The 56,633-nt window shown below is 69.0% G+C and carries 53 protein-coding genes, 2 tRNA genes and 2 pseudogenes (1 of these 57 running past the window's edge); 23 read left to right on the forward strand and 34 right to left on the reverse strand.

All coding sequences use genetic code 11. The features are described 5' to 3' along the window. From ACI3KX_RS13190 to ACI3KX_RS13205, 4 genes are all read right to left on the reverse strand, one after another. Positions 1-1,127: TIGR03364 family FAD-dependent oxidoreductase (locus tag ACI3KX_RS13190; protein WP_404910012.1), on the reverse strand; the 1,127-nt coding region annotated here is incomplete at its 3' end. Then, the gene (locus ACI3KX_RS13195; RefSeq protein ID WP_404910013.1) at positions 1,124-2,869 is read right to left on the reverse strand and encodes a PhnE/PtxC family ABC transporter permease; all 1,746 of its coding nucleotides are present in this window, start codon (positions 2,867-2,869) and stop codon (positions 1,124-1,126) included. The genes ACI3KX_RS13195 and ACI3KX_RS13190, both read right to left, overlap by 4 nt. Further along, positions 2,866-3,696, reverse strand: a complete 831-nt coding sequence (gene phnC, locus ACI3KX_RS13200; RefSeq protein WP_363354659.1) for a phosphonate ABC transporter ATP-binding protein — start codon at positions 3,694-3,696, stop codon at positions 2,866-2,868. The genes ACI3KX_RS13195 and phnC overlap by 4 nt, the downstream gene beginning before the upstream one ends. 43 nt (positions 3,697-3,739) lie before the next feature. After that, positions 3,740-4,669 carry a phosphate/phosphite/phosphonate ABC transporter substrate-binding protein gene (locus ACI3KX_RS13205; protein ID WP_404910014.1) on the reverse strand — a complete coding sequence of 310 codons (930 nt, stop codon included), beginning with the start codon at positions 4,667-4,669 and terminating at the stop codon, positions 3,740-3,742. Positions 4,670-4,842: 173 nt separating this feature from the next. Here ACI3KX_RS13205 and ACI3KX_RS13210 point away from each other — a divergent pair, with 173 nt between their 5' ends. Beyond that, the gene (locus tag ACI3KX_RS13210) at positions 4,843-5,595 is read left to right on the forward strand and encodes a GntR family transcriptional regulator (RefSeq protein WP_363354662.1); all 753 of its coding nucleotides are present in this window, start codon (positions 4,843-4,845) and stop codon (positions 5,593-5,595) included. Between the two features lie 7 nt (positions 5,596-5,602). Here ACI3KX_RS13210 and ACI3KX_RS13215 read toward each other — a convergent pair whose 3' ends face one another. Further along, positions 5,603-6,466, reverse strand: a complete 864-nt coding sequence (locus ACI3KX_RS13215) for an EamA family transporter (RefSeq protein WP_404910015.1) — start codon at positions 6,464-6,466, stop codon at positions 5,603-5,605. A 234-nt stretch (positions 6,467-6,700) separates the two neighbouring features. On the opposite strand from ACI3KX_RS13215, the gene ACI3KX_RS13220 reads away from it, so the two are divergent. Continuing rightward, positions 6,701-7,612 carry a helix-turn-helix transcriptional regulator gene (locus ACI3KX_RS13220; RefSeq protein WP_404910016.1) on the forward strand — a complete coding sequence of 304 codons (912 nt, stop codon included), beginning with the start codon at positions 6,701-6,703 and terminating at the stop codon, positions 7,610-7,612. A 25-nt stretch (positions 7,613-7,637) separates the two neighbouring features. On the opposite strand, the gene ACI3KX_RS13225 is transcribed toward ACI3KX_RS13220, so the two are convergent. From ACI3KX_RS13225 to ACI3KX_RS13255, 7 genes are all read right to left on the reverse strand, one after another. Beyond that, positions 7,638-8,618: an aldo/keto reductase gene (locus ACI3KX_RS13225; RefSeq protein WP_404910017.1), complete on the reverse strand. Its 981-nt coding sequence runs from the start codon at positions 8,616-8,618 to the stop codon at positions 7,638-7,640. A gap of 156 nt (positions 8,619-8,774) precedes the next feature. Beyond that, on the reverse strand, positions 8,775-11,033 hold the full coding sequence (locus ACI3KX_RS13230) for a S8 family serine peptidase (RefSeq protein WP_404910046.1): 2,259 nt from the start codon (positions 11,031-11,033) through the stop codon (positions 8,775-8,777). Next, a complete protein-coding gene (locus ACI3KX_RS13235; RefSeq protein WP_404910018.1) occupies positions 10,924-13,161 on the reverse strand; it encodes an FAD-dependent oxidoreductase in 2,238 nt (745 codons plus the stop codon). Before ACI3KX_RS13235 ends, ACI3KX_RS13230 begins: the two co-directional genes overlap by 110 nt. Further along, a complete protein-coding gene (locus ACI3KX_RS13240; protein ID WP_363354672.1) occupies positions 13,158-13,505 on the reverse strand; it encodes a UBP-type zinc finger domain-containing protein in 348 nt (115 codons plus the stop codon). Before ACI3KX_RS13240 ends, ACI3KX_RS13235 begins: the two co-directional genes overlap by 4 nt. 108 nt (positions 13,506-13,613) lie before the next feature. Next, positions 13,614-15,056 (reverse strand): hypothetical protein, encoded by a 1,443-nt coding sequence (locus ACI3KX_RS13245; protein WP_404910019.1) that lies wholly within the window; start codon positions 15,054-15,056, stop codon positions 13,614-13,616. A gap of 184 nt (positions 15,057-15,240) precedes the next feature. Then, a complete protein-coding gene (locus ACI3KX_RS13250) occupies positions 15,241-15,564 on the reverse strand; it encodes a trypco2 family protein (RefSeq protein WP_363354676.1) in 324 nt (107 codons plus the stop codon). 88 nt (positions 15,565-15,652) lie between these two features. After that, positions 15,653-16,846 carry an MFS transporter gene (locus ACI3KX_RS13255; protein ID WP_363354678.1) on the reverse strand — a complete coding sequence of 398 codons (1,194 nt, stop codon included), beginning with the start codon at positions 16,844-16,846 and terminating at the stop codon, positions 15,653-15,655. An 83-nt stretch (positions 16,847-16,929) separates the two neighbouring features. On the opposite strand from ACI3KX_RS13255, the gene ACI3KX_RS13260 reads away from it, so the two are divergent. Then, on the forward strand, positions 16,930-17,502 hold the full coding sequence (locus tag ACI3KX_RS13260) for a TetR family transcriptional regulator (RefSeq protein WP_363354680.1): 573 nt from the start codon (positions 16,930-16,932) through the stop codon (positions 17,500-17,502). Positions 17,503-17,513: 11 nt separating this feature from the next. Here ACI3KX_RS13260 and ACI3KX_RS13265 read toward each other — a convergent pair whose 3' ends face one another. The 4 genes from ACI3KX_RS13265 to ACI3KX_RS13280 form a co-directional block, all read right to left on the reverse strand. Continuing rightward, on the reverse strand, positions 17,514-18,365 hold the full coding sequence (locus tag ACI3KX_RS13265) for a DUF6999 family protein (protein ID WP_363354682.1): 852 nt from the start codon (positions 18,363-18,365) through the stop codon (positions 17,514-17,516). Between the two features lies 1 nt (position 18,366). Then, complete coding sequence (locus ACI3KX_RS13270) at positions 18,367-19,065, reverse strand: iron-containing redox enzyme family protein (RefSeq protein ID WP_363354684.1); 699 nt, start codon at positions 19,063-19,065, stop codon at positions 18,367-18,369. Further along, positions 19,062-20,204 (reverse strand): 3-oxoacyl-[acyl-carrier-protein] synthase III C-terminal domain-containing protein, encoded by a 1,143-nt coding sequence (locus ACI3KX_RS13275; RefSeq protein WP_363354686.1) that lies wholly within the window; start codon positions 20,202-20,204, stop codon positions 19,062-19,064. Before ACI3KX_RS13275 ends, ACI3KX_RS13270 begins: the two co-directional genes overlap by 4 nt. A 139-nt stretch (positions 20,205-20,343) precedes the next feature. Then, positions 20,344-21,258, reverse strand: a complete 915-nt coding sequence (locus ACI3KX_RS13280; RefSeq protein ID WP_363354688.1) for an alpha/beta hydrolase — start codon at positions 21,256-21,258, stop codon at positions 20,344-20,346. Positions 21,259-21,359: 101 nt separating this feature from the next. Between ACI3KX_RS13280 and ACI3KX_RS13285 the strand changes: the two genes are divergently transcribed. Continuing rightward, positions 21,360-21,944 (forward strand): TetR/AcrR family transcriptional regulator, encoded by a 585-nt coding sequence (locus tag ACI3KX_RS13285; RefSeq protein WP_404910020.1) that lies wholly within the window; start codon positions 21,360-21,362, stop codon positions 21,942-21,944. 28 nt (positions 21,945-21,972) lie between these two features. Here ACI3KX_RS13285 and ACI3KX_RS13290 read toward each other — a convergent pair whose 3' ends face one another. Both ACI3KX_RS13290 and ACI3KX_RS13295 read right to left on the reverse strand, forming a co-directional pair. Further along, positions 21,973-23,352 carry an MFS transporter gene (locus tag ACI3KX_RS13290; RefSeq protein WP_404910021.1) on the reverse strand — a complete coding sequence of 460 codons (1,380 nt, stop codon included), beginning with the start codon at positions 23,350-23,352 and terminating at the stop codon, positions 21,973-21,975. A gap of 245 nt (positions 23,353-23,597) precedes the next feature. Next, complete coding sequence (locus tag ACI3KX_RS13295; protein WP_363354694.1) at positions 23,598-24,170, reverse strand: TetR family transcriptional regulator; 573 nt, start codon at positions 24,168-24,170, stop codon at positions 23,598-23,600. A gap of 197 nt (positions 24,171-24,367) precedes the next feature. Between ACI3KX_RS13295 and ACI3KX_RS13300 the strand changes: the two genes are divergently transcribed. Continuing rightward, positions 24,368-24,958, forward strand: a complete 591-nt coding sequence (locus ACI3KX_RS13300; protein ID WP_363354696.1) for a hypothetical protein — start codon at positions 24,368-24,370, stop codon at positions 24,956-24,958. Beyond that, positions 24,955-25,536 carry a GNAT family N-acetyltransferase gene (locus ACI3KX_RS13305; RefSeq protein ID WP_404910022.1) on the forward strand — a complete coding sequence of 194 codons (582 nt, stop codon included), beginning with the start codon at positions 24,955-24,957 and terminating at the stop codon, positions 25,534-25,536. The genes ACI3KX_RS13300 and ACI3KX_RS13305 overlap by 4 nt, the downstream gene beginning before the upstream one ends. A gap of 45 nt (positions 25,537-25,581) precedes the next feature. Here ACI3KX_RS13305 and ACI3KX_RS13310 read toward each other — a convergent pair whose 3' ends face one another. The 3 genes from ACI3KX_RS13310 to ACI3KX_RS13320 form a co-directional block, all read right to left on the reverse strand. Beyond that, the gene (locus tag ACI3KX_RS13310; RefSeq protein ID WP_404910023.1) at positions 25,582-26,070 is read right to left on the reverse strand and encodes a CinA family protein; all 489 of its coding nucleotides are present in this window, start codon (positions 26,068-26,070) and stop codon (positions 25,582-25,584) included. Between the two features lie 117 nt (positions 26,071-26,187). Continuing rightward, a complete protein-coding gene (locus tag ACI3KX_RS13315) occupies positions 26,188-26,862 on the reverse strand; it encodes an SDR family NAD(P)-dependent oxidoreductase (RefSeq protein WP_363354702.1) in 675 nt (224 codons plus the stop codon). Between the two features lie 105 nt (positions 26,863-26,967). Next, a complete protein-coding gene (locus tag ACI3KX_RS13320; protein ID WP_363354704.1) occupies positions 26,968-28,686 on the reverse strand; it encodes an IlvD/Edd family dehydratase in 1,719 nt (572 codons plus the stop codon). Positions 28,687-28,828: 142 nt separating this feature from the next. On the opposite strand from ACI3KX_RS13320, the gene ACI3KX_RS13325 reads away from it, so the two are divergent. The 5 genes from ACI3KX_RS13325 to ACI3KX_RS13345 all read left to right on the forward strand — a co-directional run bounded on the left by ACI3KX_RS13325 (position 28,829) and on the right by ACI3KX_RS13345 (position 33,476). Further along, positions 28,829-29,701, forward strand: a complete 873-nt coding sequence (locus tag ACI3KX_RS13325) for a fumarylacetoacetate hydrolase family protein (RefSeq protein WP_363354706.1) — start codon at positions 28,829-28,831, stop codon at positions 29,699-29,701. After that, positions 29,701-30,729: a zinc-binding dehydrogenase gene (locus ACI3KX_RS13330; RefSeq protein ID WP_404910024.1), complete on the forward strand. Its 1,029-nt coding sequence runs from the start codon at positions 29,701-29,703 to the stop codon at positions 30,727-30,729. The genes ACI3KX_RS13325 and ACI3KX_RS13330 overlap by 1 nt, the downstream gene beginning before the upstream one ends. An 18-nt stretch (positions 30,730-30,747) precedes the next feature. Beyond that, on the forward strand, positions 30,748-31,551 hold the full coding sequence (locus ACI3KX_RS13335) for an IclR family transcriptional regulator (RefSeq protein WP_404910025.1): 804 nt from the start codon (positions 30,748-30,750) through the stop codon (positions 31,549-31,551). A 328-nt stretch (positions 31,552-31,879) separates the two neighbouring features. After that, a complete protein-coding gene (locus ACI3KX_RS13340) occupies positions 31,880-32,830 on the forward strand; it encodes an alpha/beta hydrolase (RefSeq protein WP_404910026.1) in 951 nt (316 codons plus the stop codon). A 40-nt stretch (positions 32,831-32,870) separates the two neighbouring features. After that, positions 32,871-33,476 (forward strand): hypothetical protein, encoded by a 606-nt coding sequence (locus tag ACI3KX_RS13345; RefSeq protein WP_404910027.1) that lies wholly within the window; start codon positions 32,871-32,873, stop codon positions 33,474-33,476. 191 nt (positions 33,477-33,667) lie between these two features. Here ACI3KX_RS13345 and ACI3KX_RS13350 read toward each other — a convergent pair whose 3' ends face one another. Next, positions 33,668-34,252 (reverse strand): TetR/AcrR family transcriptional regulator, encoded by a 585-nt coding sequence (locus tag ACI3KX_RS13350; protein ID WP_404910028.1) that lies wholly within the window; start codon positions 34,250-34,252, stop codon positions 33,668-33,670. A 70-nt stretch (positions 34,253-34,322) separates the two neighbouring features. On the opposite strand from ACI3KX_RS13350, the gene ACI3KX_RS13355 reads away from it, so the two are divergent. Both ACI3KX_RS13355 and ACI3KX_RS13360 read left to right on the forward strand, forming a co-directional pair. After that, a complete protein-coding gene (locus ACI3KX_RS13355) occupies positions 34,323-34,940 on the forward strand; it encodes a dihydrofolate reductase family protein (RefSeq protein WP_404910029.1) in 618 nt (205 codons plus the stop codon). Then, positions 34,937-35,878 carry a GNAT family N-acetyltransferase gene (locus tag ACI3KX_RS13360; RefSeq protein ID WP_404910030.1) on the forward strand — a complete coding sequence of 314 codons (942 nt, stop codon included), beginning with the start codon at positions 34,937-34,939 and terminating at the stop codon, positions 35,876-35,878. The genes ACI3KX_RS13355 and ACI3KX_RS13360 overlap by 4 nt, the downstream gene beginning before the upstream one ends. Positions 35,879-35,903: 25 nt before the next feature. Here the strand turns inward: ACI3KX_RS13360 and ACI3KX_RS13365 are convergent, their stop codons facing one another. Then, positions 35,904-37,073, reverse strand: a complete 1,170-nt coding sequence (locus tag ACI3KX_RS13365) for an MFS transporter (RefSeq protein WP_404910031.1) — start codon at positions 37,071-37,073, stop codon at positions 35,904-35,906. A gap of 86 nt (positions 37,074-37,159) precedes the next feature. Between ACI3KX_RS13365 and ACI3KX_RS13370 the strand changes: the two genes are divergently transcribed. After that, a complete protein-coding gene (locus ACI3KX_RS13370) occupies positions 37,160-37,771 on the forward strand; it encodes a TetR/AcrR family transcriptional regulator (protein ID WP_404910032.1) in 612 nt (203 codons plus the stop codon). Between the two features lie 76 nt (positions 37,772-37,847). Continuing rightward, positions 37,848-38,675 (forward strand): alpha/beta hydrolase family protein, encoded by an 828-nt coding sequence (locus tag ACI3KX_RS13375; protein ID WP_404910033.1) that lies wholly within the window; start codon positions 37,848-37,850, stop codon positions 38,673-38,675. 263 nt (positions 38,676-38,938) lie between these two features. Here the strand turns inward: ACI3KX_RS13375 and ACI3KX_RS13380 are convergent, their stop codons facing one another. Both ACI3KX_RS13380 and ACI3KX_RS13385 read right to left on the reverse strand, forming a co-directional pair. Continuing rightward, a complete protein-coding gene (locus ACI3KX_RS13380) occupies positions 38,939-39,313 on the reverse strand; it encodes a cyclophilin-like fold protein (RefSeq protein WP_404910034.1) in 375 nt (124 codons plus the stop codon). Positions 39,314-39,486: 173 nt separating this feature from the next. Beyond that, the gene (locus ACI3KX_RS13385) at positions 39,487-40,152 is read right to left on the reverse strand and encodes an SDR family NAD(P)-dependent oxidoreductase (RefSeq protein WP_404910035.1); all 666 of its coding nucleotides are present in this window, start codon (positions 40,150-40,152) and stop codon (positions 39,487-39,489) included. A gap of 542 nt (positions 40,153-40,694) precedes the next feature. On the opposite strand from ACI3KX_RS13385, the gene ACI3KX_RS13390 reads away from it, so the two are divergent. Next, a complete protein-coding gene (locus ACI3KX_RS13390; protein WP_404910036.1) occupies positions 40,695-41,336 on the forward strand; it encodes a hypothetical protein in 642 nt (213 codons plus the stop codon). Between the two features lie 243 nt (positions 41,337-41,579). Here the strand turns inward: ACI3KX_RS13390 and ACI3KX_RS13395 are convergent, their stop codons facing one another. Then, the gene (locus ACI3KX_RS13395; RefSeq protein WP_404910037.1) at positions 41,580-42,170 is read right to left on the reverse strand and encodes a VOC family protein; all 591 of its coding nucleotides are present in this window, start codon (positions 42,168-42,170) and stop codon (positions 41,580-41,582) included. A 174-nt stretch (positions 42,171-42,344) separates the two neighbouring features. After that, complete coding sequence (locus ACI3KX_RS13400; RefSeq protein ID WP_404910038.1) at positions 42,345-42,884, reverse strand: putative immunity protein; 540 nt, start codon at positions 42,882-42,884, stop codon at positions 42,345-42,347. A gap of 736 nt (positions 42,885-43,620) precedes the next feature. On the opposite strand from ACI3KX_RS13400, the gene ACI3KX_RS13405 reads away from it, so the two are divergent. Beyond that, positions 43,621-44,844 (forward strand): hypothetical protein, encoded by a 1,224-nt coding sequence (locus ACI3KX_RS13405; protein ID WP_404910039.1) that lies wholly within the window; start codon positions 43,621-43,623, stop codon positions 44,842-44,844. A 267-nt stretch (positions 44,845-45,111) separates the two neighbouring features. Here ACI3KX_RS13405 and ACI3KX_RS13410 read toward each other — a convergent pair whose 3' ends face one another. Next, positions 45,112-45,774, reverse strand: coding sequence for an HAD family hydrolase (locus ACI3KX_RS13410; protein WP_404910047.1), 663 nt, complete (start codon positions 45,772-45,774; stop codon positions 45,112-45,114). Between the two features lie 643 nt (positions 45,775-46,417). On the opposite strand from ACI3KX_RS13410, the pseudogene ACI3KX_RS13415 reads away from it, so the two are divergent. The 4 genes and pseudogenes from ACI3KX_RS13415 to ACI3KX_RS13430 form a co-directional block, all read left to right on the forward strand. After that, positions 46,418-46,735 (forward strand): annotated as a pseudogene (locus ACI3KX_RS13415) (helix-turn-helix domain-containing protein); the annotation flags it as partial. Positions 46,736-46,800: 65 nt separating this feature from the next. Beyond that, positions 46,801-47,208 carry a DDE-type integrase/transposase/recombinase gene (locus tag ACI3KX_RS13420; protein ID WP_404910048.1) on the forward strand — a complete coding sequence of 136 codons (408 nt, stop codon included), beginning with the start codon at positions 46,801-46,803 and terminating at the stop codon, positions 47,206-47,208. Between the two features lie 206 nt (positions 47,209-47,414). Then, a complete protein-coding gene (locus tag ACI3KX_RS13425; protein WP_404910040.1) occupies positions 47,415-48,464 on the forward strand; it encodes an IS110 family transposase in 1,050 nt (349 codons plus the stop codon). 34 nt (positions 48,465-48,498) lie between these two features. Beyond that, positions 48,499-48,564: pseudogene (locus ACI3KX_RS13430) on the forward strand (hypothetical protein); the annotation flags it as partial. A gap of 455 nt (positions 48,565-49,019) precedes the next feature. On the opposite strand, the gene ACI3KX_RS13435 reads toward ACI3KX_RS13430, so the two are convergent. Continuing rightward, positions 49,020-49,108: transfer RNA gene (locus ACI3KX_RS13435), tRNA-Ser, on the reverse strand. A 152-nt stretch (positions 49,109-49,260) separates the two neighbouring features. Between ACI3KX_RS13435 and ACI3KX_RS13440 the strand changes: the two genes are divergently transcribed. Further along, positions 49,261-49,953, forward strand: coding sequence for a DUF2278 family protein (locus tag ACI3KX_RS13440; RefSeq protein WP_404910041.1), 693 nt, complete (start codon positions 49,261-49,263; stop codon positions 49,951-49,953). A gap of 92 nt (positions 49,954-50,045) precedes the next feature. On the opposite strand, the gene ACI3KX_RS13445 is transcribed toward ACI3KX_RS13440, so the two are convergent. From ACI3KX_RS13445 to serS, 5 genes are all read right to left on the reverse strand, one after another. Beyond that, the gene (locus ACI3KX_RS13445; protein WP_404910042.1) at positions 50,046-51,266 is read right to left on the reverse strand and encodes an LCP family protein; all 1,221 of its coding nucleotides are present in this window, start codon (positions 51,264-51,266) and stop codon (positions 50,046-50,048) included. 95 nt (positions 51,267-51,361) lie between these two features. After that, entirely contained in the window at positions 51,362-52,642 is a 1,281-nt protein-coding gene (locus ACI3KX_RS13450; protein WP_349428900.1) for an LCP family protein, read from the reverse strand. Positions 52,643-52,698: 56 nt separating this feature from the next. Further along, positions 52,699-52,783 (reverse strand) — tRNA-Ser (locus ACI3KX_RS13455). Positions 52,784-53,023: 240 nt separating this feature from the next. Beyond that, complete coding sequence (locus ACI3KX_RS13460) at positions 53,024-53,932, reverse strand: HAD family hydrolase (RefSeq protein WP_404910043.1); 909 nt, start codon at positions 53,930-53,932, stop codon at positions 53,024-53,026. Continuing rightward, positions 53,929-55,194 (reverse strand): serine--tRNA ligase, encoded by a 1,266-nt coding sequence (gene serS / locus ACI3KX_RS13465; protein ID WP_349428902.1) that lies wholly within the window; start codon positions 55,192-55,194, stop codon positions 53,929-53,931. Before serS ends, ACI3KX_RS13460 begins: the two co-directional genes overlap by 4 nt. Positions 55,195-55,325: 131 nt before the next feature. Between serS and ACI3KX_RS13470 the strand changes: the two genes are divergently transcribed. After that, a protein-coding gene (locus ACI3KX_RS13470) for a diacylglycerol kinase family protein (protein ID WP_404910044.1) crosses the window boundary here: on the forward strand, positions 55,326-56,633 show its 5' portion. 33 nt of this gene lie beyond the right edge of the window; the window shows 1,308 of its 1,341 coding nt (coding positions 1-1,308); it begins with the start codon at positions 55,326-55,328; its stop codon lies off the right edge, out of view.

Here is a 56,633-nt window from a genome sequence, read left to right on the forward strand (position 1 = left end):
GTGGGGACGGTGGTGCCGGCGGCGGCGCCGTCACCGAGGCGGGGGGCGAGGACGGTGTCGGCGAGGCCGAGTCCGGTGGTCATTCCGATGCCGGTCGTCGCTGCGAGCGCGAGCACGCCGGGCTCCGGTTCGGCGACGAGGAAGTCGTCGGGGCCGCTGGCGTACACGCCCTGCCACCGTTCGAGCACGGACGGCCGCGCCCCGAACAGGGTCTCGAACTCCTCGAGCAGCAGGTCGGCGGCGGCTTCGGGCTGGAAGGGGGCGATGCCCACACCCTTGTAGTGGGTGTCGCCGACGATCATGGACCCGTCGGGAAGCTGCGTGTACATCTGGTTGAGGTCGAGCGCCGCGAGGTCGGGGCGCTCGGCGTGCAGGCGCTCCCGCACGGCGGTCGCCTCGGGCAGCGCCGCGAATCTGCCGTACCGCACCAGCGACCAGCCGGTCAGCAGCGGAGCGGAGACGGATGCCGCACCTCCGCGCACGCGCAGCATGTCGAGGCCGCAGCGCACGACGCCGACCGCTTCGGCGAGATCGGGCAGGAGCTGGTCGAGGTCGTGGTTCACGGCGACGACCACGAGTCCGGCGTCGAGGGGACCGCGGGTGGTGTGGACGCGCCCCGGCTCGACAGCACCCACAGAGGTGCGGGTGCGGAACTCGACGCCGAGCGTCTCGAGATGCGCGCGGATGGCGGCGGCCGCCGCGCGCGGGTGGGTCTGCAGGTCGGGCTCGACCCACGCGCCCCCCACCGCGATGCCGGGTCGCACCGACGCCCGCTTCTCGAGTTCGCCGGCGTCGAGCAGCTCGATTCCGCCGGCGCCCGCGGCTGCTTCGAGCAGGGCCAGCTCGTCCGCGTGGCGGGCGACGACGAGGGTGCCGGACTCCTGCAGCCAGAATCCCGCGTCGCGCGCGAGGCGCAGCCACAGCGGGCGGGACGCGTCGGCGAACTCGCGCGCGAGTCCCGTCTGCGCGCCGATGCAGAGGTGCCCGAAGTTGCGGACGGTGGCACCGAGCGTCTCGGCTGCACGCTCGATGACGACCACGCTGCACCCGCGGCGCACCGCGGCGTACGCCGCGCCCAGCCCGACGACTCCTGCACCGACGACCGCGACGTCGAATCCACGAGTCATCGGAACACCTTCCTCATCCACATCGCGAGCGCCTCGACGGCGAGCACCGTCACGAGGATCATCAGCACGATCGCGGTGACCATGCCGTAGTTCGCGCCCTGGCTCGCGTTGAGCAGGTAGTAGCCCACCCCGCCACCGCCGACGATGCCGAGGATCGTCGCCGCACGGATGTTGGTGTCGAGCAGGTAGAACGCGTGGCCGACGAGGGCCTGGGCGCCCTGCGGGACGGTGGCGCCCGCGTAGACCTGCAGCCTCGTCGCGCCGGTGGCGAAGAGTGCACGCTCGGGTCCGCGGTCGACCTCTTCGAAGGAATCGGCGATGAGCTTGCCGAGCAGTCCCACACCGCCGACCGCGAGCGCGATCGTGCCGGCTTGCATGCCGAGCCCGGTGATCACGATGAGCACGATGGCGAGGATGATCTCGGGGATGCCGCGGATGCCGACGAGTGCGAACCGCGCGGCGCCGCGGATTCCGCCGTTCGGCGCGACGTTGCGTGCGGCGAAGGAGCCGAGCAGCAGCGAGGCGCCGAGGGCGAGCAGGGTGGCGGCGAGCGCGATGGCGATCGTCTCGCGCAGGGCCTCGAACACGACCTCGGCGCCGTACACGCCGAAGGTCGGCGGCCAGAACTGCACGGCAACGGCGGGGATCTTCGCCCAGAACGTCAGGAAGTCGCCCCAGTTGATCTGGCACACCCAGACGCCGGCGATCACGACGGCCGCAGCCAGCCAGCCCGCCGCGACATTGCGCACACGCTCCGCCGTCCACGGCCGTCGGAGTGCCGTCTGGGGCGAGCTCGCCCACCCGGCGACCGGTCGCGGGGCGGGACGCCGGGTCGCCGCATCCTGACCGCGCACGAGCCGCCGGCCGATGAGCCGGTCCGCCCAGGAGCCGCGGTCGCCGATGCGCCCGAGCATGGCCGCGCGCACGGCGCTCGAGACGATCTCCATCACGACGCACAGCACGAAGATGACGAGTGCGATGCCGAGACCCAGCCCGTAGTCCAGCGACTTGAACGCGTACGACATCTCGAGGCCGAGGCCGGCCACGCCGACATAGCCGAGCACCACCGAACCGCGCAGATTGATGTCGTTGCGGTGCAGCACCGTGGCGACCCATGACGGGAGCACCTGCGGCAGGATGCCGCCGAAGAACTCCTGCATGCGGGTGCCGCCTGCCGCACGGATGGCGAGGCGCGGTCCCTCGTCGATCTGCTCGATCGCGTCGGCGAACATCTTGGAGATCATGCCGATCGAGTGGATGCCGATCGCGAGGATGCCGGGGAGGGCGCCGAGCGAGAACATCAGCACGAACACCATGGCGAGCACGACGTCGGGCAGGGCCCGCGTCAGTACGCCGACGAAGCGGGCTGCGGCGCGCCAGCCGTTGCCCGGTGTGGTGTTGGATGCCGCCAGGTAGGCGATCGGCACCGACAGCGCCGCGGCCAGCAGCGTGCCGGTGAGCACGAGTCCGAGCGTCAGGGCGACGAGCCACGCGAGCTCGGCGGGCTCGGGGAACGTCAGCGGGCCGACGCGGGCGAAGAAGCGCTCCGCGTTGCCCCAGCTGGCGATCATGTCGGGGATCGAGATCTGCACCTCGCCGAGGGCCGCGACGGAGAGCGCGAGGAGGGCGAGCAGCGTCAGCCCGGCGGCGATGCGTTCGGGCGAGAGGCGGCGCTTCGGCGCCCGCTCGAGCAGGGAGGGCGAGAGCTGCACGATGCGCGGCCGGTCGACGGTGGTGGTCATCGCGCCGGCTCCGCAGCGGCCTCGAGGAGCAGCTCGTCCTGCACCGCGCGCAGTTCGGCCGTGCTGGTCGCGACGCGCCCGTAGATCTCCATGACCTGCGTCTTGGAGAGGTCGCGGGTCGGCAGGTCGAGGACGACCTGGCCGTGGCGAAGGCCGACGATCCGGTCGGCCCACGAGATCGCGAGGTCGACCTGGTGCAGGCTGCACACCACGGTGAGCCCCTCGTCGGCGGCGATCTCGCGGATCAGCGCCATCACCTGGTCGCTCGACTCGGGGTCGAGCGAGGCGACAGGCTCGTCGGCGAGGAGGACGCTCGGATTCTGCATGAGGGCGCGGGCGATCGCCACGCGCTGCTGCTGTCCGCCCGACAGGGTGTCGGCGCGCTGGTACGCGCGATCGAGCAGCCCGACGCGGTCGAGGTGTCCGAGGGCGGCCAGCCGGCGCGCCTTCGAGTACGACCACAGCCCGAGTCGCGGGCCGCGCACGCCGGCCAGCGACCCGGTCAGCACATTCTCGAGCACCGTCAGCGACGGGACGAGCTCGAACTGCTGGAAGATGAAGCCGACGCTGGAGCGCAGGGTGCGCAGGCGCCGGCCGGAGAGGCGCGGCACGTCCTCGCCGAGCACCTCGACGGAACCGGAGGTCGGAACCTCCAGCCCGTCGAGGTGCCGCAGCAGGGTGGACTTGCCGGAGCCCGAGAGACCGAGCAGCACGACGATCTCGCCGCGACCCACGGTGAGCGAGACGCCGTCGAGGGCGGTGGTGGCGCCGAAGCGCTTGACGACGCCGTCCAGTCGGACGACCGTCTCGGATGCGGTGGTGTTCATGTCTGCTCGGTCCTCGCGTGCGGTTCTGATCAGCGGGTGGAGGTCAGCCCTGGCACTGGGTGGCGTCGGTCTTCTCGCAGATGTCGCGGATCAGGTCGTAGTACGCGTCGTCGACCGGCTTGGTCTCGTAGAAGACGCTGCGGAACCCGTCCGAGTCGGCGCTGTCGACGCCGCTGGCGATGATGTCGTCGATGGTGACCTCGGCGAGGATGTCGACGAGCTGGTCCTTCACGTCGTCCGGCAGCGTGTTCGAGTACACCAGCGGCGCGCCCGGCACCATGGTCTCCTCGATGACGCGCACCTTGTCCGACTTCTCGACCTCGCTGTCCTCGGCGAAGCCGGCCTCGCACTCGACGCCCTCACCGGTCTTCTGCACGCTCACGTCGTGCTTGCCCGCGAACACCGGCGTGACATCGGCCTCGGGGTCGATGCCCTCCTCGAGCAGGTTGTAGGACGGGAACAGATATCCCGACGTCGACGAAGGGTCGACGAAGCAGACCTTCTTGCCGGCGAAGTCGGCGAGGGACTCGATGTCGCTGGCCGTCGGCACGATCGCCTGCGAGAAGTACCCCGGCTCCTGGCCCTCCTCGGTGACGATGGACGAGATCGGGGTGAGCTCGGCACCGTTGTTGGTGGCGGTCACGTAGGTGAAGCCCGAGAACGAGGCGACGTCGATCTTGCCGGCGATGGCCGCCTCGATGAGCGCGGCGTAGTCGGTGGACTCGTGGTACTCCACGGTCTTGCCGGTCTCCTGCGCGATGTAGTCCATGAGCGGCTGGTAGTTGGTCTCGGTGTCGGCCGAGTCGGGCACCACGCCGAAAACGAGGGTCTCGGCGTCGACCGCATAGCCGGCGGTCGTGGCGCTGTCTTCGTCAGTGGTAGCACCGGCGGTGCCGGAGCACGCGGACAGACCGAGCGCGAGGAGTGCGGCGCCGGCGAGTGCGATCGACGCGTTCTTTGCACGGAGGTTCATGACAGCCTTTCGGGTGAGGGGAGGGATGAAGAACCTCCAGAACTCTCGCACCCCGACTGCAGACAAATGTACCTACGTAGTCATTGTTCAAAGGTTGTTCACCTAACTCGACGCCAGACGAACAGTCGGTGCCGCCGTTCCCGCCAGACTGCTGCGCTGAGTAGTATTCCCATGTGGCAGACACTGTGTACAAGCTGATCGCAGACGATCTGCGCGGACTCATCGTCAGCGGGCGGCTCGCGCCCGGCGACGATGTGCCCACCGAGGCCGAGCTCGCGCAGCGCTGGAACACCTCGCGCGGCCCGATCCGCAACGCTCTCGCGACACTGCGCAACGAGGGACTCATCGAGACCACCCGCGGACGACCGGCTCGCGTCACCGCGCGCAAGGCCCATCAGGCCGTCGACGTCTCGATCCCGTTCACGAGGTGGGCACGCGACATCGGCGCGGTACCCGGTGCGCGCACCCAGGAGGTGAGCCTGCGGCGGGCGGATGCCGAGAAGGCGGCGCTCCTCGGAATCGCGGAGGGCGACCTCGTCGTCGACGTGCTGCGCCTGCGACTGCTCGACGGCCGCCTGACCATGCTCGAGCGCCTCACCTACATCGAGCCCGTCGGCCGTGTGCTGTTCGGCGTCGATCTCGACACCGTGTCCATCACCGAGTACCTCGAGGAGCACGGCACCGGCTCGGCAGACGTGGACCACGAGATCGATGCGATCGCGGCGGACGATACCGACAGCCGCCTGCTCGAGGTGCCCCTCGGCTCCCCCGTCCTGCGCCTGCGCCGCGTCACACGGGATGCCGCCGGACGCACGTTCGAGGCATCCGATGACCGGTATCTGAGCGACGTGGTGCGGTTCACCGTGTCGGCCTCCGGGCGCTCGCGCCAGGGCGACGCGTATGTGCGCCCGCTGGGCAGCGCCTGACCCCGCCTCACACCGCGAGCAGCGCGATCCCGGCGACCACCACCGCGGACGCGACCAGGCGCGCGCCCGGGCGCGCCTCGCGCAGCACGAACGCGCCGAAGAGGCTCACGAGCACCACGCTCACCTCGCGCATCGGAGCGACGATCGACACCGGCGCGATCGTGACGGCTGCGAGCACCAGAATGTACGACAGCGGAGACAGGATGCCGAACACCAGCAGTCGCCGCCGGTCCCGTCGCAGCATCCGCAGACCCTCAGGAAGTCGGCGTCCGAGAAGCGCGGTGAAGACGGGGACCTCGAGGGCGGTGCAGCCGACCATGAACGCGACCGGCGAGATGCTCCAGGTGCGCAACGCCTGGGCATCCCACAGCGTGTAGGCGGCGATCGCCGCACCGGTGAGGAGACCGAAGACGATGGCGGGATCGAATCGTCCGGCGCGCGTCGCGCTGCCCCGATCGATGTAGCCGATGCCGATCACGCCCGTGATGATCGCGGCGACGCCGACGAGCGCGATCAGTGAGGGACGCTCGCCGAGCACCGCGACCGCGATCACGACGGTGATCAGCGGACCAGTCCCCCGCGCCGTCGCGTAGACGGTGGAGAGATTGCCGGCGGCGTAGCCCCGCTGCAGCACGAGCATGTACACCACGTGCAGCGCGGCCGACACCGCCACGCCGATCGCGAACCCCTGCAGCTCGCCGGCGCCGATCCCTCCGGTCAGCGGCACCAGCGGGAACCAGAGGACGGTGCTCGCAACCGATCCGGCCCACAGGAACGGCAGTCCGGAGCGGCTGGCTCCGTGCGCGATCACGTTCCACGACGCGTGGGCGATGGCGGCGGCGAGGACGAGCAGGATGGCGAGAGTGGACACGCGGGACCCTTCCGCTCGCCGCGGGCGCGACGAACCGGGTCCTCCGGGCTTTTGTCCTGTCAGATGACGACCTGACGCACGGGCGGCAGATCGTGGCGCCGCTCGGACCAGGCGAGCCGAAGCTCCGGAACCCTAGGCGCTATCGCGCACACCGTAGCAGGTCGACGTGTCGTGCCGTGTGCCGGGCACTCGCAGAGCCTGTCACCGGCGCTCCGGGCGGCCTAGCGTGGAGTCATGGCTGACATTCGTGCCGAGGTGAAGGAGTTCCTGAGCTCGCGCCGCGCCCGGCTCACCCCCGAGCAGGCGGGACTGCCTGCGTATGGCGGCAACCGCCGCGTCGCGGGGCTGCGCCGCGAGGAGGTGGCGATGCTCGCCGGCGTCTCGGTGGACTACTACGTGCGTCTCGAGCGCGGCAACCTCGCGGGCGCCTCGGAGGGCGTGCTGGATGCGATCGCCCGCACCCTCCAGCTCGACGAGGCGGAGCGCCAGTATCTGTTCGATCTCGCCCGTGCCGCCGGTCCGGCGCGCAGGCCCGTGCGGCGCGCTGCATCGACCGTGCGCCCCGCCGTCACGCAGGTGCTCGATGCGATCACCGAGGCGCCGGCGTGGGTCCGCAACGGCCGGCACGACATCATCGCGGCGAACCTGCTCGCCCGCGCGCTGTACTCCCCCGTGTTCGACGACCCGCGGCGGCCGGTGAACACCACCCGCTTCGCCTACCTGAATCCCGCGGCCCGTGAGTTCTGGCGCGACTACGACCAGATCACCCACGACTCCGCCGCGATGCTGCGGATGGAGGCGGGTCGGAACCCCCATGATCCCGACCTCATCCGGCTCGTCGGAGAGCTGTCGACGCAGAGCGAGCTGTTCCGCGAGCGGTGGGCGTCGCGCGACGTGAAGTTCCACCGCAGCGGCCTGAAGCGCCTGCACCATCCGGTGGTCGGCGACCTCGATCTCAACTACGAGTCCATGGACCTGCCCAGCGAACCTGGCCTCGTGCTGAACGTCTACACCGCGCCGATGAACTCGTCGTCCGCCGATGCCCTCAAGCTGCTGGCGTCGTGGGCGGCGACGCAGGCGGCAGAGTTCGCCGCCCACGACGCCACGGTCGCGGGGACGGATGCCGCAGCCGCGTCCGCGCGCTGACCTCCGGCATCCGTCTCCGCGGTCGTCACAGACCCACCATCGCCATGCCGCCGTCGTCGTAGCGGTTGCCGGCCACGACGGCGGCGAGCGCATCCAGCGTCGCGATGTCGTCGGCCGACAGCGGCACGCCGGTGGCCCCGGCGTTCTCGTCGACGCGCTCGCGCCGGCGGGTGCCCGGGATCGGGACCACGAACGGATGCCGCGACAGCAGCCACGCGAGGGCCACCTGGCCGGGCGTCGCCCCGCGTGCGGCGGCGATGTCGCGCACCCCGTCGACGATGGCCTGGTTGGCCCGCAGGTTGTCGGGCTGGAAGCGCGGAACCCGGCCGCGGATCTCATCGGCGCCGAAGGTGGAGTCGGCCGACACGGTGCCCGTGAGGAAGCCCTTGCCCAGCGGGCTGAACGGCACGAACCCGATGCCGAGCTCGACGCACGTCGGCAGCACCTCGGGCTCGGGGTCGCGGGTCCACAGCGAGTACTCGCTCTGCACGGCCGTCACCGGGAACACCGCGTGCGCGCGCCGGATCGTCCCGGCCCCTGCCTCGGAGAGCCCGAAGTGCTTCACCTTCCCTGCCGCGACGAGTTCGCCGACGGCGCCCGCGACGTCCTCGATCGGCACGTCCGGGTCGACCCGGTGCTGGTAGAACAGGTCGATCGCCTCGACGCCGAGCCGCTGCAGCGACGCGTCGGCGACGCGCCGGATCTGCTCGGGTCGCGAGTCCGTGCCCTGCATGCTGCCGTCGACGATGTTCCATCCGAACTTGGTGGCCACGACGACCTGGTCGCGGATCGGGGCGATCGCCTCGCCGACGAGCACCTCGTTGTCATACGGCCCGTAGACCTCGGCGGTGTCGATGAACGTGACACCGTGCTCGACCGCGTAGCGGAGCACGCCGATCATGTCGTCGCGGTCGCCGGGGTTGGGACCGTAGCTCATCGACATCCCCATCGCGCCGATGCCGATCGCCGAGACATCGAGGCCCTGACCGAGCTTCCTGGTGTGCATGGATCCTCCTCGTGCCCGGGGGGCGCTCGCTCCCCATGGCATCCCCCATCTCACTCCCGTGAGGGCGTCGACGGGAGACCCCCGCGTGACAGGTACTGCCGGACCCCCTGACACACGTGAGGGCCCGACCCTCCGGCCGGGCCCCCGCGTGTCGGCTCATGCAGCCGCGTTGATCGTCTCGAACAGGTTCTTGAACGAGGTGAGCGCGCTCTGCGACGGGTTCGCCGCCGTACGCGCGGCTTCGCCGGCCTGGATCACGGCGCCGACCGTGGAGTCGGTTGTGCCGTCGCCATCGGTGTCGACCGGATCGCTCAGCGCGATCGACCCGTCGGCGACGTTGAGCCAGAGCGACAGCAGATGCGCGTCGAACTGGTTCTCCGCGTTCTTCGTCTGCTTCGGCCACAGCGCCGACACGGCATGCGGAATCGTCGTCAACGGCACCTTCTCGTCGAAGACGGCGCTCAGCACCCGCACGACCGAGAGAAGGCACAGCTTCTCGTCGACCGTGTGCAGCGCGCTACGCTTCTCGCGGTAGTCGGTCTGCCACACGCCCAGCGTTCCGGCATCGGTGCTGGTGCCGAGGATCACGACCTGGACCTCGTCGGATGCCGAACCCCCGTCGTCGTCCGACACCTCGACGCCGGTGGTCGCCGCGCACGCGATCGCGTACGTGTGCGGCGCGGCATCCGTCACGTCCCGAGGCTGGATGCTCGGGCTCGGGTCGCCATCGGCGGCCGGCGGGTTCACCAGGCTCGTGTGACTGGCGGTCGCGCCGTCACCGAAGTCCCACGCGAACACGAGGTCGTCGCTGCCCGGGTCGGTGCCCCGAGCCTCGAACGCCACCGGGTCGCCAGCGGTGCCGAACACGATGTCCTGCCCGTTCCACGACGTGGTCGGCGGTCCGGTGATCTCGGCCGTCGGGGCGACGTTGGCCACCGTTGCGGTGCCCGTGTCGGAGCCCGCTCCGCCGTCGTCGTCGGTCACGGTGAGGGTGACCGGGAACGAGCCGTCGTCGCCGTAGACGTGCGTCGCCTCGACCGCGGTGCCTGTCACCGTGGCTGCGGTGACGGTGCCGTCGCCCCAGTCCACGCTGGCCGTGTGCGCGTCGTTCACACCCGGGTCGGTGAAGTGCGCCGCGAGCGTGACGACGGCGTTCTCGTCAGCTCCGGTCACCGTGTCGACCACGACCGCAGGGGGGACGTTGTCGACGTGCAGCGAGAACGACGTCTGGCCCGTCTCACCCTTGTCGTCCGTGGCGGTGATGGTCACCGTCTCGTCGGCGGGTCCCTCGGGCGGTGTGTACGACCACGACCATGACGAGCCCGAAGGCGTCACCGTGCCGATCGTCGCCGTGAGGGCGGTGATGGTGCCGTCGGCATCCGTCGCCGTTCCGGTGTTCGTCGCCTGCGTCCCCTCGTCCACCGTCACCGCGGCGTCGTCGGCGGTGACCACCGGGGCCGCGTTCGGCGATTGCAGCGCCGCGAGCAGGTCGAGGCGCGGCGTGGTGTTCGTCGTCGTCCCGGCTGCGTTCGTGGTGTAGGTGATGGGCACGCCCGTCGAGGTGATGTCGGCCAGCAGGTTAGCGATTGGCCGTGACGGATAGGCCGACCGCAGCAGAGCCAGTGCTCCGGCCACGAACGGCGTCGACATGGATGTGCCGCTCTTGCTGCCGTACACGTCATCGTCGATCGCGGAGTCGATCGACGATCCCGGCGCCATCACGTCCAGCAGCGCACCGCGGTTGCCCGAGTTCGTGGTCGTGTCGTCGTCGTTCGTGCGACCGACGGTGAACGCCGTCGAGATGCATCCGGGTGCGCCCACGGCGTTGAGGAACGAGTTGTTCCCCGAGGCGATGACGGTCGCGATGCCGGAAGCCAGGTTGCTGTCGATCGCGGCCTTGCGCGTGTCGCCGTCACAGGCCGACGAGTTGTTGCCGCCGCCGAGGCTCATGTTGCTGGCCACGACGTTCCACCCCGGGTTCGCCGCCGCCTGGCCTCGCACCCAGTCGAGTCCCTGGATCTGGTCCGAGACGTACGACAGCACGCAGGGCGCAGGGTTCGGCGCGCAGTCGCTCGCCACGTTGACGCGCGTGAACACCTGCACGGCGATGATCTGGGCGTCGGGTGCGACGCCGTTGCCCGGCGGCGATCCGCCGGCGTCGTCGGCCGCACGGCCGGCTGCGATGCCGGCGACGTGGGTGCCGTGGTCGCAGATGTTGCCGCCGCCGTCGACGCAGGTGGCGTTGTTGTCGCTGTCGATGTCGGCGGACGTGTCCTCGGTCGTGCCGTCGGGGCAGAGGCTCGCCTCATCGCCGTCGCCGTCGTCGTCCCCGGGGTCGGAGAAGCAGTGCTGGGCGACGATGCGGGATCCGAAGAACGGATGGTCGGCATCGATGCCGGAATCGAGGATCGCCACGGTGGCACCGGCGCCGGTGTAGCCGAGCGCCTGCACGTCGTCGCCGTTCACGACCGGCAGCGTGCTGGCGAGAGCCGGCGGATCGGCGAAGTCCTCGACGACGCCGACGACGTGCGGGTTGTTCTTCAGCCCCCGCAGCGCCGGCTGCGGCACCTCCATGATCACGTACGGCATCGTCACCGTCTTCGTCACATCGGTCGCACCCCCGGCGACTCCTCGCACGACGTCGTCGGCCGACGCCTTGCGGTCGAGCTGGACGATGACGCGCACCCGATCCGGTGGCGCGGCGTACGCGGGTGGACTGACCGCCACCACCCCGAGCGTCACCGCACACGCGGCGAGTATGGAGACGATTCTGGACCTCATGATGGTTCCCTCCATCCATCGGCGCGTCCCTTCCGGGCGCACGCCCGGTGGTACCTCCACCACGGGCAAGGAGGGTCCGCCGACCGCGGTGATACTCGCGAGACCCGGTCGACGGCACGCCGAGGACGGTCGAGCGACCGGCAGGCCGAGGCCGCCGCACGACCGGCGCGGCGCGCTTCATCGACCCGCGACGCACGTCCCCGGCCGCGAAGATCCGCGGCACGGAGGTCTCGAACGGCAGCGGCTCCCTTCCGAGCCCCTGCCAGCGCTGGAGCGACTGGACCGACACGTCGGTGCCGGTGCGGAGGAACCCGTCGGCATCGCGGTCGAGATCGGCGAGCCACGACGTGGCGGGCTCCGCGCCGATGAAGCAGAAGAGCCCGCGCGCCGCGACATCCCCCACCGAATCGATGCTCACGCGCTCGAGGGTGGACTGACCGTCCAGCCCGACGACGCGCGAGCCGGTGTGGACGTCGATGCGCGGATCCTCGAGCAGACGATCCACGAGATACGACGACATCCGCGTGCCGAGGTCGGAGCCGCGCACCACCAGGTGCACGGGGCAGCCGTTCGCGGCAAGATACAGCGACGCCTGGCCGGCGGAGTTCGCGCCGCCCACGACGACGACGGGCGACTCGAAGACCTGGCGCAGTTCGAGCGGCGTCGCCGCGTAGTAGATGCCGGCGCCCTCGAACTCGTTCCAACGCTCCAGGTCGAGGGTGCGGTAGGCGGCGCCGGACGTGACGATCACGGTCCGCGTGCGGATGAGGCGCCCGTCGGTGAGAGCGATGTCGATGTCGTCGCCGACCGGTCGGAGGTCGACGGCCTCGCAGGGCGCATAGACGCGGACCCCGAACTTCAGCGCCTGGAGCGACGCCTGGCCGATCAGATCGCCGCCGCTGACTCCGAACGGGAATCCGAGGAAGTTCTCGATCCTCGACGTCGCCGCCGCCTGCCCGCCCGGCGCGACGGCATCCAGCAGCACCGTGTCGAGACCTTCGGACGCACCGTAGATGGCCGCGGCCAGACCGGCCGGCCCGCCGCCGACGACGACGAGATCGACGACCTCGTCGGCGCGCGCCTGATAGCTCAGCCCGAGGCGCTCGGCGACCATGCCCGGCGTCGCGCGCGCCATCGGCTCGCCCTGGATGAACGCCACCGGCAGATCCTCGAGGCCGATGCCGTGCTCACCGAGCGTCCAGAGATCGCCGGGCGCCAGTTCGATCGCGGTGTGCACCAGATCGACCCGCTCCGCGAAGCGTCGGAGAGCCAGGAACTCGCGCGACGAACGGGGTCCGACCAGCTTCAGGGTCAGCGCGGCAGGTCCGCGGCGGAGGATCTCGCGTCGAGCCCAGAGGGCGTGCAGCACGATGTCGCACAGCTCGTCGTCCTCCGCCATCAGCAGACGCAGCCGGGAGCGGCTCACCCGCAGCATCCGGCCCGGCTTCGAAGCGCGCGCCGACAGGAACGCCCCCTGCCCGTTCAGCAGGCCCAGCTCGCCGACGAAGCTGCGCGGACCCATCGTGCCGACCACCGTCTCGTCGACCCAGCCGAAGGAGACACGGACGATCTCGATCTCGCCGGTGTCGACCAGGATCAGGTCGTAGTCGAGGTCGCCGGCCTGGAAGAGGTACTCGCCCTCCGCGACCTCCTGCGGCTCGCCGAAGGCGAGGAGCCGGTCCCACTGCGCGTCTGTCAGGGCCGGCTTCATCATGCGTTCGATCTCACGCTGCTTCGCCGGCGAGATCTCGTGAGAGGTCATCGGTGGATCAACTCCCGCCAGTCGGCGGGCAGCCTGCCCGCCGGGCCGGGCGACGGCTGCGTGACCGGTCGCGAGACGGGCGGCGCGAGGACGGGCCCGTTGACGTAGTCGCCGGCGACGTAGTCCCAGAACCAGTCCTCGCCCGGCTCGAAGCTGCGCACGTAGCGGTGCCCCCTCGTGCGGAAGTGCGCCGTCGCGTGCTGCGCCGGCGACGTGTCGCAGCATGCGACGTGCCCGCACACTGCGCACCGCCGCAGGTGCACCCACCAACCGCCGACGGCGTCGCACTCCGCGCACCCCTCGCCCGAGGGCGGCACGGTGGGGTCGATCTCATCCAGGCTCATCGGGCCTGCCTCTCGTCCTACGCGTTCCATCGGTGCGATGCTAACGCGCCCGGGGGCAGGCGTGGCCGACAGGACGATGTCCGCGCGGCGGCAGAGCCTCATGACCGATCACGCGACGTCGAGCGCTGCTCGGCCCACCTGCGTCAGTGTCAGCTGGTACCGCGCCACCCATCGGGCCCATCCGTCGCGAACGAGTGCGTTGACGAGGTCATAGGTCTTCGCCTGCACCTGCGGCACGGCACGGGTGAAGTCCGGGTGGCGCACGTCGACGTCACCCGACCGCAGCAGCCGCAGAAAGCTCATGATGTACGGGTCCTGATCCGCGAGAAGCGTCGAAATGCCGGGGTCGAGGTGCTCCAGATACGCAGCATGGTCGCGAAAGCCGAGAATCAGCATGGCCGCGTCGCGCTCAGCATCCGTTCGCTCATCGGCGGGCAGCGCGATCCCCGACTCGCGGAGCGACAGGCGCGTCATGTACGCCCGGTGGAAGGCGTACTTGGACATCTCGCGGTACTCCTTCGACGCCGCGAACTCCGGATCGGCGAGTTCTCGGTTGATCTGCGATCGCTCGACCGCCAGACATTCGGATGCCCCGGAGAGACCGACCAGGACGGCGTCTGCCGCGCCTGAAGATTCGAGCAGCCTCGCCGCCGCCGACACCCGACCAAGGCCGGCCGCGCAAAGATCTGCGGCACGCAGCCTCATGCTCGGGCTCCCACCTGCTCTCACCGTCTCAAGAACCCGGACGACAGTCTCATATCCGGTCACCACATCCGAGACGTCGGGACCATCGATGCGCAACCCGTGCGCGATCGTTCGGTCATCACGCTCGCCGCCAGTCGCCTCGATGAGGATCCTCCCCGCAGCGCCTACCTTTTCGGCGTCGAAGAAGATGACGGGGACGTCCACCAACGGCGAAGCAGCGAGCGACTCGTACTGGTGAAGGCCGTTGCGCACCCCGGAGAACGAGTAGCTGACCGTCGGCCAGCCGTCCACTCTGAGCTGCACGCTCACCGGCGACAGGAGGGGAACGTGCGAGGGGCCGTGAACTTCGAGACGCTCGCCGCGGGGACCTCCCGTCCGCCGCGGTGCCCACTGACTCTCCAGCGTGATGCCGGCCTCTCGCGCAACCCGCTCGAAGTCGGGGTCCTCCATGAGCGGCGCAGCCGGCCGCGCCTCGATCGAGGTCGCGTCATCCTCTCGCAGGAGGCGGCGCTGGATGCCGACGAGCCTGTCCAAGCTGAACACCGCGGCTCCCGACATCCCGCTCCAACCAGATCTGACGCTGCCGCCCGTGCGATGGGGCTGCAGCACCAGATTGCCCTCCGGCGAGGTGTCCGACGGCTCGAAGATGCCTCGGACGAGGCGGCCGCCTTCCCGCAGGCTGTGGTCCGGGGCGGTCTCCGTGGACCAGAGTGGCCAACCGTACATCTCGAACGTCAGGCTGTCGCGGCCGACCGGTTCGACAACGCCGATGGCGACCGGCGCGACATCGTCCCACCCGCGACAGCGCAGGAGCGCTGCGTCGGCAGCGCGAGAGCTGCAGACCACGCTCGCAGGAGCCGCGAGCGATGACGCCCGCGGGCGCACCTCCAGACGTCCGGTCCTCAGAAAGTGTTGGGACGTCAGCACCAGCCCAGCGGCGACGACATATCCGCTCGCTCGTTGTTTCCCGTCCTGGATGACCGCGACCGCGCGGTCGGGATCGAAAGACGCGTCCGACCAGGCCATGACGCTATTCGCGGCCGGTCAGGAGCGACCCGCCGCCGGCGTCGCGAGGGGTCAACGGCACGGTGAGCGCGACGGTTGCAGAGCGGGTGGAGGACGCATTAGCCCCTGCATTGACGACCCAGAACTTCACGCCGCCGCTCGCCCCCAGCTCTCGTTCGACGACCACGGACAGTTCGATCGACACTTCACCGACCTCGAAGCGGATCTCCTCGTCTTGCGCCTTCGTCACCGCTTCTGCGAGTTCCCGGCGGAGCTCGCCGATCGCATCAGCCAGCGACACTGATCCGAACGAACTGTCGGCGGCCTGAGCATCATCGTCGAATGTCATGGTCGACGATATCGCCGCACCGGTGTGTGGCGGCAGTCCCTCTGCGCCAGCGCGAAGGTGGGCGAGCCCGTGGTGCCACCGCTGCGACTCAGGCCTGATCGACCAGCACCGGCGTGCGCCGCCGACCGCCGATGAGGGGTGCGATCAGTGCGGCGACGATGACGAACACCAGTGGGATGATCAGAGCCGCACGCAGGCCGAACTCGTCTCCGGCGAAGCCGAGCGCCGGCGGACCGACGAGGAACGCGACATAGCCCGCCGTCGCCACGAGCGACACGCGCGCCGCGGAATCGGGGCCGGAGTCGCCCGCCGCACTGATCGCGACCGGGAATCCGAGGGATGCACCCAGTCCCCACAACAACACGGCGGCCGCCGCCACGAGCTGATGGTCGACGAAGATCACCAGGGCGAGGCCGACCGCGGCGAACACACCGCTCGCCGAGAGCACCGCGGGGCGGCCGAACCGCTCGATGAACCACCCGCCGGAGAATCGGCCGATCGTCATCGCGGCGGCGAACACAGCGTAGATCGTGGAGCCGAGCGCGGGATCGAAGCCATGACCGTCGACCATCACCAGCGGGAGCCAGTCGTTCGCGGTCCCCTCGGCGAGCGCCATGGCGAGGATGATCACGCCGATCAGCAGCAGGCGGGAGTCCTTCCACAGGGCGCGGCGGCTCTCGGTGACGGCGGTGGTGTCGACACCGTGGGCGCGGCCGGTGTGCGCGGGCAGCGCCGGCACCGAGAGCATGACGGCGGCGAGCGCGATCACGCCGACGAGGCCCAGGTGCCAGGCCACGGGGAAGCCGGCGGCGGTTGCCCAGATCCCGATGACGGCTCCAACCAGGGTGCCCAGGCTGAAGCATCCGTGCAGGGTCGGAAGGAACGATCGCTCGCTGACCCGCTCGATGTCGGCACCCTCGACGTTCATCGCCACCTCGCCACCGCCCATCCCGGCGCCGAAGAGGAAGAGTCCTGCGGCCACGACGAACGGGCTGCCCACTGCGGCGCCGATGCCGATGACGGGCATGCTCACCACGATCGCCGTCGCGCCGACCGTGATGACCGGCCGTGCTCCGAGCCGCGCGACGAGGGCGCCGGATGACAGGATGCCGATCATCGAGCCGAGCGAAAGCCCGAAGAGCACGAGACCCATCTGCGCGGTCGAGGCGCCGAGGAGGTCGCGGATGTCGGGCGTCCGGGTGACCCACGACGCGATCCCGACGCCGGGGACGAAGAACAGCGTCGCCAGTGCGAGGCGGCGCGCAGACAGGGACGAGAGCATCGGCATCCTTCAAATATGTACGTTCGTACACAACAGATCTGTACTATCGTACACAGACGTTCGCCGACGAGACGAGGTGACCCATGGCCGCACGGGGTGCGAACGATCCGGATCGCCGCGACCGGATCATCGCCGCGACGCTCGCCGTGATCGGCGAGCGGGGTGTGCATCAGACCAGCCACCGCGTCATCGCCGCTCGGGCAGGCGTGCCGCTCGGATCGCTGACCTACTACTTCGACGGGCTCTCCGACATCCTCGAGCAGGCCTTCGCCGCACTCGCGGAGCGGATGTCGGAGCAGTACCGCGCGACCCTCGCGGCGGCGCGCAGCCGCGAGGAGGCGAGTGCGGCGGTCGTCGATCTGATCTGCGGCTCGTACGCGACGCCCGACGACGTCCGGGCCCTGTTCGAGATGTACTCGTTCGGCAACTACGACGCCAAGGTGCACGATCTCTGCCGCGACTGGCTGCTCCTCAGCCGCGCCAGCCTGGGCCTGCATTTCAGCGAACCGACGGCACGCGCGCTCGACGCGCTCGTGGAGGCCTGGCCGATGCACCAGGCCTGGGAGGGCACCCCGCTGGATCGCGACTACGTCGCCGCCGTCGTGCAAGCGCTCGTCGACCGCTTCGAGCCTGCCACGGAGTCCCGAACGGGCTGACCGCCCGGGCCTCAGTCGAACGCAGCAGGCGTCTCGCGGGGGTAGGCGCCGCCGGCGAGCTTCACCAGCTGCGCATGGGCGTACTCGCAGACGAGGGCATGGCGGTAGACCATGCGCGGCACATCGACGTTCGAGTCCATCCAGAGACTCATGCCCGCGAGTTTCCAATGCCGGAACGTGTCGTCGTCGCACACGAGCGCCAGGATCTCGAGGAACGAGTCGTCGAACCGGATCGAGTGCACCGCTCGGCGGTACTCCTCGACGGTGAGGGCCATCGAGAACGGGATGTTCATGAAGCACAGCGCCGTCTGGATGTCGAGGTTGAGCAGCCGGCGCCGCCGCCGCTCGGCATCCAGGTGCGGGATGTCGAGCTGGGTGAAGTCGAGGTGCTCCGGCGGGGTCAGCGGGATCCCGTCGAGCGCGATCAGCACGTCGTACACGTTGACGTCGTGCTCGACGACGGCCGAGTCTCCGAGCCCTGCGAGCGTCTCGGGGCGAAGCGTCACCGGCTCCATCTCGACCGAGGTGTTGCGGATGATGAAGTTGACGAGATTGGTCTCGACCACGAAATGCCGGATGAGCAGCTCGACGGCATCGGGCGAGACGAACCGGCGGAGGAACCACACGCACAGCGTGTCCATCGTGCGCAGCGGCATCCACCGGAACGGCAGCACGCGCTTGACGATCGAGACGAGCGCGACGAGGACGCGCGAGACCACGCGAGCGACGGGATAGAGCCAGCGGCGTGAGAGGCGTCGCTGGTCGTCGATGATCTGCCGCACGAGCGCGCGGTCGAGGGGCACCGAGGGATCGGCGTACACCGCCTCCCACATGCTCGGGTCCGTCCGCACGAACTGCGGCATGTCAGCGATCCAGTTCCTCGAGCTGCAGCGCGTAGAGCCGGGCGACCACCTGCGCGCAGCGCACGATCTCGTCCGCCGCCCGCGCATCGATCGCACCCGAGGTGAGGATGGCCTCGAGGTTGCCGGTGTGCTCGGTGTCGGCATCCTGGTGATAGCGCATGAAGTGCACCTGGTTGTCGGCGAGCCCCAGCACCTCCTGGAAGCGCGCGGCCCAGCCCGCCGCACGCCTGGCGCCGAGCCCTTCGATGATGAACATCGCACCGAGGAGCCCTACCGGATTCGGCCGGCCGGCGTAGTGGAACATGTAGGCCGAGAGCGCCTCCGAGCCGATGTTCTTGCGGCCCGCGCGCAGCTCGTCGAGCGAGCCGCCGATCGCGACGTAGTCGCGCTCGAGCATGAGATGGTCGCGGTGCTCCTCCTCGGCGTGGCGGATCGCCGCCGAACGCAGCTCGAAATGGTCGCCATCGAAGCTGGATGCCGCGCGCGAGATCCACGGCGACCCGTCGACGACCTGCTGGCGGAGGTTGAACAGCAGCCGGCGGTAGTCGTCGAGGGTCACGGTGCCTTCGGCCAGCCGCGCGAGGATGGGGACGCGCTCGAGACGCTCCTCGAGCTCGACCCAGACGTCGGCGAGTCGTTCGAACAGCGTGTCGGCGGCCGAGGGCGCGGCCTCGGCCGAGGCGGTCGTCGTGGTGCTCATGGCGTTGCTCCTTGCTGATGCGGTGGCGCGACCACCGTGAGGTGGGCGAAGGCGAAAGAGAATCGTCCCGACTCGGGCACGGCCAGGAGCACCGTCTCGCCCGGCGCGAACCGGCCGGTCCGCCACGCCTCCTCGAGGGCGATGAAGATGCTGGCGGACCCGGTGTTCCCGCGGGTCTCGAGATTCGAGAACCAGCGGTCGGTGTCGAGCGTCGGGATGCGGCGACGCAGCGCCTCGAACGCGACGTCGCGGAACATGTTCGTGCTGTAGTGGCACACGACGTGATCGAGATGCCGCACGTCGACGAGTCCGATGTCGACCAGCTCCTCGAACTGGCGGATGCCGGCATCCGCCAGGTCGTCGAGCATGCCAACGTCCTGGCGCAGGAGGAACATCCCCGCGGCCTCGGCATCGGCGATGTCGACGTCCTGCCAGGTGCCGCCGAGGACAGGCTCGGGCCCCGTCATGCCGGCGCGCATGCAGACATCGTGCTCATGGGCGAGCGAGACGTGCCGCACCCAGTCGACGCGCAGGGACGGCTTGTCGGGATGCGGCTGGAACTCGACGACGACGGCGCCGGCGCCATCCGACAGCATCCATCGCAGGAAATGGGAGTCCATGCCGGCGCGGACGCCGTCGTACCGGCGCTGCCGGAGGCTCCGACTGGGCAGCTCCGAGCCGACGACGGCGGCGCGCGGGTGATCGCCGAGCCGGATCTTGCTGACGGCGGCATCGAGCGCCGCCAGACTGGACGCGCACACGCCCGACGCCGACAGCAGCTGCATCGGCCCGCCGCCGAGACGCCCGTGCACCATCGACGCGAAGCCCGGAACGAGGACGTCGCCCATCGTGGTCGCGCACGCCAGCATCCGGATGTCCGCCGCATCGATGCCGCGATCGTCGAGCGCCGCGCGCAGCGCCTTGACCGCGAGCTCCTCGTTGAGCTCGGTCGGCTCGCCGTGCTCGTCGAGCGCGTAGTGCCGCTGACGGATGCCGTTCGATTCCAGGATGCGGCGCCGGATGCGCTCGGTGACGGGGTCGTCGCCGCCGAGCCGGGCCGCGATGCCGTCGTTGTCCACGGGCGCGCCGGGAAGGTACCGGCCGAAACCGGTGAGGTAGGCATTCGCCGTCGCGCCCATGTGACGACACTAGGCCCGGCGCCACGCTCAGCCCGCCGTGACGTGGCGGGTGCACCAGACCGCCGAGGCGCTCCGGCTCGCGGCCGCAGGCGGCTCACGCGGGAAGACGGTCGTGAGCATGCCGTAGCGGCCGGATCGCTCAGCCGGCGAGCTGCACCCCGAGCCAGGTTCTCGCCTTCGCCACGATGTCGCGGGCGAGAGCACTGTCGGCCGCCCAGGCCTCGAAGCCGTGGGGCGCGCCCGAGACGATCTCGAGGGTGGTGTCCACCCCCGCCGACTCCAGCCGCCGGGCGTAGGCGAGGTCTTCGTCGTGGAAGAGCTCGATGTCGGAGGTGTACATCCAGGTGGGAGGAAGACCCCCCAGGTCCTCTCGCCGCGCAGCGGCCGCGTACGGCGGAAGAGCGGCAGCCCCGGTCGCGTCGCCCAGGTAAGACGACCACCCGACCAGGTTCGAGCGGTTGCTCCAGACGAAGTGATCGACGCCGTCCAGTGCGCGGTCGACAGCGGTGCGGTCGTCGAGCATCGGGCAGAACAGCCACTGTGCGGCGATGGTGCCGCCCTCGTCGTGCACGCGCTGGACGAGGCTCGCGGCCAGTCCGCCGCCGGCGCTCTGGCCGCCGATCGCGATCCGGTCGGCATCCAGTCCCAGCTCGTCCAGATGGCGGTGCACCCAGAGCCACGACGCGTGGCAGTCGTCGATCGCGGCGGGAAAGGGATGCTTCGGGGCCAGGCGATAGTCGACCGAGATGACGGTCACCCCCGTCTGGCGCGCGGTCTCGCCGCAGAGCACGTCGTCCATCGCCGCAGCCCCCAGGACCAGACCGCCGCCGTGGATCCACAGCAGTCCGGCACCCGTGGGGTTGTCGGGAACGTAGACACGCAGCTTCAGACCGCCGTCCCGGACGATTCGCCGCTCGACGCCGTCGACGCGCTTGCCGGGCATGATCGCCGACGCGACACCGACGAGCTTGAGCATGAAGGGGTTCTCGAGGTTCAGCTTCGGCGCCTTGAGCGTGGCGGCGCGCAGTTCGGGGTCGACGATCGCGATGTCCACGCGGTCTCCTTGAGAGCGGTACGGCCTGCGGATACGGAAATACGATACGAACCGTATCGTATTTCACCCCACCATCCCCACCCGGTGGCTAGGGTCGAACCATGGCTGAGAAGCGCGGACCCAAGCGCAGCGAGACAGCGCGCTCGGCGATCCTCCGCGCCACCGTCGATGAATTGTCGGCGAAAGGCTACGAGTCGCTCTCGATCGAAGGGATCGCCGCTCTCGCAGGCGTCGGCAAGCGCACCATCTACCGCTGGTGGCCTTCCAAGGGCGCGATCCTCGCCGAGTGCCTGGTGGAGGGGATGATCCCGTCACCCTCCTACCCGCCGGCGGAATCCGGCGATGTGCGCGCAGACGTGTCGCAGTGGCTCGCCGAGGCGATGACGATCATCGACGCCCCCGAGAACCGGGCGATGTTCACCGGACTGGTCGGCGCCTCCTGCGACAACCCCGACGTCGCGCGGGCACTCACCGAGCGCGTGGGCTCGGCATCCGCTCTCGCTCATCGCCTCACCGTCGGCCGGGATGCCGGGCAGCTCCCCGCGGACCAGCCCGTCGAGCCGCTGGTCTCGGCGCTGATCGGCACGCTCATCGTGCGGATCCTCAGCCCGGCGGTGGGGCCTGCGGGCCCAGCCTCGGACGTCGTCCGCGCGCTGCTCCCCCGGCCGGCGGTCGAGGCGTCCTGACCCCGACGGCAGGCGCCCGCGGCATCCGTCAGCCCGCCCGCCGTGTCCCCAGCAACGATGCCAGGCCTGCCAAGAGCGCGACGGCCGCAGCGAACCAGTAGCCCGACGCGAAGGCGGCAAAACCGGGAGCCAGCAGGGCCGCCGCCGCCACGCTGGACACTGCGGACACCCCCGCGGCGGCGCCGAACTCGTGGAAGGTGCTCAGCGCGCCCGACGCGACGCCGGCTTCGGCCGGCTCGACCGCGGAGAACATGCTGCCCGCGGCCGCGACGAACACCGCGCCGACGCCGAAGCCCGCCACGCTCGTGCCGACGATCAGCACCGTCATGGAGAAGATCCCCGCGGCTGCCGCGAGTCCTGCAGCGGTGATGAGCAGCCCCGTCACCGAGACCGTCCGCACGCCCCACCGCGGGATGATGCGGCCGCCGAGCGTGGCGCCGAGGATGGTGCCGGCGGCGACAGGCAGGAACGACAGCCCGGTCTCCAGGGCGGTGAACCCGTGGAGGTGCTGCAGTGAGAACGAGCCGAGGAAGAACACCGAGATCATCAGGGCGGCCGCGACGAAGATCAGCCCCAGCCCGCGCAGCACGGGTCCTCGCCTGAGCATCGCCGGCTCGATGAGCGGGGCGACGGCGGTGCGGATCCACCACACGAAGAGCCCGTATCCCACGAGCGCGGCACAGATCGCGATCAGCGTGGCAGCGCTCAACCAGCCCTCATCGCCGGCGGCGGCGAGTCCGTACACCGCGGCGCCCGTCGCGGCCGTCACCAGCGCCGCGCCGACCACGTCGAGGCGGCCGCCGGATCCGGGCAGCGGTCGGACCGATCTCACCAGACCGATCAGCAGCACGATGCCGACGGGCACGTTGATGAAGAACACCCACGGCCACCCCGGCCCGGCGGTCAGCAGGCCACCGAGCAGCACGCCGATGGCGGCACCCGCGCCGCCGAGCGCCGACCACACGCCGAGGGCACGGGTCAGCTCCGCACCGGCGAACGTGCGCACGATCACCGACAGCGCTGCGGGCGACATGGCAGCCGCGCCCACTCCCTGGAGCGCGCGGGCGAGCAGCAGCACCTCGCCGCTGCCCGCTAGTCCCGCGAGCAGCGAGGCGACGACGAACGCTGACAGGCCTGCCAGCACCACGCGCCGCGGCCCCAGGATGTCGGCGGCCTTGCCTCCGAGCAGCATCAAGCCGCCGAAGACCAGGGCGTAGACGCTCGCGACCCACGCGACCGTCGTCCGGTCCAGCCCGAGGTCGGCTTGCATCTCGGGAAGCGCGATCGCGACGACCGTGACATCGACGATCAGCATCAGCTGCGCCACGCCCAGCAGGGCGAGGATGCGCCAGCGGGACGGATCGGCGGTGGGGAGGGCCTTCGCTGCCGTGGGATCTGAAGTGTGCACGACGACGACCTTTCGCAAGTTGAACAGGTATGTACGAGTAAGATAACTCGTACACGCATGTTCGACAAGAGGTGTTGTCGCGACGTCGACGCGGGCGGCGCTGGGCACGGCGGACCCGCCGAGCACCGAACAGCGCGGCGACGGCGGCATCCTCATCTGAGGCCGAAGCCGAAGCCGAAGCCGAAGCCGAAGCCGAGGCCGAGCCGACGAGGCCGAGCCGATGAGCTCGAGCCGATGAGCCGGTATCAGGCGGCGAGCGCGGCGAGGATCGTGTCGCGCACCAGGGCGGGCGCCTCGTCGGCGGTGATCTCACCACGATGGACCGCAGCCGAGGCCCCGTGCAGGATCGCCTGGATGACGCTGATCTGCCAGTCGATGGGAACGTCGCGGCGGAACTCGCCGGCGTCGCGTCCTCGCTCGAGCAGCGCCCGGACGCGGGCCGCCGGCTCGTCGTGGGCGCGACGGATCTGCTCGGGGGGCAGCGCTTGAGAAGCCGCGACGACGACAGCACCGAACCTATGGGTGAGGTGCCAGGTGGCCTCCAGCAGACGCGCGAGAGCCTCGCGGGGGTCGCCGTCGAGGTCGAGATCGGCCAGCGCGTCATCGGTCTGGGCGATCGCGCGGTCGACGACCTCGCGGATGAGCGTCGCGCGAGAGTCGAAGTGACCGTAGAGCGTCACCCGTCCGACGTTCGCGGCCTTGGCGATGTCATTGATGCTCGCGTCGGGGTCGACCGCGAGGAGTCGGGTGGCGGCGGCGACGATCGCCTCGATGTTGCGCACGGCATCCGCGCGCTTCGTACGATCCTGGGAGGACACACCCGCAGGTTCAGTGACCTTCGTTCCCGCTGCAGCCACGGAGCCCTCCTAAACCCGACAGTCATGTGCACTTTAGCCTGCTGCCGCGTCTTCGGAGGCTCGGACGCCGCTGCTGCGGACAGATCACTTCCGTTAACTCGGATAGAGGCGTACAGTTTAATAACTCGTACATGCGTGTTCAAGAAAAGAGGTGGGAGATGGATGCCGTCCTCACGCAGGACTCGCCCGACAGCGCACTGCCACGCCGGCGTGCAGGTGCCTGGTGGCAGATCGCATGGCCCATCGCGCTCGCCGTACTGGTCGCCGCCGCCACTGCATACGGGCTGACTGATGGCCGCGACGTCGCTCCGGTGGTCGCGGCATCCGGTCTCGTCTATCTCGCTGCCGCCGCCACGCAGCGGCGGTGGGCGGCGTGGGTCGCCTTCGGCATCGCGTTCGCTCTCATCTCGCTGGACAAGTTCGCAGATCTGGATGCCATGCCGTGGCTGCTGCTGCTGGCCGGAGTGCTGGTCGTTGCAGGACCCGCCTCGCGCCCCGCCCATCCCTGGTGGGCGCTGCCGCTGCAGACGGCGGCGATGCTCGTGCTCGGCGCGACCGCCGTGCTGGCCCTGCAGCTCGATCCGACCGTCGGCGGCCTGCTGGTCTCGGCCGCACTGCTCGGCCACGCCGCGTGGGACGTTCACCACCATCGCACCGGACGCGTCGTCGACCAAGCGCTCGCCCGCTTCTGCGCCGTGCTCGACGTCCTCGTCGCGATCCTCGTCGGCGTCGTCACCCTCACCGCATGACGACCGCAGCGGCGGCGCGCCGACACGCGCTGCGGATCGCCACCGACACAGGAGTGCTGCTGCGCCGGCCGCACGAAGCGGACGCCGCGGGCGTGTTCGCCGCCCACGGCGACCCCTCCGTCTACCGCTACGACCCGCAGGAGACGCACCCCGACGTCGAGTACTCCGCGCGCTTCCTGGAGCCGATGCTCGAGCACTGGGCGGAACACGGGTTCGGTTACTGGGCGGTGCTCATCCCGGCCTCGGACTGGCCGGAGGGCGTGCCCGGAGCCGACGTCGACGACGGCGCGCGGGTGTTCGCCGGTCTCGGCGGCATCCGGAATCACACCATGGCGGGCCGGCCGGTGCTCAACGTCTACTACCGCTTCGCCCCGGCCGCGCAGGGGCGAGGACTGGCGCGCATCGTCGTGAATCAGGCGCTCGTGCTCGCGCCCCTCGTCGCACCCGGCACCGATGTCGTGGTGCGCACCCGTCCGGCGAACGCGGTCGCGCGCCACGTCGCCGAACGCGCCGGTTTCCTCGACGAGGGTCTGGAGCCCGGCACCACCGACATGCAGCTGCTGCGCTACCGCTTCTGACGACCTCGTCACGGGGACGGGCAGCGGACCGCATGGCGTCGGCCGTCAGGATGCACGGCGCTCGGCGGCATCCATGGCTCGGAGGAGGTCGGTGAGCGCGGCAGCGACCGTGGCGTCGAGGACCTCCTCCGGCGTGCCGTCGAAGGTGTACAGCCGGCTGCCGGTCTGCCCATGGACCCACCACCCGATGTAGACCGTTCCCGGATCCCGGCCCTCCTCGCTGTCGGGTCCGCCCACACCGGTCGTCGCGACGGCGGCATCCGCGTCCAGCTGCGCTGCCACACCGGCGGCCATCTCCTCCGCGCACCGGGCGCTCACCACGGGGCCCGGCGACACCGCCAGCACCTTCTGCTTCACCGCGGTGGCATACGCGACCACTCCGCCGCGCAGCCACTCCGATGCATCGCCCGCCGCGCCCAGCGCACTCACGACCAGACCGCCGGTCAGGGACTCAGCCACCGCGACCGTGAGATCACGGTCGCGTGCACACCGCGCCACCTGTTCCGCCAGCTTCGCCCTCTCGTCCGCAGTCACGCGCAACAACCTAGCGGGGCCGCGCTCCCGGACTGGCCGGGTTGACAGGGGCCGCCTTGGCGCAGCAAGCGCCTGAGATGGCAGCGGCCCGGTCGAATCATTCCACGTCGACGGTTATCAGTAGGTCGCGCGGCCGCCGCTGATGTCGTAGACGGCTCCCGTCGAGAAGCTGCACTCGTCGGAGGTGAGCCACGCGACGAGCGCCGCGACCTCTGCGGGCTTACCGACCCGGCCCATGGGGATGAGCGACGTGATGTGCGCGAGGACGTCCGGGGCGGTCGTGGCGTTCATGGGAGTCTCGATGACGGCGGGAGCGATCGCGTTGGCGATCACGCCGGTCTTCGCGAGCTCCTTGCCGAGTGACTTGGTGAGGCCGATGACGGCCGCCTTGGAGGCGGAGTAGGCGCTGAGGTTGGGGTTCCCGTCCTTGCCGGCCATGCTCGCCATGCTGACGATGCGACCCCAGCCTTTGTCGACCATCCCGGGGATCACGGCGCGCGTGACGTTGAAGAGTCCGTTGACGTTGACGTCGAACGTCCGCTGCCACTCCCCCGGCTCGATCTGCCAGAGCGGCTTGTTCGGACCGACGATCCCCGCACTGTTGATGAGGATGTCGACGGCGCCGATCTCGGCCACGGCCGCGTCGACGGCGGCGGCGTCGGTGATGTCGACACGATGGTCGGCGGCGTCGGTGATGTCGAAGCTGATGACCTCCACACCGTCGGAGCGCAGTCGGGTCGCGCAGGCGGCTCCGAGTCCGCTCGCACCGCCGGTGATGATGGCGCGTCTCATGTCAGGTTCCTTGTCTCGTGGGTCGAGTTCGTCCTGTACGTGCTCACCTGAGCGACGCTCCGTCCGAGTGCAGACTGATCGCTCAGTCCCGCGCGGGACGCCGTCTCAGTGGGATTCACGACTGACCATCTGTCCGCTGGATCCGACGAGGAAGTCGAGATCGGCGCCAGTGTCGGCCTGCATGACGTGGTCGACATAGAGCTTCGCCCACCCGCGGACGGGGGCTGCGTAGGCGGCCTCGCTCGCCGGAGACTGAGTGCGGGACTGCAGCTCCTCTTCGGACACGTCGAAGCTGAGGATCCGGTTCTCGACATCGAGCGTCACGACGTCGCCGGTGCGGATGAACGCCAGCGGACCACCGGCAGCCGCTTCGGGTGCGGCGTGGAGCACGACGGTGCCGTAGGCCGTGCCGCTCATGCGGGCGTCGCTGATGCGCACCATGTCGCGGACGCCCTGCTCGAGCAGCTTCCGCGGCAGCGGCATGTTGCCGACCTCGGGCATGCCGGGATATCCACGCGGACCGCAGCCACGCAGGACGAGAACGGAGTCGGCGGTGACGTCCAGCTCAGGATCGTCGATCCTCGCCCGCATGTCCTCCACGCTGTCGAACACGATCGCCGGGCCGACATGCTGAAGCAGCTCGGGCGTCGCGGCCGACGGCTTGATGATCGCCCCCCGCGGGGCCAGATTCCCGCGCAGCACGGCGATGCCGGCATCCTCCATCAGTGGCGCATCGCGCGGGAGGATCACGGTGTCGTCGTAGACCGGGCGGTCGCCCAGGTAGTCCACGAGCGGCTTGCCGGTGACGGTGATCGGCTCGGGGCGGAGGAGGTCCTTCACCTGTGCGAGCAGGGCGAGCAGCCCGCCCGCCCGGAAGAGGTCGTCCATCAGGAACTCTCCGCTGGGCTGCAGATTCGCCATCACCGGCACCCCCGCGCCGGCGGCGTCGAAGTCCTCGAGAGTGAGATCGAGTCCCAGCCGGCCGGCGATCGCGAGCAGGTGCACGACGGAGTTCGTGGAGCCACCCACGGCCGCGACCGCGATGATCGCGTTGAGGAAGGCATCCTTCGTCATGATGTCGCTGGGCTTGAGGTCCGCCTCGACCAGATCCACGATGAGTCGGCCCGTGGCGTGGGAGAGCGACAGCAGGCGGGCGTCTGCGGCCGGTGTGCCGGCGAACCCGGGGATCGTCATGCCGAGCGCTTCGGCGACGACGGCCATCGTCGACGCCGTGCCCATCGTGTTGCAATGACCCTTGCCACGGATCATCGACTGTTCGGACTGGAGGAACTGGGCTTTCGAGATCGCGCCCGCACGGGCCTCTTCACTCAAGCGCCAGACGTCGGTGCCGCAGCCGAGCGCCTCGCCGCGGAAGTGCCCGGTGAGCATCGGCCCACCGGGGACGACGATCGCAGGGATGTCGACGGAAGCGGCCGCCATCAGCAGCGCCGGAATGGTCTTGTCGCATCCCCCGAGGAGGACAAGACCGTCGATCGGATTGGCGCGGAACATCTCCTCCATCGCCATGGCGGCCATGTTGCGCCAGAGCATGGCGGTGGGCTTGACCTGCGTCTCGCCGAGCGAGACCACCGGAAGATTCAGCGGGACGCCGCCGGCCGCCCAGACTCCCTGTTTGACGCTCTCCGCGACCTCATCGAGGTGCATGTTGCACGGCGTCAGGTCCGACGCGGTGTTGGCGATCGCGATCTGCGGCCTCGTGCCGTCGAGCGCGTCTTCGGGAAGTCCGCGCCGCATCCAGGCTCGATGGATGTAGGCGTTCCGGTCGCTTCCCTCGTACCAGTCGGCGCTCCGAAGATGATTCACCCTCAGCCTCATTTTCCATCAGATTGAATGACCCGCTAGCATTCTGAATTATGGCACAGGGCCGTCCGGGTCGAGAAGCCGACGCCGCGCTGGCACGGCAGCACGACCGTCCCTACCGGCACACAGAGAAGGAAGCCCACGCATGAGACTCGTCCGACTCGGACCTGCCGGCTCCGAAACCCCCGGAGCGCTCGTCGACGACGACACCTTCGTCGACCTCTCCGATGTCGTCGACGACTTCAACGAGAAGTTCTTCGGCTCGGGGGCCCTCGCCACCCTCGCGGACATCGTCGCGGACAGGGTCTCCGCAGGTCGCGCCGAACCTGTAGGCGACCGGCGTTTCGGTGCGCCGTTCGCGCGCCCGCACCAGATCCTCTGCATCGGCCTGAACTACAGCGACCATGCGGCGGAGACAGGGCAGGCGGTGCCGACCGAGCCGATCCTGTTCACGAAGGCCCCCAACACGCTCATCGGCCCGAACGACGACGTGCTCATCCCCCGCGGCTCGCAGAAGACGGACTGGGAGGTCGAGCTCGGCATCGTGATCGGCCGGCACTCGTCATACCTCGCGGATGAAGCCGAAGCCGCAGCATCCATCGCCGGCTACGTTCTGGTCAACGACGTGAGCGAACGCGCGTGGCAGCTCGAACGAGGCGGACAGTGGTCGAAGGGCAAGTCGGCGCCCACGTTCAACCCCGCCGGACCCTATCTCGTCACTCCCGACGAGATCGGCGACGTACTCGACCTGGAGATGTGGCTCGACGTCGACGACACGCGCCGCCAGCGCGGGTCGACATCCACGATGATCTTCAGCCCGGCCTTCATCGTCCACTACCTCAGCCAGTTCCTCGCCCTGGAACCCGGCGACCTGATCAACACGGGCACGCCGCCGGGGGTGGGGATGGGTCTCTCGCCGCAGGTCTTCCTGCACGGCGGTGAAACGGTGAGGCTCGGAATCACCCGTCTCGGCACGCAGACGCAGCGCGTCATCGCCCACCCGGCGGCAGTCTCCTGATGCGAGCCCTGGTCGTCACCGCGCCGCGTCGGGCATCCGTTCAAGAGGAACCCGACCCGATCCCCGCGCCCGGCGAACTACTCGTCGACGTGGAACGCGTGGGGATCTGCGGCACCGACGTGGAGCTGTACACCGGCGAGATGGCGTACATCGACCAGGGCCACACCACCTTCCCGCTCCGCCTCGGGCACGAATGGACCGGCCGCGTGACGGCGGTCGGCGACCCCGCCGACGAGAGATGGATCGGGAAGCGTGTCACGGGCGACACGATGCTCGGCTGCGGGGACTGCGAGTACTGCCGGCGCGGCCGGCACCACGTCTGCCCGAACCGCTTCGAAGTCGGCATCCGAGACGGGTGGCCCGGCGCTCTTGCCGAGAAGGCTCTCGTGCCCACGCACTTCGCATACGAGATCCCCGAGCACGTGAGCGTCACCGCGGCAGCACTGGTCGAGCCTGGCGGCAATTCATTGCGAGCCGTACGCGCCGCCGACATCACACCCGGCGACCGCGTCCTCGTGCTCGGATCCGGCACGATCGGCCTGCTCGCAGCGCAGTTCGCGCTCGCCGCCGGCGCCGACGTGCACGTGGGCGGCGTCCGACAGGGTTCGCTGGACCTCGCCCGCACGCTCGGGGTGCCGCACACGTGGCAACTCGACGACCTGGCCGCGTCGGCACCGGACCGGTTCGACTCCGTCATCGAGGCGACGAGCAACAAGGCGATGCCGGCCCTGTCCGTCAGGCTTGCGAAGCCGGCCGGGCGCGTCGTCTACATCGGCCTGTCCTCGACGCCGAGTCTGATCGACACCCGCGACATCGCGCTCAAAGACATCACGGCCATCGGCATCCTGTCGGCCTCGCCCGGTCTCGCCGGCGCGATCGAGCACTTCGCCGACGGGTCGGTCACCCCGGATGCGATCGTGAGCGAGGTCGTCGCTCTCGAAGACGTGGCCGCACGCCTGGAGGGCTACCGCGGCAGTGATGCGGGCCCGGGGCCGAAGGTGCACGTCGATCCGCGCCTGCAGCGCTGATCCAGAATGGATTCGATCATGAGCGAACCGACTGCCTCCAGCGAAAGCGGCGCCCCCGAGGAGAGGCTGGTCGGCGCAGATCGTGTGATCGCCGTGCTCACGGAACTCGCCGAGCATCCGCGCGGAGTCACCCTGGATGAACTCGCCGGCGCGCTGCGCAGCTCCAAACCCACCGTGCACCGCGCACTGGCAACGCTTCGCCGCGCCGGCCTGGCGGAGATGACCGGACGCGGGGTCTACATCCTTGGTGACGAGTATCTGCGGCTGGCGTTCCGCAACCTCGACGGGCGCCCGGAGACCGCGCGGATCCAGCCGCTGCTCGAGCAGCTCGCCGCGCAATTCGGTGAGACGGCGCACTACGCGGTCCTCTCGGGCAAGGACATCGTGTACCGCGCGAAGATGGATCCGCCACAGGGAGCCGTTCGCCTGACGTCGGTGATCGGCGGCCGGAACCCCGCCTACCGGACCGGCGTCGGCAAGGCCCTGCTGAGCGACCGCCTCCTCGATCTCGCGCAGGTCACGGAATGGTTCGGCCCGTTCCCCCTCGAGCAGAAGACGCCGAACAGTCTGACCACTCCCGGGGCCCTCTACCGAGAGCTCGAGGCGACGCGGCAGCGCGGGTTCGGAATAGACGACCAGGAGAACGAGATCGGCATCAACTGCGTCGCCATCCCCATCTACCTCGACGGCGCGACGACGGCGTCGGGAGCGGTGAGCGTCAGCGCCGTGAGCTTCCGATGCCCGCTCGAGCGCCTCGTCGATGCGGTCCCCGAGATCCGCGCCGCGATCTCCCGGCAGCTCGGCGCGAGTGCCCTCGGGTAACCCACGTCACATCACCTCGGCGAGCAGTCGATGTGGGCAACACGATCGGCCTGCTCACCGATCCGACTGCGCGCCTGAATCGGCGGGCTGCCCATCAAGCGCCTCACCGTGGATGCCGGCAATGTGCTCTCACGCGAGCTCCTGGACGAGGTGCGAGAGCACTAGCGATCCGTTCCGCTCGCAGAGGGACGAGGCTAGGGGCCCCTTATCGCGCTTCGATCGACCATGCCAGGTCACATTCGCGGACGCCACCCGGTCTTGTCTTGCATGGGCTGCCGACCGGTGACGGTCGGGACCGGCTCACACCTCAAGACCGAAAGGATCTGTCATGACTGACCATGTTCTGGAGCCGGAAGCCCGCGCATTCGCCGACGCCACCTCCAAGCCCCCGTTCCTCGCCGACCTCGGTGTCGACGGTGCCCGGAAGCTGCTGGACGAGGTCCAGGCGGCCCCCATCGCGAAACCGGACGTCACCGACGAATGGATCACCGTCCCGGCCGAGGTCGGCGACGTGCGAGTGCGCATCGTGAAGCCGGCAGGCACCACCACGGACCTCCCGGTGGTCCTCTACGTGCACGGTGGCGGCTGGGTGCTGGGCAATGCCGGCACTCACGACCGCCTCGTGCGCGATCTAGCGACGGGCGCCGGCGCGGCGATCGTGTTCGTCGAGTACGACCGGTCTCCTGAAGCGCATCACCCGGTCGCCGTCGAACAGGCTTACGCGACGGCACGCTGGATCATGAACGAAGGCGCCACCAAGGGCCTCGACGCCTCGCGTCTTGCCATCGCCGGTGACTCCGTCGGCGGGAACATGGCGGCGGTAGTCGCGATCCTCGCAAAGAAGCGCGGTGATGTCGCATTCATCCACCAGTCGCTGTACTACCCGGTCACCGACGCCGGCCAGAAAACAAACAGCTACCGCGAGTTCGCCGAAGGATTTCACCTTCGCGCGGATGCGATGGCCTGGTTCTGGGACAGCTACCTGCCGGACATCGACGCCCGCAAGGACGTCACCGCATCCCCACTGCAGGCTCCGATAGACGAGCTGAAGGGTCTCCCCGAGACGCTCCTCATCGTCGACGAGAACGACGTGCTCCGCGACGAGGGGGAAGCGTACGGGCGAAAGCTCATTGCGGCCGGTGTGCGCACCACCCTCGCCCGCTACGACGGCACGATTCACGACTTCATGATGCTCAACCCGCTTCGCAGCTCCGCTGCCAGCACCGCCGCGATCGAACAGGCCATCCATGTCCTCCGCAAGGCCTTCGCCGCGGCATGATCCACCCGCTTCGAACAGCCGCGATCGTGAGGAGCGAGTGATGGCGGATGCCGACGCGAACGCCGCCGCGCTCAACAGCGCTGTGGGCACAGAGCTGTTCGTGCTGCAATCGGTCGCGAGCTCGACGATCAGCGAAGCCGGCACGCGCAGCACGATCTACCTGTCGACACTGTCCGGCGGGCTCGTGGCGATCGGGTTCGCCGGGGGTTCGCCGGCATTGCTGGCCAGCCTCGCCTTCACCGTCTTGCCGACGATCTTCATGCTCGGTTGGTTCACCGTTGTGCGGCTGGTCGACACCAGCGTCGAGAACATCACGGTGCGCCAGCGTATGGAGCGGATCCGTGAGCACTTCGTCAGCCTGCACCCCTTGGGACCGGACCTGATCTCGCTGGACAGCCCGCGCACCGGCGAGCTGGGTGTGCGCTACTCCCGTTCCTCGTTCCTCTTCACGATGGCGAGCATGATCGGAGCCGTGAACTCTGTCCTCGGTGGAGCGCTCGTCGCCCTCCTCCTGATCTTCGGAGGGGAACTGGAGCCTGTTCTCGCGCAGCTCGCAGGGGTCACGGCCGGGTTTCTCCTTCTCACCGCGACGCTGACGTACGAACGTCGCCGCATTCGGGCCGCCTACCCCGGCCCGGGCCGGTGAGGTGCAAGCGCGGATCCAGCTCGAGGTGAGGCGAAGGATCATGATGAAAGGCCGATCCGATGCCACTGTCGACGCCGAGGTGGAGTCCGGGCGCCAAGCCGGAGTCCGGGTGTTTCTCGCGGGGACGGAGTGAGCACGCATGGCGCGTGAAGGGTATCCCCTGTCACCGCGGGCCCCGGCGCGGATGTGGCTCAGTCGATTCGCTGCTCGGGCACCACAGCAGTGATGATCGAGTCGACGATCGCCGCGACGGCATCGGCACCCAGCAGTTCCGGCATCGTGAGGTGGTCGAGCAGCAGTCCGCTCATCGCAAGGTAGAGCACGAGAGCGGTCGACCGGTCCCCCGGGAAGCCGTGATCGACGTGGTCCGACGTCGCGATCGCGAGATTGCCGGCGAACTGCCGGGTCACGGTCGGCGCGACGTGCGGATTCCTGGTCGCCTCGAGCCGCAGTTCGAAGAGCGCGAGGTGCGCGGGGCGATCGGCGAGCGCCCGTTCGACGAGCCACATCATGAGCCCACGCTCGCTCTCGCGCGTCGGTTCCGCGGACATGCGCTCGGCCGCCTCGTCGGGGTTGGGAGCGAGCCGGACGAAGACGTGCTCGGCGAGCTCGGCCAGCAGCTGGTCGCGCGATGCGAAGTAGTTCGACGCGGTGCCTGGCGGCACCGTCGCCGCGCGGTCGACGGCACCGAACGTGAGTCCGCGGCCGCCCTCGGCCGCGATCACCTCGACCGCGGCATCCAGCAGGTGATGCCGTCGCTCCCGGTTCCTCGCCATGGCAGGCCCCCACTCTTGCGTCATAACCACTCTGGTTATAGTGGATACCGTACCTCGACACGAAGGACCCATGCGAAACCTCACGTACTACATCTCACTGTCCATCGACGGCTTCATCTGCGGCCCTGACGACGAAGTCGACTTCTTTCCCGGCTCCGACGAGTACATGGCCTGGATGGTCGGCGACTACGGGGACGCCCTGCCCACCCACGCACGAGCACAGTTGGGTTTCTCGGACGCCCCGCTCACGCGCTTCGACACCATCGTGATGGGTCGCCGTACCTACGAGCCCGGTCTCCAGCTCGGCATCACCTCGCCGTACTCGCACCTGCGCCAGTTCGTCGTCTCGCGCGGCCTTGAACAGCTCGATCCGGCGGTCACGATGGTCGCGAGTGACCCCGTCGCGGCCGTGCGCACCTTGAAGCGGGAGGACTCGCCGCTCGACATCTATCTCGCCGGCGGCGGCGTCCTCGCGGGACAGCTTCTCGACGAGATCGACCGGCTCGTCATCAAGCGCTACCCGGTGATTGCCGGAGCCGGCCGGACCGCCTTCGGCCCCGAGTTCAACCCGACCGTGTTCGCGCTCGACGAGGTGCGCTCGTTCGAGGGCGGCAACGTCGTCGAGTGGTACTCCAGGATCCGAACGGATGCCGCGGCGCCGGTCACGGCATCGGCGGCCGGTGCATGAGCATCGCCTTCGACGTCCGCCAGCTCGGCGGCGCGCATGAGATCGAGCTGTTCAACCGCCTCCCGTATGCGTTGAACGACGAGATCGCCGACGACCTCGAGCAGGGGCGCCGGCACGTCGAGTGGACCTGGCTCGCAATTCACGAGGACCGTCTGCTCGGTCGACTCGCACTCTGGAGCCCGGCAGGAGCGACGGATGCCACGCAGTTCGACATCTTCGACCTCGACGACGCCCTCTCCGACGACGAGCAGCGGGAGGTCGGCGCCGCCCTGCTCGACGCCGCGCACGGCGAGGTGATCGCGGGCCAGGCGACCCCGCCGGAGTTCGCCCGCTACCTTCCGGCCGACTGGCGCGAGCGCCGGTCCGAGCGACGCGCGACCGAGACGATCATGACCTTGCTCGAGGCAGCGGGCGCCCGATTCGTCGTTGAGCGCCTGCGCCTCCAGTGGGAGCCGGAGGCAGGGATCCCCACACCGGATCCCCGCCTGGACTTCCGCGCCTTCGAGGACGACGACGAGGTGCTCGACCTGACGACACGCGCGCTCACCGGGACGCTCGACGCGCACAGCCGCGGCGAGCTCGGGCACGCATCGCCGCAGGAGGTCGCGCGCGTCCAGTTCGACGAAGAATTCGCACGGTATACGACGCCTCGGGAGTGGTGGCGGGTGGCCGTCGATGGCGCGGGCGAGGCCGTCGGCTTCGTCTTCCCGGCGCGCAACTCCTACCACCACATCGTCGCGTACGTCGGCGTGCTGCCCGAGCATCGCGGCAACGGCTACATCGACGGCATCCTCGCCGAGGGCACACGCGTCCTGGCCGAGGCGGGCGCGCCGCACATCCGCGCCTCGACCGACGTCGGCAACCTGCCCATGGCGAACGCGTTCGCGCGCGCGGGCTACGGCACCTTCCAGCGGCTCATCAACCTGGCCTGGGACTGATTGAAAGACGTTGCCAAAGCCGACGTCACGCCCCCCGGGATCGGCTTCTACGGCGGGGTCCCAGCGTGCGATCTGTTGACGATCTTCTCGCGTCGCTATGCGTCGCTGCCCGGCGTCCCTGCAGTGCGATCGAGAGAGCGATGACCACGGCGATGATCGTCGCCGTGAGTGCCGCGGCGAATGCGGCCCTGGTGTCGATGCCTGTCGCCAGGATGCCTCCGCACACTCCCGCGGCGAGCGCCCCGAGATCCCAGAACGACGTCACCCCTGCGACCACGGCGCCAGAAGTGCCCCCGGTGGAGTTGGACAGGGTCATCCCCACCACAGCTGGGAACGCGAGGCTGCACCCGGCGCCGACCAGCGCCACACCGACCAAGACGGCGGCCGCGGCATCCGTCGTGAGTATCAGCACGAACCCCGCGGACTCGGCTGTCAGGGTCGCGACGGCGACGATCGGGCCGCCGAAGCGGTCCACGGCGCGACTCGCCGTGACGCGCACGAGAAGGAAGGCGCTTGCGAACACCGGCAAACCGAACGCGGCCCCGCCGGCGCCGTGGGCGAGGTGGAGCACGAGCACAGCGGTGATCGTGCCGTAGCCGTAGGCCACGAGCCCGAAGATCACAGCCGGCGACCCGACACCACGTGGCCAGAGCGATCGCGGCTGGAACGGCGGCAGCACAACCGGCCCCGAAGTCGGAGTGGCGACCGCCACGAGCGCACTCGCGAGCCCCAGGGCGGCCAGCGTGAGCCAGGCCATGGTCTCGCCGCCGAGAGCGACTCCGCCAGCGAGGAGCGGGCAAAGGGAGAGGCCCGACCACATAGACATGCCGAAGAGGCCGGAGGTACTGCTTCGCCGGTTGACCGGCACTCCACGCAACACCCACGGAAGGGCAGCGGAGAACACCGCGGCCTCGCCGCTCCCCATCGCCACCCGCGCCAGGAGCACGTGCCACTCGTCGACCGCGAGGGCCTGGCCGAGCACTCCCGCGAGTGTAAGAACCCCGCCCAGAACGACGACCTGCCTCCCGGCACCGGCGTCGCCCGCCCATCCCGCGAACGGACGGCACGCGGCTGTCGCCGCGAAGGCGATGCCCACAGCGAGTCCGATGGACGCCGCGTTCGACTGGAATCGCGACTCGAGGGACATCGGGAGGAGCTGCAACGTGCCGCCGAACGCCAGATAGGCCAGGAACACCGAGAGCCACAGTCGCCGGACGGGGGGCGCGCTCGTATGATAAAACCGATCGGTATTCACTTCAGATCCCGGAAGAGGTTGTCACCATGCCGGTACCCAAGGGGGCGCGCATCGATCCCGAGCAGACTCGGCTTCGGCTGCTCGACACAGCAGACCGGCTGTTCGCCGAACGGGCCATCCACGCCGTGGGTGTCAACGAGATCGCGGCCGCGGCGGGCGCTTCGAAACTCAGCCTGTACCGCTACTTCCCCTCCAAGAGTGAGTTGGCTGCCCGCGTGGTCGACCGGCGCTCCGCGCGCATCCACGAATGGCTGCGGCGCGAGACGGTCGATGCTCCGGTCGGTGCTGACCGGGTGCTGTCGATCTTCGACCTGCTCATCGACTGGTTCGCCCGGCCGAGCTATCGGGGGTGTGCCGTGGTCAACGCAGTGACGGATGTGCGCGGGGATGAGGAACTCGGGCTGCGCAGCACGGCACGTGCGCATCTCGAGAGCTACCGGGAGCTGCTGCGCGACCGCATCTCCGACGCGGGTGTGCACGACGAGGCGAGCGCCGACCGCCTCGCTCGCCAGCTGCTGCTCCTCATCGAGGGCGCGACCACCGTGACGGTCATCGATGGCGACGCCTCGAGCGCTGGAGCGGACGCCCGCGCCGCTGCGGAAGTCCTGCTCGACCGCGCACGTTCCTCCACCCGCTGACATGCGTGCCGGAGGTTCCTGAGCAGGCGGTCGCATGATTAGATAATACCGATCGGTACTATCGTACGGAGGATCGATGACCAACTATCTGGTGGCGGACCCGCCTCTCGTCCAAGGTCCTCCCGCTTCGACCAGGCATGTGGTGCTGGAGAGCGCTGGGCACTCACTGCACGGAGTCCTGCACCTCCCCGCGGGCGAGGGCCGACACCCGGTCGTTCTCCTCCTCCACGGATTTCCGGGCTGGGAGCGCAACTTCGACATCGCCCAGGCGCTGCGCCGAGCGGGCGTCGCATCCCTCGTGTTCCACTACCGCGGCTGCTGGGGAATGCCGGGCCGCTGGTCGTGGGCCAATGCACTCGCGGACACCGAAGCTGTTCTCGACGATCTGCTCAGCGGCGCGCATCCTCAGATGGCGGAGCTCGATGCCCGGCGGGTCGCCGTCGTCGGGCACAGTCTCGGCGGATTCCTCGCCCTCCAAGCAGCGGCCCCGCGACCGGCCGTGCGCCTAGCCGCCTCGATCTCCGGCTTCGACTTCGGCGCGGTCTCCGCGACGATCGAGGCCGACCCGACGTTGCTCGAGGTCTACACCGAGGCATTCGCATCGGAGACGCCGGTACTCACTGAAACGGACGGTGAGGCACTGGTGCGCGAAATGCTCGACGCAGGCCAATCATGGTCACTCCGCGACCTCGCGACTGACTTCGAAGGACGCGCCGTGCTGTTGATCGGGACGAGCCGTGACGCAGTCACGCCTGCGGCGCTCCACCACGAGCCGCTGGTCGCCGAATTCAGCAACGCGGGGAGCCGCCTCCGACACGCAGTACTCGCCAGCGACCATGCCCTCTCCGACCAGCGGGTGCAGCTCACGACCCGAGTGGTGGATTTCGTCCTAGATCGCTTGTGAGCGCCCAGCACGATCCCTCCGAGTGGGCGGTGATGAATCGGCCTTCGCCGTCGGGTCTGGCAGTCTGTGGCGGCGCAGGTCGGTGTGTTGGTGGTCCAACGGGGAACCTGGGGGTCGGGTAAGTCGACCGTCGCCGGAGCCTGGCAGCAACAATCTCGGTCCCGCGCAATGTCGCGTCGTGCCGCGGGATCGCGTCCGCCGAGAGATGCTGCGCGAGCTCGATGTTTGCGGATGGCCAGAACATCGACCTGACACTTCGTTGGTCAGTCGACGACGGCGACCGTGACATCGCCGCTTTCGAGGCCCTGGAGCTCGTCCAGGGTGGCGTCGAAGACGCCGAGGTGGACGATGTCAGCAGAGGGCGCGCCGCGTTCGCCCGCGTAGAAGAAGGCGATGTCGCCCCAGGGGACGTAGATGGCGAGGTCTCCTGCACCGGCGCTCGAGGGCGGCGAGCCGGCCGTCTGGATGTCACGCGGAGGGTAGGCGATCTTCTCAACGCCGTTGAAGTCCTCGAACTCGAGGGTCATCGGCAGCATCGCGAGCAGGTCGCGCACTGCGGGGTTGTCTTCGTCGAGCGTGACGTCGATCGTCCCTTCGGGCGCGGTGAAGCGGATTGTCGTGCCGATGACGGTGTCCACGGATGGCTCCTCGGTGGGACTGGCGGGAACGGCGGGGGGCGCGCTCGGTGACACGGAGCCCAAGGGAGATGCGCTCGTCGCGGGCTGTTCCCCGGATGTGCTGCTGCACGCGGGGAGGAGCAGCGCAAGAGCGACTGCTGCCCCCGTAGCGAGGACTCGCCCCGGTACGCGTGTCACGCCGGCTCTTCTCCGACGAAGGTGCGGAAGGCACCGCGGTCGCGGTGCAAGGACCAGATCCGTTCGGCGAGGGCGTCAGGCTCGTGGTCGAGGTCGCCGCCGCCGATGCCTCGGGGGATGATCAGCTGCGCGACGTGGATGCTCTCGGGGGCGAGGGCGTCGTGCAGCATCTGCCCGTAGGCGGACTCTCCGGCGAACGCGACGGAGGTGCCGGCCACTGCGCCGTTCGGACGGACGGCGCTGCCGCCGTTGATGAGCAGGATCGTGCCGCGTCCGAGCTCCCGCATGCCCGGCAGGACCTGCTGGACCGCGGTGACCGGGCCGTACACCGACTGTTCGACGGGGCCGACGAGGTCCTCCACCGCCGTCTCGAGCACGGGCTTCATGAACTCGCGCGCGGGGATGGGGCTGTACTGGAGCACCTCGATCGGGCCCAGATCGGATGCCGCCGCGGCGAGGGCCTCGCGCAGCGCGTCGGGCTCGCGGACGTTCGCCGCGTACCCGCGGGCGGTCACGCCCGCATCGGCCAGCTCCGCGGCGAGCTGATCGACGTTCTCCTGGGTGCGCGAGAGGAGCGCGACGGCGAAGCCCTCGCGGCCGAAGCGGCGAGCGGTGGCCCGGCCGAGTCCTGGGCCGGCCCCGATGATGGCGATGGTGGTCATGGTGGTCCTTCCATGTGGGACTTCCCCGCCGTCGTACGAGGGGAGTCAAAAGTGCAGACGACCGCTTCCGCGCGACAGGGAAGGCCGTACCACCTGGCGCGTAGTGATGGTCCACTTCGCGCAGCGGCGGCGTGCACCGCTTCAACGGTAGGGAGGCCAACGAGCGTGAGGGAGTCCCTCTGAGTACACCCATCCGTCGGGCTTCACTCCCGCAGGGATCGTGCTGACATCGATACGGAGGCTTCGCTTCCGAGGAGACCATCCGCGTCAGCACCATCATCGACTCGGCAGCCAGATACGGTTGACGGGTATTTTGCAGGACCTACGACTCGGTCATGACAATTCCCCAGTGAAAAGGTCGCCGCATAGTGGCGGAGGCGAGAGGCTGCACATCTGGACGATACTCGCGAGCGCGACACAGATGCCCACCCAGGCACAAGCGCGGTGATGTAGCCGTGCCTGACAGCGCGATGAGCCACCGCTGCCGGGCGGCGGGTGACAGAACCGTTGCGGGCGGTGGAGAGTTCCGATGAACTGGGGCGATGCTCTCCGCCGTGCCGATTCCTGGTAACCCGTGGCCACACGACATGCAGATTACGGTGGAGGACTGCCCACACCATCTTCGCGAGCTGCTGTGGTTGCGGGAAGCGCATGGCCTTCAGCCCGAGGGCGATGACCTTCCTCCTCGGTTGGTTGAAACGCCCGAGCGTGCGGCGATCCCTGTGGACGACGCGACTCGCGCGCTGTGGGAGGACGCGTGGGTGCGCATATGGCGGGCAGTTGCCGCGCACGCCGCACGAGAGCACGACCCGCAGCTCTTCGACCAACTTCAAGGGACGCAGGCTGGTTCGCCGCAGCGAGAGGCGCTGCTGCGCGAGATCGTCGGCCCGGACTGGGGTGACGAGTTCGATCGGGATGCTTTTCAGGATCCGTCGCACCTGGACTGGGAACAGACCAGCATGACCGCGTTCATCGCATCACGTCCTCACGACCTGGAGAACAGCCCGGAGCTACGCGACCTCGATGCGCTGATTCCGGCATGGCGCGCCGGGCTCACCAAGATCGTCGCCATCCCCTGCCAAGGCGAGTACACCCGCAAGCTCGGACCACACGCCATACTCATCACCGACGCCACACGCGCGGACAGCGACAAATACCGGCGCGCATTGAACTCCTTCAACTGACCGTGCCAGCCCTCGAGTAAGCGGCCCGCGGCATCCACCGCGGCATAGACCGCGGCATCGAGTCGACAGACCTCAACCCATGGCACGGTCGCGAGGTGGATCAACTTCCTCCCGCCGAACCCAGCCACGGCGCACGCCGCGAAAAGCAGCTCGAGCTACTCACCCCAACGACGCGCCAACGCTTGAGTAAGCCGACCGCTCGCATGAAACCCCATGCGCGCATGGGGTTTCATGCGGGTGCTTTCAGCTCTTCTCCCGGGGGTCGCGCAAGCTGTTCATGGCGTCGATGAGCGTGGAGTGGATGTAGTCGAGTTCGGGTGTGGCGAAGTCCTCCCATGACCCGCTGGCATCGGCGGTATCGGCGCCATCCCACACGCCGGTATCGCCAGACGCGTCGGAGATGTCGGATGCCGCCCACTCCTGCGCTGCGGGGGTGTGCTCGTATACCCACCACAGGTGACCGAACGGGTCGGCGAAACGCGCGAACACATCACCCCAGAACTCGGTGGGCTCCGTGACGATCCGTGCACCGCGCTCGACCGCCCGTTCGAGAGTGGCCGCCGCATCGACGACATATACGCGCGTGAACGCGGGCGTGTACGGCCACGCCGGCTTGCGATCGGCGATGGTGAGGAGGGAATCACCGATATGGAGCTCGGAGTGGAGGACGAGCCCGTCGGCATCAGCCGTGCGGGCGTCGGTGTTCTCGACGGCATCGAACACGGCGCCGACGAAGGCGATGAGACCGGTCGCGTCGTCCGTCATGATGAACGAGTTCACGGTGTTCGAACCGGCTGGGGCCGGCGGAAGAGGAAGGGAAGGCAACGTGGACATGGGGTACTCCTTCGTGTGTCCGCTCAATGCTCCCCGACAATCCGGACAGCGACAGTCCTCAGCACCCACCATTCGCTGACCCCGTAACGACCGCAACAGCGCTCCACGACCAGGATGCGAAGCACACGGCTCAGGCTCTCGACAGTGCACGTTTGCGGACCGCTGGACGGGGGCTCAACGTCCGACGTCGTGCAGTCTCATTTGGATCGATGCGATGTTCCTGCCCAGGTCTCCTGAGGCCAGAAGGCCGGAGCCGAGCGGACCTGCCGAGTCTTCGCCGAGGAGGGGGAGCCGGCGAAGCGCTCTGGCAACATCACTGCTCATATGCTCGACTTGCCAATCAAGCTCTGCGGTGACGGCATCAGCATTGCCGGCCGCGAGACCGGCAGCTCTTGCGGCGTAACCCGCAGCGCCCAGAGCGTGCGCTCCCATGTGCGCGACCCCCGCCGCCTGGGCGGCAGCCCGCGCCGCCGCCACGGCCGCCGGCGAACTTGCTGAATGTGCCGCGCGCCCCGCGACGAAACGCCGCTTGATCTCACCCGCTGCGGTCAGATCACCGCGAGAGAAGGCCCTCGCCCGCGCGATCGCATCGCGTGGCCGTTCATCATCGGGTGCCTCCGACTCGAACAGCGCCAGCACTCGCTCGGCGCAGTCGGCCGCCCACGCCGCGACCCACCGGCGATCGGATTCGCTGAGCGCCTGCGGTGACGACATCCCAGCACTCTCGCACAAGCCGCCGCGGAGCGCCTCATAGGACCGGAGGTCGCGCGATAGTCCCAGTAGGAGCATGCGAACGCTCTTTGAGAGGACCGTTATCACGCCACCGACCGAATGAGGATCTCGGTCGCGCGGAGTTCTCTCAGCTCTGGGTGTGCGCCGTCCCCATTTACTGTCCCGCCGTGCTGAATGCATCGAGGATGACAGTCCCGTCGGCATCACGTCTGTTCGGCGCGGTGAAACTGCACGCTCAGGAGCGCCAGACGTCCGCCACCAGGACGGGTGACGCGCTTTCCCACCAGAAGTCGGTTACCCGTTTACGAAATCTGCGACCGCCTCCCCTGCGCGCAGGCGGGTCGTCGAGCGCGCTCAGGTGACTAACGTGACTCGAACCCGTTACTCACTCGACCGGATACCGATCCTCGAGAGGGCGACGCTCGAGTGGCGGACCTGCATGGCGCATCAGGTCGGTCAACGCCGTTCAGGCAAGTCACCGTGTTGGCCAACACCCAGCAGCGCAGCTGCATCTCCCTGATGGTGAATTGGACATGTCGTTCCATACCACGACGACATAGTCGACGAGCATCGCGTGGGGCCGAACCGCACCCATGTTTGCCGGGCTTCGGCTACGGGCTCCCCCGCTCGAGTCGGTAGAGCACGGCGGACCGGCGTGAGGGCCTTCTGCGATCAGACAAGGTCGGCCGCGCCGGGAGCTCCGAATAGGCTGAGCGACGTGATGCCAGCGCGCGAGCCGGAGCCCGCTTTCTGGGTACGACTCGATCTGCCGGCGTCCGAGGCCGATTGCGTCGAAGGCCTCGCGGAACTCCTCCGCCAACTTCGCGTGCCTGCGGTCGTGCGTCACAGTCCTCTCGAAGGCGGCACGTTCGCGCTTGTTCCGTTAGACGATGACGGGTCGCCCCTCGCGGTCGCCGCCACATATGGCCCGGAACTGCGATGGTCCCTGCTGGACCGGGACCGACTCATCGACGGCCTCAACAGTCTGGCTGGTCGAGGAAGCACTCTTGACGGTGAGCGCATCGAACAGCTCGCCGGTGAATCCGATGATGACCCGGGCCTCGGCGACACCGCGCCGGGTGGACCGGGGCGCGTCGACGCGATCGCTTGGACGACCCATGAGAAGCCGGCTGTGCTGGCGACTCTCGGGGCGCGATTCGACATGTCGTTCGTCGCCGTCGACGCCAGGGAAATGGGGCTTGCGCTCACGGTCCACGATCCGGCGGACCGTGACACGGCATTCACAAACGGCGTTTGGGCGATGACCGACGGCATCGCCATGTGGCGAAGCGGCGAGGAAGCCTCCGCGGCCTTCATACATCGCCGCAGCGCGGTCATCATGACGTGGCGGACACCGTGGCTGCGGGTCGACCCGAGCAAGCCTGGCCAAGCCGACCACGACGGTGCAACGGTGAGCGCGATGCTCAGTGATCTCGTGCTCGACGACGGTGACCCTGCTGCGTGGGTCACGCGGTTTCGCCTCGACCAGGAGCGCGGCGACCGTCTGCGTGCGCTGTTTCGGCGAGGACCGCACGCTGCAGCACTTCAGGACCTATGTGAGATCCTCCGGATTCACCCATCACTGCTCGAGGTCCTGTCCGACGATGGGGAGTCGAACGCCGACCGCACCATGATCACTGCGCGCAGCGCACGTCAACAGTTCCGGGACGAGATGCGTGCCGAGGTCGCGGCCGCGGTACCCGGGCCGCAGAGCTTCCGCGGTCGACACCCTCGGATATGGCTCGGGCTCTCGGCCGTTGTGATCCTCGTTCTCGCAGCCGTCGCGGTGGTGGGCTGGTCCGACGGCCGCCCGACGGCTCTGCTGCCGGGCATCGTTGCCCTGATCTGGACGGCTAGCCTCTTGATCGACGGATCAGTCCGACGAGCTCGCCGGCGCGATTCATCCGAGCCCGCACCTGTCCGCGACGGGCACGATCGTTGACGCCCGAGCCGCGGTACATGGCAAGGATGTCGCTGCCGTGAGGCGTCGAGACGAAGCGCATTCAGCGAAAGCGCTGCGCGGAGCTCTCCGTATGCGTGACGGGGACCGGCGGCGACATCCGATCTGCGGGGTGCGTCCGACCCCCGCATGGTGGACGTTGACGTGCGTGGCGGATCGCTCGTTTGCGGCGTCCGCAAGCCGGTCCCTTACCGGACTTCGTTCAAGTCTGCGTCTCGCGGCCCCGCCTGGCGCCGTGATGCAGGCCCGCTAGTTGCCGCCATTTGCGCTGTGGACGTGGCGTGCGACGTCGCGCAAGTTGCTGACGACTCTGTGCCGGTCATGGTCGGGGGCCTCCTGGTGTCCGTTTCGAAACCGGATGAACTGCACGTTGAGCGCCTCGGCGATCTCTTCGTCGTGGTTCGTGTCGCCGGCCATCAGCACACGCCGAGGATCATGGCCCGAAGTCGTCAACCACGACTCGACAACATGCGCTTTGGAGGCCGCATACGCATCGGTGATGCCATGGGTTTGCGAGAAGAACTCGTTCAGAACATGAGGGGTCAGTTGCTGCTCTAAGGTGCGCTCACGAGTTGCGGAGATCAGGACTTGTTCGAAGCCGAGGTCACGGACCGATGCAAGGGTTACTCGTGCGTCGGGCTGGAGAGAAGCCTGCCCCACCGTGTCGGCGAACAGCCGGAGGTACTGGTCAACGGCGGCGAGGAAGTCTGCCTCGTCAACGCCGAGCCGCGCGTAGAACTCCCTGATCGGAAATCCGAAGGCTTGTCGGTAGGAATCCTGATCGGGTATGACCGGCAGGGTTCGCTCCCGGAGCACGGTATTCATCGCCTCTCGGGCAACGTCAACGTCGTCGAGGAGCGTTCCGTTCCAGTCCCAGCACACGACATCGATGGGGGCGCGTTCGGGTTGCATCACGGCCCCGAGTCTTCCAGCCACACGGTCGCGGCGCGCGCCGTGCGAACTGTCGACGCCAGCTGTTCACGCCACCGCTGTGCATGCTTGATTTTCACCGGGCGCGCCAGACGACGCTCGAAAGTCGGTCCCTCAGTGGCGTGCCGCTGCTCAGGGGTGCGGGCGAACGAGGTCCGCGACGTTCCGCCCAGCCACGCTGCCCGCAGGACCCGCGCGTGCGCAGGCCCGATGATGGTCTGACATGAGCCGCACGATTGGCATTGGTGAACGGCTGGCCGGTACTCCGCAGCACCGAGGGAAATCGTCCCTCCGTGTTCGGGACCCAAACGAGACGCAGTTGAGCACTCTGCGCCAGGGCGCAAACCTCCGGCGCGCATTCTGCCAAAGAATTTCGGAATCGGAGTAGCCCAGGTCAAGCCACGAATGTAGTTCCAAGTCGCTCAACCTGCACGAACGTCGCTGAATGTGGGCGAAAGTGCGGAGACGGAGGTGTCGGGTTTCAGGACATCGTTGACAGCTGATCGCGCGGATCTCGCTCGTGATCGTTGACGGCTGAGTCGCGACATCGTTGACACCGCGGGGCGCGTGATCGTTGACCGGTGAGTCGCGACATCGCTGACGGGGGCCGCGGACACGATGGGGCGTGAAACCGAAGAACCTCGTCATCGTCCGCGCCGTCCGTGAACAAGGTCTCTCCCATGCAGAGGCCGCTGCCCGATTCGGCGTGACCCGACAATGGGTCCATACACTCGTCCGCCGTTACGACGCCGAAGGACCCGACGGTGTCGCACCGCGTTCGCGGGCTCCGCAGACCCGTCCCGGGGCCACGCCGCCGGTGATCCGCGAGCGGATCGTCCAGTTGCGCCGGGAGCTGGTCGCCCAAGGCGCGGACGCCGGCCCTGCCACCATCGCCTGGCACCTTGAGCAGGCGGGCTTCCGGGTGCCCTCGACGGCCACGATCCGCCGTGTCTTGCACGCCGAAGCACTGATCACCCCGGAGCCGGCGAAGCGCCCCGCAGCTCCTACATCCGCTTCCAAGCCGACCTTCCCAACGAGTGCTGGCAAGCCGACATCACCCACTGGTATCTCGCATCCGGCACCCGGGTCGAGATCCTCGACTTCCTCGACGACCACTCCCGGCTGCTCGACATCCGCGCCGCAGCCGCGTTCACCGGGCCCATGGTCGTCACCGCGATGACCGAGCTGATCAGCCGATACGGGCCACCGATGTCCACCCTCACCGACAACGGGCTCGTGTTCACCACCCGCCTCGCACGCTTCAAGGGCGCCCGCGGCGGGTTCGAGAAACTCATCGCCGCGCACGGCATCACCCAGAAGAACGGCCGCCCCGGACACCCTCAGACCCAAGGGAAGATCTGTGAAGACTTGAAGTGGTGCAGCACCGGGTCGAGTCTGACCCAGGTCAAGAATTGACCACGGTGTCCTTCGTTCGATTTGTCGGCCCGGCCAGGTGCTGCACCCTGGGGCCTGCCGGCCGGACGGAACTGACCTGATAGGAGCTTGGACTAGAAGCCCCATCACAGTCCTGTCGCTCCGCCCGACCGGCTCGCTCCGACCGTCCCATTCAGCAGCACGGAAGGAGCACCACCAGCATGACAACTCTCACGGACCCTGTCACGGTGATCGGCGGGGTCGACACGCACAAGAACACCCACTACGCGGCGGCGATTGACAGCCAGGGTCGCCTACTCGGGCACCGAGAGTTCCCCGCCACCGGGACCGGGTATGCGGCTCTACGCGCCTGGATGCGCGGCTACGGCGAGGTGAGCTCGATCGGAGTCGAGAGCACTGGCTCGTTCGGCGCCGCCCTGGCACGCGAACTCACCCGCAACGGCGAGAAGGTCGTCGAGGTCAACCGACCCAATCGACTCGCCCGGCGAATGGACGGTAAGTCCGACCGACTCGACGCGGAACAGGTCGCCCGCGCCGTGCTCGGCGAGACGTCCACCGCCGTCCCTAAGAGCAAGTCCGGCGTCGTTGAGGTCATCCGCACCCTCCGCGTCACCCGTTCCAGCGCTGTCAAGGCGCGGAGCCAGGCGATGAACACGCTGTTCGGCGTGATGATCGGCGCCCCGTCCCAGCTGCGCGACGAGCTTGTCGGGCTCACCAAGCGCACTCTCGTGAATCGCTGCCTCCGACTCCGTCCCGAGACCGAGGACCTGCTCTCGCTGGTCGCCGATCCCGACCGCATGCACATAGCCGCGACGAAACTGTCGCTGCGTGATCTTGCGCGTCGATGGAAGACGCTAGACGAAGAGGTCAAGCAGCTCAGCGTCCAGATCGCGGCCCTGGTCACCGAGGTCGCACCCCAGCTGGTGGAGTTGCATGGCGTCGGCACCGAGCTGGCTGGCCAGTTCTTGGTCACGGTCGGCGACAACGCTTCCCGGATCCACAGCGAAGCCGCGTTCGCCAAGCTCTGCGGAGTTGCACCACAACCCGCCTCGAGCGGGCGAACCACAGGCCGTCACCGGCTCAGCCGGAGCGGTGACCGCGCCGCGAACAGCGCACTCTACATCGTCGCGATCGTCCGGATGCGCCGACACGAAGCCACCCGCGCCTACGTCGAACGCCGCACCGCGGAGGGCCTCAGCAAGCGCGAGATCATCCGCTGTCTGAAGAGATTCATCGCTCGAGAGATCTACGCCAACCTCCCCCAAATCGCCACTTGACGAACATAGGAGCATCGAGAGATTCCACCAGACCCTGAAACGCTTCCTCAACGCCCGACCACTGCCCGCCACGATCGACGACCTCCAGCAACTGCTGACCGAATTCCAGAACTGGTACAACACGAAACGCCCACACCGATCCGTCGGCCGCCGAACACCCCTCGAGGCCTACACCGCACTCCCGAAAGCCACCCCCACCGGACCGCGGACCACAGAATGGCGCTCCCGCACCGACAAGGTCGACACGCACGGGAAAGTCACCATCCGCTACGCCGGCAAACTCCGCCACCCCGGCATCGGCAAAGCCCACACCGGCACACCCGTGCTCATGCTGATCCACGACCGCGACATCGTCACCAGCAACGCGAACACCGGCGAAATCATCGCTGAGCACACCATCGACCCGACCCGGGACTACCAACCCCGGAAGCCATGAGACGCGCCGTCAACGATGACCCGACTCACCGAGCAAGCGTCACCGTCAACCCCACGAACCCACAAAAAAGTCCTGAGTCGCGACTCCTTCGTAAACGATGTCGCGACTCAGGACAAGTGCGGAGACGGAGGGATTTGAACCCTCGGTCCCCTTACGAGGACTCCACCTTAGCAGGGTGGTGCACTAGGCCTGACTATGCGACGTCTCCAGGCATCCGGCAGTGAAGCGCGGATGCACCCAGCAATCATAACCGAGACGAGCGCCGCTTCTTGCACCCGCCGGCGCGGTCGCCGCGACGCCGCCCCCGACCCGGAAACGCCTTCGTCGTATCAGCCACACGAGCGCACCGCTCCTCCGGGTATGCCGTTCACACAGTACGGAGTCCTCAGCGGAACCCTCACGTCGCACGAGCGGGACGACCCGGACGAGTTCGGGCGCTGGTGGCACGTCAACCTCAGAGTTCGCAGCGGAGCGCGCGAGTTCAAGGTCGCGGTCGATGTCGACAGCAGCAAATCGGCAACCGGCGTGCAGTGGAAGACCGTCCGCACGACCAGCGCCAAGCTCGGATGGCCGACGCTTCCGCCACCGGCGTTCACCCGGCTCGTCTCCGCCCCGACGACCGGGGCGATCGACGTGATCCGTCATCCGGCCCTGCGCGTGATCGGCATCCGGCAGTTCCTGCAGCGGCTGTTCCGGGCGAGGGATGCCGTACCCGCCGAGCGGTCGTGGTTCTGGATCCCCGTCCTCCGGCCCTGGCGGTCGGGCGACCACCTGCAGGCGTCGGAGGCGCTGGAGGCGACGCTGCGCGTCGGCGCGCTCACCCTGGTGTGGGGCGAGCCGTTCCCTGAGAACGCGGCACCGGCGTCAGTGCAGGGCATGCACAACGTCCACCAGAACCAGGGCGACCCCGCCGGCTCGCAGTGGTGGCCCGAGAACGGGATCTGGCAGGACGGCGGCATCGCGACACTGCAGGCGGACGGCAGCTGGCTCGTCTTCGTCTCGAAGTTCTCCACCCAGCGCGATCACACCGACAGCGAGGGGCACCCCGCCTGAGTCGGGCGTCTCGCCACCGGCGCGGGACGCGTATCATCCGACCGCGCGGGACGGCATATCAGCCGACCGCGCCGGCGCGGACCGCGGACCGGCTACCGGCCTTCCTTCTGCGTGCACGTCGTCTGCGCGGCGGTCTGCCCCGCGATGTCGGACGGCAGCTCGACCCGCTGCTCGGGCACAGGCGTCTCCGCCGTCGCGGGCGTCTCACCGGTGGCCGGGGTCTCCCCCGCCGTCGCGGCGGGCGTCGGCGCCACCTCTGGCTTCACGGCCTCACCGGTCACCTCGACGCCATAGCCCTGGCTGGCGTCGCCGGTGAGCGTCAGCGGTTGATTGGCCTTGAGCGCGTCGAACAGCACCTTCGCGGCATCCTTCACCGGCATGACCCGGCTCGCGCCGTCGCCGGACGAATACCGCGTCGGGTACTGCACGAACACGATGTCTTCGTACGGCACGTCCTTGACGGCCATCGCGATCTGCACCATGAGCGTGGGGTTGGTGAGACCGGAGCTCAGGACCAGCTGCTTCTGCTGCACCTGGTTGATCGCGGTCGACGCGAGGTTCAGCAGCGTCGCGGGGTTCGACAGCACGGCGCCGGACTGCAGCTTGCGCACCATCGACGACATGAACTGCTGCTGGTTCGAGATGCGGCCGAGGTCCGAGCCGTCGCCGATGCCGTGGCGGATGCGCAGGAACTGCAGCGCCTGGACGCCCTGGAGCGTGTGGTTGCCTGCGGTGAGGCTGAGCCCGGTGTGCGAGTCGCTGATGTCGTCGGCCACGCACACGTCCACGCCGCCGATGGCATCGGACATGTTGATGACGCCGGTCCAGCGGATCGCCGCTGCGAAGTCGATCTCGTCCTCGATGAGCGATTCGACTGTGAGCACGGTGCAGGCGAGCCCGCCGTACTGGTACGACGCGTTCATCATCTGCGACGACATCGCCGAGTAGCTGCCGCTGCCGTCCTCCGTGGGGCAGGACGGGATCGGCACGAGCATGTCGCGCGGGAACGAGACGACCGTCACGCGACGGGGCTCGTCCGAGATGTGCACGAGCATGGTGACGTCGTTGCGCTCACCCTCGGTGTCGCCGCGCTGGCAGGCGGACGACAGCTTCGCGTTGTCGCCCTCGCACGAGTCGGTGCCGGCCATGAGGATGTTGACGCCGCCCTCGATCGCACCCAGGGACGGCGGCAGGACCCCGCCCTCGTCGAGAACGACGGCGTTGGCGGCCACCGTCTGCGTCGCGTCCCACACGTTGTACGCGGCGATGCTGGCAGCGCTCACGCCGAAGACGCCGAGCACGACGCCCAGCATGGCGAAGAGTGTGACGAACGGATGCCGGGACTTCAGGGCACCGTGGCGCGCGAGGGGCGCCCGGCCCTCTCGCGAGGGCCGCTTCGACGCCGCCATCAGCCGTTGGCCCTGACGTTGCCGGCCGAGCAGGTCTGCTGCGCCGCGTTCTGACCCGGGATGTTGTCGGGAAGCGCCACGGGGGTCTCGCTCGGCGCAGGCGCGGCGGTCGGGTCCGTGGTCGGCGCGGGGTCGGTGGTCGGCTCAGTGGGCTGCGGGTCGGCCACGATCACTCCTCCGGTGAGATCCTGGTCGTGCGTGACCTCGATCGACTCGTTGGCTGCGAGCGCCGCCCACAGCTGATCGGCCGAGTCGTAGTCGGGCACCACGCGGTTGGCGTCGGCGGGGTCCGTCAGCACGGGGTACTGGACGAACACGATGTCTTCGAACGGCACGTCCTTGATCGCGAGCGCGATCTGCATGAGCGTCATGGGGTTGGTCAGCGACTCGCTCGGCGTGATGTTGTCGACCGCTGTGGTGGCCAGCTTGTACAGCGTCGCCGGGTCGGAGAGCACCTCGCTGCTGACGAGCTTGCGGGCGAGGCTCGACATGTACTGCTGCTGGTTGCTGATGCGCGCCAGGTCGCTGCCGTTCTCGAGGCCGTGGCGGGTGCGCAGGAACTGCAGCGCCTCGACGCCCTGGATCGTGCGAGGACCCGCCGGCCAGTTGATGGCGGTGTACTTGTCCTTGATGCCGCCGTTGCCGATGCAGACGTCGACGCCGCCGATCGCGTCGGTGATGTTGATGACGTTGCCGAAGCTCACCTTGGCGGCGAACGGGATGTTCTGACCACTCAGGTCGCTGATCGTCTTCGCGGTGCACGACAGGCCGCCGTAACCCCACGCCTCGTTGATCTGCGTCTTGGAGGTCGCCGATGTGGTCGAGCCGTCTTCGCGCGTGCAGGACGGGATCGGGATCATCAGGTCGCGCGGGAACGACACCACCGTCACCCGGCGCGGGTTGTCGGAGATGTGCACGAGCATGTTGACGTCGTTGAGCTGCCCGCCGGCGTCCGCGCCCGTGCAACGGTCACCGAAGAGGTACGCGTACTCCTCTTCGCATTCGTCGGTGCCGACGAGCAGGATGTCGACGCCGCCCTCGATCGCTCCGATGTCGGGCGGGACGGATCCCTGGCCCTCGAGCTCGACGGCATCCGCGGTGAAGCTGGTGGTGATGTCGGTGACGGCATATGCCGCGACCCCGACGCCCGAGACCAGCACCACGGCGGCGACGATGCCGATGAGCTTCGCGACGAAGCCGAACGGGCCCGGAGACGACAGCTCACCATGACGGGCCACCGTACGGCGGCCACGCCTCGTGGGCTTGTGCGTCGAGCTCACTCGGTTCCTCTCAGGGATGCTGCGGTCTCACGGTCGCCCCCGGCACATCGTTTCTGCGGAGGGTGTGGGATTCGAACCCACGGGACATTGCTGCCCACTGGTTTTCAAGACCAGGTCCATCGGCCGCTCGGACAACCCTCCCGACCGAAGCCACCCCGGAGGGCGGCATCCGTCGAACAGGCGTCGAGTCTAGCCGACAGCACTGTCGGCCCATTCTTCCAACGGCGCCTGGCAATCCTCTGAAGGACGCACGCTTTCCCGAGTTGGTCCGGTCATTGAGCGAGCGAAGCGAGACGAAACGCCTCGAACCACGGTCAGGCGCCGGGTTCGGGGCGTTTCGTCTCGCTCGTTCCTCGCTCGCTCAACGACCGGGTGGCGGGGTCAGAGGAGGCGCAGCACGGCGGCGACGCCGCCCTCGTGGACCGAGGACGTGGTCTCGCCCGCGGCATCCCGCACTTCCTGCGGGCCCTGCGCCATCGCGACGGCACGCCCGCCGTTGTCGAGCGCCCAGCGGAACATGCCGACGTCGTTGCGGCCGTCGCCCATCACGAGGACGTGCGCCGGGTCGATGCCGAGCTCGGTGCGCACCAGCTCGAGGCCGGTGCTCTTGTCGACGCCCTTCGGCGCGATGTCGAGCCATGCGGTCCAGCCGACGGCGTACGAGACGTGGTGGAGTCCGATGCGGGCCACCAGGTCGACGAAGTCCTTCTCGCGCTTGTCAGGCGACACGACGACGATGCGGCACACGGGCTGCGCGCCGAGCTCTTCGAACGGCACTCGACGCGCGTTCGTGAGATTCCAGTCTTCGAGGTACTCCGTGTACAGCCGACGGCCGTCGGGCAGCTCGACGAGGTAGCGCGCGTCGGGCAGGTGCTCGCGCAGCTGCTCGAGCACGGCACTCGGGTCGAAGGTCTCGATGTGCCAGCGGTCGTACCGCAGCTCGTCGGCCTCGACGCGCTTGAGGACGACGGCGCCGTTGGAGCACACGACGAACTCGGGAGCGATGCCCAGCACGCGCAGGATGCCGCGGGTACCCTCCCAGCTGCGGCCGGTGGCGACCATCACCTCGTGGCCAGCGCGGTGCGCGTGCTCGACGGCGTCGACGACCCCCGGACTCAGCGACTCGTCCTCGAGCAGCACGGTGCCGTCGATGTCGAGTGCGATGAGGAGCTGCTCCGTCGCGACGGCGGGATTCTCGGTGTCGCGCGCGACCCGCTCGACGAGCTTCGCGGCCTTCTTCGGCGCGACGACCTTGATCGACCCGGTCGCGGGCAGATGCGCGTCGGTCACGCGATCGGCTCCATGACCTCGAGTCCGCCGAGGAACGGTCGCAGCACCTCCGGCACGGTGACCGAGCCGTCCTCGCGCTGATGCGTCTCGAGAATCGCAACGATCCAGCGGGTTGTCGCGAGCGTGCCGTTGAGCGTCGCGACCGGCTGCGTCTTGCCACCTTCGGGCCGGTAGCGGATGTCGAGCCGACGCGCCTGGTAGGTCGTGCAGTTCGACGTCGAGGTGAGCTCACGATAGGCGTTCTGCGTAGGCACCCAGGCCTCGACGTCGTACTTGCGGGCGGCGCTCGAACCGAGGTCGCCCGCGGCCACGTCGATCACGCGGTACGACAGGCCCAGGTCTTGCAGCATGCGCTCCTGCAGCTCGACGAGGCGCAGGTGCTCGGCCTCCGCCTCTTCAGGGGTGGTGTAGACGAACATCTCGAGCTTGTTGAACTGGTGCACGCGGATGATGCCGCGGGTGTCCTTGCCGTACGACCCGGCTTCGCTGCGGTAGCAGGTCGACCAGCCGGCGTAGCGCTTGGGTCCGCGCGAGAGGTCGAGGATCTCGTCCATGTGGTAGCCGGCGAGCGGCACCTCGCTGGTGCCGACGAGATAGAGGTCCTCGTCGTCGAGGTGGTAGACCTCGGCGGCGTGCTTGCCGAGGAACCCGGTGCCGCGCATGACCTCGGGGCGCACCAGCGTCGGCGGGATGATGGGCGTGAAGCCCGCTTGCAGCGCGCGGTCGAGCCCCAGGTTCATCAGCGCGATCTCGAGGCGCGCGCCGATGCCGGTGAGGAAGTAGAACCGGCTGCCCGACACCTTGGTGCCGCGCTCCATGTCGATCGCGCCGAGCCGCTCGCCGATCTCGAGGTGGTCGCGGGGCTCGAAGCCGAAGGCGGGAACCTCGCCGTGGGTGCGCAGCGTGACGAAGTCGTCCTCGCCGCCGGACGGCACGCCCTCGATGACGATGTTCTCGAGGGCGGAGAAAGCCTCGGCGGATGCCTCCTCGGCGGCGGTGACCGCGTGCTGGGCCTGCTTCACCTGCTCGCTCAGCTGCTTGGCCTCGGCGACGAGCGCCGCCTTCTCCTCTTTGGGGGCTTGCGCGACTCTCTTGCCGTGAGCGTTCTGCGCGGCGCGGAGCTCTTCGAACGTCGTGATCGCGGCACGTCGGGCCCGATCGGCCTCGACGGCGACGTCAACGGTGTCGGGCGACTCGCCCCGCGCCTCCTGCGAGCGCTTGACCAGCTCGGGATTGTCGCGAAGCAGCACGGGATCGATCACCCTGCAAGCTTAGTCACGGCCTCCGCGCAGGCACGTGTGGCCTCGGCCGTCGACCCACGGCCGAGACTCCCTGGCGCGCCCCTTGACCTCGGATGCCCCCGACGGGCGTTTCGCGTCCTACTCTGGACCACATGGCGGCATCTGGATCGAGCGACGACGCACGACCTGACGACGCACGACCTGACGACGCACGACCCGAGGACGACCTCATCCCGCACCCGGCCGATGCGATCTACGCCGACGGTCCCAGCACCGCCGAGCTCGACCTCGCCGAGGTGGAGATCGAGGAGACGATCCCCACCGCCGACGCGGCCCCGCCTGCCGGGCGGCCCGAGGCCGAGTCACCCGACCCGGCCGAGGCTGCGAAGCCCGACGACGTGATCCGCGAGCCCGACGACGTCGAGGCCGACACGGCCGACGGCGAGACCGGCTACGCGCGCCGCGTCGATCCGGCGGGACGGACGCGTCCCTTGGAGACTGCGGGTGAGCGCCCCTCACCCAAGGCCGCCCTCGTCTACAACCCGATCAAGGTCGACGCCGACACCCTGCGTGAGACCGTCACCCGGCTCTCGGCGGACGCCGGGTGGGCCGAGCCCCTGTTCTACGAGACCACGGTCGACGACCTCGGCGACGACGTGACCCGTCAGGCACTCGACGAGGGCGTCGACACCGTCCTCGTGGCCGGCGGCGACGGCACCGTGCGCGCCGTGTCGGAGGCGATGAGCGGCAGCGGCGTGCCCCTCGCGATCGTGCCCAGCGGCACCGGCAACCTGCTCGCCCGAAACCTGAGGCTGCCGCTGACCGAGCCGGACGCCATGGTGCGGGCGGTCTTCGACGGCGACAGGCTCGCCATGGACGTCGGCTGGACCGAGCTGAGCCGTCCCGACGGGACGACCGCCGAGCACGCCTTCGTGGTGATGGGCGGCATCGGCCTGGATGCCGCGATGATCGCCAACACCAACCCGCAGCTGAAGAAGACCGTCGGCTGGGTGGCGTACGTCGACGGGGCGGCGCGCGCGCTGCCGTACGCGAAGCCGTTCCGCGTCGTCTACGAGCTGCCCGGGCACCGGCTGCACTCCTCGCGCGTGCAGAGCGTGCTGTTCGCGAACTGCGGGAGGCTCCCCGCGGGACTCGACCTCATCCCCGAGGCCTCCATCGCCGACGGCGCGCTCGACATCGTCATCTTCCAGCCCAAGGGGCCGTTCGGCTGGCTGTTCGTCTGGCGCCGCGTGGCGTGGGACAACAGCTTCCTCCGTCGCTTCCGCACCGGCCGCCGCGTGCTGTCGCTGCGTACCAAGGACAACGCCGTGATCTACTCCCGCGGCGCGGGGATCGAGCTGGCGACACACGAGCCGCGGCCCGTGCAGCTCGACGGCGACGAGTTCGGCGAGGCCCTCTCGGTGAAGACCCGCGTCGCCCCCGCCGCACTCCTGGTCGTG

This window comes from Microbacterium sp. ZW CA_36 (assembly GCF_044987475.1).
Classification (GTDB): domain Bacteria; phylum Actinomycetota; class Actinomycetes; order Actinomycetales; family Microbacteriaceae; genus Microbacterium.

Bases quoted from the DNA above. Each gene is read 5' to 3' on its own strand.
- ACI3KX_RS13195 (WP_404910013.1), bottom strand. From the start codon at position 2,869: ATGACCACCACCGTCGACCGGCCGCGCATCGTGCAGCTCTCGCCCTCC.
- phnC (WP_363354659.1), bottom strand. From the start codon at position 3,696: ATGAACACCACCGCATCCGAGACGGTCGTCCGACTGGACGGCGTCGTC.
- ACI3KX_RS13205 (WP_404910014.1), bottom strand. From the start codon at position 4,669: ATGAACCTCCGTGCAAAGAACGCGTCGATCGCACTCGCCGGCGCCGCA.
- ACI3KX_RS13220 (WP_404910016.1), top strand. From the start codon at position 6,701: ATGGCTGACATTCGTGCCGAGGTGAAGGAGTTCCTGAGCTCGCGCCGC.
- ACI3KX_RS13225 (WP_404910017.1), bottom strand. From the start codon at position 8,618: ATGCACACCAGGAAGCTCGGTCAGGGCCTCGATGTCTCGGCGATCGGC.
- ACI3KX_RS13235 (WP_404910018.1), bottom strand. From the start codon at position 13,161: ATGACCTCTCACGAGATCTCGCCGGCGAAGCAGCGTGAGATCGAACGC.
- ACI3KX_RS13240 (WP_363354672.1), bottom strand. From the start codon at position 13,505: ATGAGCCTGGATGAGATCGACCCCACCGTGCCGCCCTCGGGCGAGGGG.
- ACI3KX_RS13250 (WP_363354676.1), bottom strand. From the start codon at position 15,564: ATGACATTCGACGATGATGCTCAGGCCGCCGACAGTTCGTTCGGATCA.
- ACI3KX_RS13255 (WP_363354678.1), bottom strand. From the start codon at position 16,846: ATGCTCTCGTCCCTGTCTGCGCGCCGCCTCGCACTGGCGACGCTGTTC.
- ACI3KX_RS13260 (WP_363354680.1), top strand. From the start codon at position 16,930: ATGGCCGCACGGGGTGCGAACGATCCGGATCGCCGCGACCGGATCATC.
- ACI3KX_RS13265 (WP_363354682.1), bottom strand. From the start codon at position 18,365: ATGCCGCAGTTCGTGCGGACGGACCCGAGCATGTGGGAGGCGGTGTAC.
- ACI3KX_RS13270 (WP_363354684.1), bottom strand. From the start codon at position 19,065: ATGAGCACCACGACGACCGCCTCGGCCGAGGCCGCGCCCTCGGCCGCC.
- ACI3KX_RS13275 (WP_363354686.1), bottom strand. From the start codon at position 20,204: ATGGGCGCGACGGCGAATGCCTACCTCACCGGTTTCGGCCGGTACCTT.
- ACI3KX_RS13285 (WP_404910020.1), top strand. From the start codon at position 21,360: ATGGCTGAGAAGCGCGGACCCAAGCGCAGCGAGACAGCGCGCTCGGCG.
- ACI3KX_RS13300 (WP_363354696.1), top strand. From the start codon at position 24,368: ATGGATGCCGTCCTCACGCAGGACTCGCCCGACAGCGCACTGCCACGC.
- ACI3KX_RS13305 (WP_404910022.1), top strand. From the start codon at position 24,955: ATGACGACCGCAGCGGCGGCGCGCCGACACGCGCTGCGGATCGCCACC.
- ACI3KX_RS13315 (WP_363354702.1), bottom strand. From the start codon at position 26,862: ATGAGACGCGCCATCATCACCGGCGGTGCGAGCGGACTCGGAGCCGCC.
- ACI3KX_RS13325 (WP_363354706.1), top strand. From the start codon at position 28,829: ATGAGACTCGTCCGACTCGGACCTGCCGGCTCCGAAACCCCCGGAGCG.
- ACI3KX_RS13330 (WP_404910024.1), top strand. From the start codon at position 29,701: ATGCGAGCCCTGGTCGTCACCGCGCCGCGTCGGGCATCCGTTCAAGAG.
- ACI3KX_RS13335 (WP_404910025.1), top strand. From the start codon at position 30,748: ATGAGCGAACCGACTGCCTCCAGCGAAAGCGGCGCCCCCGAGGAGAGG.
- ACI3KX_RS13340 (WP_404910026.1), top strand. From the start codon at position 31,880: ATGACTGACCATGTTCTGGAGCCGGAAGCCCGCGCATTCGCCGACGCC.
- ACI3KX_RS13345 (WP_404910027.1), top strand. From the start codon at position 32,871: ATGGCGGATGCCGACGCGAACGCCGCCGCGCTCAACAGCGCTGTGGGC.
- ACI3KX_RS13350 (WP_404910028.1), bottom strand. From the start codon at position 34,252: ATGGCGAGGAACCGGGAGCGACGGCATCACCTGCTGGATGCCGCGGTC.
- ACI3KX_RS13355 (WP_404910029.1), top strand. From the start codon at position 34,323: ATGCGAAACCTCACGTACTACATCTCACTGTCCATCGACGGCTTCATC.
- ACI3KX_RS13360 (WP_404910030.1), top strand. From the start codon at position 34,937: ATGAGCATCGCCTTCGACGTCCGCCAGCTCGGCGGCGCGCATGAGATC.
- ACI3KX_RS13370 (WP_404910032.1), top strand. From the start codon at position 37,160: ATGCCGGTACCCAAGGGGGCGCGCATCGATCCCGAGCAGACTCGGCTT.
- ACI3KX_RS13375 (WP_404910033.1), top strand. From the start codon at position 37,848: ATGACCAACTATCTGGTGGCGGACCCGCCTCTCGTCCAAGGTCCTCCC.
- ACI3KX_RS13385 (WP_404910035.1), bottom strand. From the start codon at position 40,152: ATGACCACCATCGCCATCATCGGGGCCGGCCCAGGACTCGGCCGGGCC.
- ACI3KX_RS13390 (WP_404910036.1), top strand. From the start codon at position 40,695: ATGCTCTCCGCCGTGCCGATTCCTGGTAACCCGTGGCCACACGACATG.
- ACI3KX_RS13395 (WP_404910037.1), bottom strand. From the start codon at position 42,170: ATGTCCACGTTGCCTTCCCTTCCTCTTCCGCCGGCCCCAGCCGGTTCG.
- ACI3KX_RS13400 (WP_404910038.1), bottom strand. From the start codon at position 42,884: ATGTCGTCACCGCAGGCGCTCAGCGAATCCGATCGCCGGTGGGTCGCG.
- ACI3KX_RS13410 (WP_404910047.1), bottom strand. From the start codon at position 45,774: ATGCAACCCGAACGCGCCCCCATCGATGTCGTGTGCTGGGACTGGAAC.
- ACI3KX_RS13440 (WP_404910041.1), top strand. From the start codon at position 49,261: ATGCCGTTCACACAGTACGGAGTCCTCAGCGGAACCCTCACGTCGCAC.
- ACI3KX_RS13445 (WP_404910042.1), bottom strand. From the start codon at position 51,266: ATGCTGGGCGTCGTGCTCGGCGTCTTCGGCGTGAGCGCTGCCAGCATC.